This window comes from Blastococcus sp. SYSU DS0753 (genome assembly GCF_054051175.1).
This window is the reverse complement of record NZ_JBJHAT010000036.1, coordinates 1-40905: the sequence shown is the minus strand read 5'-3', so window position 1 is coordinate 40905 and position 40905 is coordinate 1. Positions and strand designations below refer to the sequence as shown.

Below are 40905 nucleotides of genomic sequence, written 5' to 3'. Positions count from 1 at the left end.
TTTTTAAACACCACGCCAGAGACCAGCACCCCCCCGGGCGCGGCCGACCGCCCGCCCGTGGCCACCACCTCGACGGGGGCGGGGGCGGGCGGCGGCCCCCCCCCCCCCGGGAGCGGCTCCGCGACGGCGGCGCCCTCCTCCCAGGAGACGTCGGCCGGGAGGATGAGCGTCGCGATGCCACCGGTGGCGACGGCGGCCACCGCCTCGGCGGCGTCGGCGGCGACGTCGGCCGGTGACAGCGACCGGCGCAGCCAGGCCGAGAAGGTCCCGGCGACGGCGTCGATGTCCGACTCCAGCGGGGCGTCGAGGCGCTTGTGCGAACGGGCGTGGTCGCCGACGACGTTGAGCATCGGCGCCGTGCCCCGGCGGGCGTTGTGCAGGTTGGCCAGCCCGTTGCCCATGCCCGGCCCCAGGTGCAGCAGCGTCGCGGCGGGCCGGCCGGTCATCCGCGCCCAGCCGTCGGCCGCGCCGGTGGCCACGCCCTCGAAGAGCGTCAGCACACCGCGCATCTCCGGCACGTCGTCCAGCGCGGCGACGAAGTGCATCTCCGACGTCCCGGGGTTGGCGAAGCAGACGTCGACGCCCGCGCTCACCAGCGTCCGGATGAGCGCCTGTGCACCGTTCACCGGCTCAGCTCGCCTGCTGCACGTCGAAGTGCACGAAGGTGGCGCCGCCGGTGGCGAAGTTGGCGAGGTCCTTGCCGGCCGCCCGCCCCTCGGGCGAGGCCATGGCCTGCCCCATCGCCTCCTCGGAGTCGAAGTCGAGCTCGGCGATCAGGTAGGGCGCGGGCTGCGCCGGGTCCAGCGACACCGGCGTGCCGTAGGTCAGCCGCACCAGGCCGGGCTGCCGCAGCGCCAGGGGCGTGTGCGTCTCCCGGTAGTACGCGTCGAAGGCGGCCGGATCCTCCGGCTGTCCGTAGCTGACCACGAGCCTGTGCACCATTTCCGAGCTCCCTCCGCAGGTCCGACGCCCGCCAGCAAACAGGGCATCGGTCTCCGGCGCGAGTCCGGCAGGCTCCCCGCGCGGGTTGTCCACAGGTTCCCGCGGAGCGGCCCGGCCGACCGGCATCCGTTGTTACGTTCCGCCGCGTATCCGCATCCTCCGGTGCCCGGAGCACCCGGACCTCCCGATTGGACTCACCATGGCGAACGTCAACGTCACCTACCAGCAGATGGAAGACGCGGCCGGCCGGCTCACCAACGGGCGGGTCGAGATCGACGGCATGCTCGGCCAGCTGAAGGGGCTCGTCGACCAGCTCGTAGCCGAGGGCTACGTCACCGACGCCTCCAGCCGCAGCTTCTCCGCCTCCTACGACGAGTTCACCACCGGCGCCCGGAACATGGTCGCAGGCCTCGACGGCATGGCCCAGTACCTGACCCAGGCCGCCGCCACCTTCCGCGACGCCGACGCCCAGCTGGCCGGTGCGCTCGGCCGCTGATCAGCCCACCGCACGACGACGGCCGCCCCGCCCCGCGCGAGGCGGCCGTCGTCGTCCCCGGGCCGCCGTCGCGGTCGGGTCAGGGCGCGGCCGGAGGAGCCGGGACGGCGACGGTCCGCAGCTCGCCGTCGCCCAGGTGGAGCAGCGCGCGACCCGGCCGGAGCGGCCCGCCCACGGCACCGCGCGGGAGGCGCACGCCGATCAAGTCGCCGTCCGTGCTCCCCTGCGGCGACAGCAGCACGCCCTGCCTCGCCTTCCGCGCCTCCACCTGCCAGCCCGACAGGCCGGTGCAGATGCCGTCGGCGTTCCCGGCCAGCACCAGGCCGCAGCCGGGGACGGCGCCGCGCACGACCTCGCGGAACACCTCCCCCGCCGGGCAGTCCCGCAGCACCTCGCCGTCGTCCAGCAGCAGGATCAACGGCCGGCCGGGTACGGAGCGGAGCAGTTCCTGCCAGCGCTCCGCCGGGGCCGCCGGGTCCAGCACGACGTCCAGCACGCCGGGCCGGCCGGCCAGGGCCCGCAGCGGTGAGACCTTCGGCGCGCACACGACGACCGACGTGCCCTGCCGCAGCAGCGACTCGGCCATGACGGCCAGCACCGTGCTCCGGCCCGAGCGCGCCGGCCCGGCGACGACGAACGCGGGCCCCCGCTGGACCAGGTCGGGGCCGGCGGCGGCCAGCTCGTCGCCACCGACGCCGACCAGGGCGAACCCCGCGCCGGCGCCGGCCGGGCGCAGCTCCCAGGCGGCCGCGAAGCCCAGGCGCGCGGGCAGCGCGTCGACCCGGAAGGGGCGGGCCGCCCGCGGCACCATCGCGTCGCGCACGTGCGCCGCCTTCGCGATCTCGGCGAGCGCCGCCGCCTGCCCCTGCCCCGACTCGTCGGGGGCGAGCAGCGCGACCTGCGTCTCGATCGCCCCCTCGACGGTGACCGCCCGCCCGGGCGGCAGCTCCCCGGGCACCTGCCGGCCGGGCACGCCGACCAGCGGGTAGTCGCCCCGGTCCGCGAGCCGCAGCACCAGCCGGCTGTCGGTGAGCGACGACAGCCGGCCGGTGCCCAGCGACCGGTCGCCGGTGACCACCACCGAGATCCCGGCGGAGGCCCCCTCCCGGAGGAGGGTCGTCAGCACGTCGGAGAGCCGGCCGCCGTCGACCTCGCCGAGCGTCGGCGTGAACCCCTCCCAGCGGTCGAGCAGGAGCAGGACGTGCGACAGCCGCTCCCCCGGCGGCACCGATCGGCGCTGCTCGCTCACGTCGGCGAAGCCGCCCTCGGCCAGCACCTGCTGGCGGCGCTCCAGCTCGCGGGCGAGCCGGTCGAGCAGCCGGGTGGCGCGCTCGGTCTGGGTGCGGGTAACCACCGCGCCGCAGTGCGGCAGGTCGGCCAGCGGCAGCAGCGCCCCGTTGCCGCAGTCGAGGGCGTACAGGTGCACGTCGGCGGTCGAGCAGCGCGCGCCGGCGGCCCCGGCCAGGGTGCGCAGCAGCTGCGACCGGCCGCTCTTCGGCGAGCCGACCACCAGCAGGTGCCCGTCGACCGCGGGGTCGAAGGCGGCCACCCGCCGCTCCTGGGTCGCGGGGAGGTCCTGCAGCCCGTAGGGCAGCCAGGTCGCCCGGCCGTCCACCGGGTCCGCCAGGTCGGCGACCAGCACCCGTGCGGGCAGCGCCGGCAGCCACGGGCTGCGCTGCGCGGGCACGCCCTCGGCCTGCGCCGCGCCGCGGACGGCGTCGACGAGCACCGACAGGTCGGTGACCTCGGCGTCGGAGGCCCGGCTCGCCGTCGCCGGCCGCCGCGGTGGCGCGTACCCCAGCTGGTGCCAGCCGAGGGGGACGGCGAACGGCGCCGCCGCGGCCACGGCGCCCTGGCCGGGACGCCGGCCCCCGATGCGGCCCGCCTGGAAGGGCACCAGCGCGCCGTGCCCGAGCCGCGCGAACCCGCGGCCGGGGGCGGACCGGGCGATGCGCGCGGCGTCGGGGGCCTCGAGCACGTCGCTGCTGTCGGCCGCGTCGGTGACGCGCAGCGAGATGCGCAGGTCGGTGTTCGCCCGGATCTCCGGCGAGACGACGCCGCTGGGCCGCTGGGTGGCCAGCAGCAGGTGGATGCCCAGCGACCGCCCGCGCTGGGCGATGCTCACCAGCCCCGCCACGAAGTCGGGCAGCTCCCGCGCCAGCGAGGCGAACTCGTCGATGACGATGAGCAGCCGGGGCAGCGGCGGCGAGCCGGGGTCGCGGGCCTGCAGTTCGACGTAGTCCTCGATGTCCTTGACGCCGGCCGCAGCCAGCCGGTGCTCGCGGTACCTGAGCTCCGCGCCGAGCGAGGTGAGCGCCCGTTCGACGAGGTGGGCGTCGAGGTCGGTGACCATGCCGACGGTGTGCGGCAGGTGCACGCAGTCCTTGAACGCGCTGCCGCCCTTGTAGTCGACCAGCACGAGGTTGAGCGTGTCCGGGCGGTTGGCCACCGCCAGGGACGCGATCATCGTCTGCAGCAGCTCCGACTTCCCCGCGCCGGTGGTCCCGGCGACCAGCCCGTGCGGGCCGTCGGTGCGCAGGTCGAGGGTGAACGGCCCGTGCAGACCCGCGCCGGCCACCACCCGCGTGCTCCGGCCCGCCAGCTGCCAGCGGGCACGCACGCCGTCGACGGTGGGCGGCTCGAGCCCGAGCAGGTCGAGCAGCCGCACGCTGTCGGGCAGGACGGCGTCGTCCTCCTCCGGGCTCACGTCGCGCAACGGGGCAAGCGCCCGGGCCGCGCGTTCGGCCAGCTCCGCGGGCACCGGCTCGGCGAGCACGCCCGGCACCGGGTCGCGGCCGCTGCGCCGGACGACCAACCGCGCCTCCTCGCCCGGGTCGAGGACGGCGGTCGCCGTGGCCGCCTCCGGCAGGAAGCGCTCCTCCTCGTCGGCGCAGACGGCGTACACCCCGACCGCGGGGCCGTCCTGCAGCAGCTGGGCCAGCCCGGGGGTGGCACGCAGCGACCGGAACCCGTGGACGACGAGCACGTGTGCCGGGAAGAACTCCGGGATCACGCGCCCGCCGCCGGCCGTCGCCGAGCGGCGCGTGCGGACGAGCGCCGCCAGCTCCGCGACCCGGGCGGCCACCGTCTCGGTGTCGTTCCCGACGAACGCAACCGGGCCCTCGCCGTCGGCCGGCCGGGCGTGCGGCAGCCAGCGCACCCAGCTCCAGTCCGCCTGGCTGCGCGCGGTGAGCAGCGTGAGCGCCAGGTCGCGCGGCGGGTGGGTGACCGCCAGCTGCAGCACCACCCACCGCAGCAGGCCGGCCAGCGGGGCGGCCGGGCCGGCCAGGCCGACGACACCGGCCTCGCGGAGCGGCACCACGACGGGCGCGGCGTGCACGGTGCGCTGCTGCGGCGGCTCGTCGCGCCCCGACCGGTCGGTGACCACCACGCGGGCGGGCAGGTCGGCCGCGCCCAGCCGCAGGTCGAGGGCGTCGGGGTCGGTGCGGCGCCGCTCCCACAGCCGGCGGTCGGGCAGGACGGCGGTGAGCAGCGCGGTCGCCGGGTCCGGGTGCGCGTCGCGCCGGCGGGCGGTCTCCTCGGCCACGGCGCGGTCGATCCGCGCCCGGGCGCGGGCGAGCTCCCGGGCGTGCTCCTCGTGCGCCCGGCGCTCCTCACGGGCGCCCTGCCGGCGGTCGGCCACGGTGTTGCCGATCATCACCACCGGGCCGGCGACGGCGAACACCAGGTACAGCGGCGAGCGCAGGACGACCGCCAGCACGACGCCGACGAGCAGCGGCACGAGGACCATCACCAGCGGGAACCGGCGGGGCTCCCGCGTCGCCGGCTCCTGCGGCAGCTGGATGCGCACCTCGGGTGCCGAGGGGAGCAGCCGGGGGGCACGGACGAAGGCACGCGCCCCCGGGCCGGCCGGCTCGACGGCGGCGTCGGCGACGGGGGCCGGCTCGACGACCAGCTGGGTGTCACCGAGCTGCACGAGCTGACCGGGGGCCAGCGCCACGTCGTCGTCCTCGGGCACCGGCGCGCCCTCGATCGTGGTGCCGTTGGCCGAGCCGAGGTCGCGCAGCGTCGCGCCGTCCGCGCCGATCCGCAGCACCGCATGCCGGCGGGACATCGCGCGGTCGGTGAAGCCGAACGGACCGCTGCGGCCGAGCTCGTGCTCGCCCATCGGCAGCGCGGCGGCCAGCCCGCTGCACGGGCCGCTGCGTACCCGCAGCTGCCAGCCACGCGGGCCGGCCGGCGCGGCCGCGGGCGCGGTCAGGTGGACGACGGCGCCGTCGACGAGGTCGCTCTCCCCCACCGGCTGCTCGTCGTCGAGCCGGCCGCCGGCGAGCCACAGCCCCGCGGCGGGCAGGCCGGCGACCCGGCCCAGCTCCGCGGCCAGGCGGCCGACCGGCAGGTCGTCGTCCACGTCGACGGCGACGTCGAGCAGCGTGCCGTCGGTCTGCCCGACGCTGACCTGGACGCGCACGCCGGGACCGTAGGCGGACGGCGGCGAACCGGTCCAACGCCGGCTGTGGAAAACCCCCGCCCGCAGGTTCCCCGCCCGGGCGGCGCTCCCCGGTCAGGCCTCCAGCAGGTCGCGGGTGGCCGCGCCCACCGGGTCGCGGCGGGTGGGCAGCCGCTGCACCTCGGGCAGGAAGTCGGTGCGGTACTCCTCGAACAGCTCGCGCAGCCGCAGCGCCGGGTCCTTGTCCGAGTCGACGCGGATGTCCCAGAGGGGGTAGGCCTCCGACCCCAGCACGAGCACGTGCCCGGAGCGGGCGCCCTCCATGTCGGCACCGGTGGACTCGCCGGCCTCCACGGCGAGCACCAGGCGCTCGGCGAGCTCGCGGTCGCGGTGGGCGTGGAACGCCTCGAGGGCGGCCTCGAGCGTGTGCCGGCCGACCAGCCGGTTGCCCGAGACGACCACCGCGTCGTCCTCGATGTGCCCTGACCAGCCGAGGGTGCGCTCCCCGGTCCACGCGGCGGTGCAACCGTTGCGGTCGACGAAGCCGCACTGCCGCACGTCGCGGCCGGGATCCCGGCGGAGCACCTCGTCCAGCGCGGCCGGCGCCTCCAGCCCCTCGGCCATCAGCCGCAGCCCGTCGATGGCGAGGTAGGGGTTCATCGACGCCTGCGACGCGGCGGCGCCGACGCCCGGCGAGGCGTGCCCCACGAGCTTGCCGACACCCATGAGCGCGGTGAGGGCACCGACTCCCAACTCACCGGTGTGCGGGCAGCGGGCCACGATCGAGAAGGTCATGCGGGGATCTCCGTCCGTCGTCGGTCGTCCCGCCGCAGGTGCCCGCCCCGGCCGGCGCTCAACCGGGCCCGCCGCCTCAGAAGGTGAGCACGAGCCGTCCGCGCACGCCCCCCGCCTCCAGCACCCGGTGCGCCTCGGCCGCCTGCTCGGCGGGGAACGTGCGGGCCACCCGAAGGGTCACCGCACCCTCCTCGACCTGCTGGCGGAGCCGGTCCAGCGCCGCCCGGTCCTCGGCGACCTTCCGCACCATGGTCGGGAAAAAGCGCAGGCCGCGCTCGCCGTTGCCGCGGTAGCCGCGCACCGTGGCCACCGCCCCCCCGTCGCGGACGGCGGGCAGCACCTGCTCGTCCTGCACCGATCCGTCGGCCAGCCCGTCGACGCCCTCGGGGAAGTGTTCGCGGATTCGGTCGGCGACGTCGTCCCCGCGCCGGACGACGACGTCGGCGCCCAGCCCCCGTACCAGCTCCTCGTCGGCCTCGGAGGCGTCGGCCACCACGGTCAGCCCGTCGGCCTTCGCCAGCTGCACCACGTAGCCGCCGAAGGCGCCCGCCGCGCCGGTCACCGCGAGCACCTGACCCGGCTGCAGCGCCATGAGGTCCAGGGCGAGCCGGGCGGTGAGCCCGTTCATGGGCAGGGTCGACGCCTCCACGGCGGTCGCCCCGGCCGGCGCGCGGACGACGGAGCCGCCCGGCAGCACCTTGTCCTCGCGGTAGGCGCCGTAGGGCCCGAAGGGCACGACGATCCCCATCGCCAGGTCACCCACGGACAGGTGGTCGACGCCCTCGCCGAGTTCGGTGACGACGCCGGCGACGTCCATCCCCGGCACCCACGGCGGGTTCTTCACCGGGTCGCGCCCGGCGTAGGCGCCGCTGCGGGCGTGGGTGTCGGTCGGGCTCACCGCGGCCGCCTCGACCCGCAGCCGCACCTGGCCCGGACCCAGGGGCTCCGGCTCCACCTCGACGATGTGCAGGACCTCCGGCCCGCCGAACTCGGTCACTCCCGCTGCACGCATGGCTCCTGCATACACGCGCACGCAGGAGTGAACGCGAGAGGCCCAGAACCGAAGTGGTTCTGGGCCTCAGGCGTTCAACGGGTTCTCAGCCCTTGAGCTTGTACTCCTTGAGCAGACCGCGGCTGATGATCGTCTTCTGGATCTCGCTGGTGCCCTCGCCGATGAGCAGGAACGGCGCCTCCCGCATGAGGCGCTCGATCTCGTACTCCTTGGAGTAGCCGTAGCCGCCGTGGATGCGGAAGGACTGCGTGGTGACCTCGGCGCAGTACTCGCTGGCGATCAGCTTGGCCATGCCGGCCTCGACGTCGTTGCGCTTGCCGGCGTCCTTGAGGCGGGCGGCGTTGACCATCATCAGGTGCGCGGCCTCGACCTTGGTGGCCATCTCGGCCAGCTGGAAGGCGATCGCCTGGTGCTGCGCGATCGGCTTGCCGAAGGTCTCCCGCTGCTGGGCGTAGGCGACGGCGAGCTCGAAGGCCCGGATCGAGATGCCGCAGGCGCGGGCGGCGACGTTGACCCGGCCGACCTCGACGCCGTCCATCATCTGGGCGAAGCCACGGCCCGGCTCGCCGCCGAGGATGTCGGTGGCCTCCGCCCGGTAGCCGTCGAACACCAGCTCGGTGGTGTCGACACCCTTGTAGCCCATCTTGTCGATCTTGCCGGGGATGGTGAGCCCGGGCTTGACCTCGCCGAACCCGGCCGGCTTCTCGACCAGGAACGTCGTCAGGTTCTGGTGGGCCTTCTCGGCGCCCTCGTCGGTGCGCACCAGCGCCGCGACCAGGGTGGAGCTGCCGCCGTTGGTCAGCCACATCTTCTGGCCGTCGATGACGTAGCCGCCGTCGGCCTGCTTCACGGCCTTGGTGCGGATGCCGGCGACGTCGGAGCCCAGCCCCGGCTCGGACATCGAGAAGGCGCCGCGCACCTCGCCGGTGGCCATGCGGGGCAGGTAGTACTCCTTCTGCTCCTGCGTGCCGTGCTGCTTGAGCATGTACGCCACGATGAAGTGGGTGTTGATGACGCCGGAGACGCTCATCCAGCCGCGGGCGATCTCCTCGACCACCAGCGCGTAGGTGAGCAGCGACTCGCCGAGGCCGCCGTACTCCTCGGGGATCATCAGCCCGAAGATGCCCAGCTCCTTGAGCCCGTCGACGATCTCCTGCGGGTAGACGTCGCCGTGCTCGAGCTCCTGCGCGTTCGGGATGATCTCGCGGTCGACGAAGCTCCTGACCGTCGACAGGATCTCGCGCTGGATGTCGGTCAGATCAGCGGTCTGGGCCAAGCGGGTCACAGGTTCGCTCCTCGGGGACTCCGGTGTCCGGGTTACCGGTGAGTATGGGGCACCCGGTCCCCGGGCTCTGCGTGCGCTCGGTCACTCCCGCGCGCGGCGGACCGGCGCGCGCGACCCGCCCCGGCCCCTAGGCTCGGCGGCATGCGCGAGGCATCGGCGCCGGTGGGCGGACCGCCCGAGGTGGAGCTCGCCCTGCCGTTCCGCGGCCGCTGGCTGACGCAGAACAGCCCGGCGCGGCGGGTGCCGTCCCACGGCGTGGACGTGCTCGGCGAGCGGTACGCCGTCGACTTCGTCCCCGTCGACGACCGGCACCGGACGGCCGCTACCCGCGACTGGCGCACGCTCCTGGCCGTCGAACCGCCGGAGCGCTTCGTGGGTTTCCACCGGCCGGTCCTCGCCCCGGCCGGTGGCGTCGTCGTCCACGTGCACGACGGCGAGCCCGACCACGGGGCGCGCCGCTCCCAGCTCGCCCTGCTCGGCTACGCGCTGGGCCAGGCCGGGCGGCTGCGCCAGGGGGTTCCCGCCGTGGCGGGCAACCACGTCGTCATCGCGCTGCCGGCGCCCGGCCGGTTCGTCGCGCTGGCCCACCTGCGATCCGGTTCGCTCCGCGTCTCGGTGGGTGATGCGGTCCACCCCGGACAGCACCTGGCCGGGTGCGGCAACTCCGGCAACTCGACCCAGCCGCACCTGCACCTGCAGGCCATGGACAGCGCCGACCTGACCGTCGCCCACGGGCTCCCGATCGCGTTCACCCGCTTCCGGGAGTGGCCGCGCGGCGGAGCGCCGCGGAGCCGGGAGCGGGGGATGCCGGGCGAGGGCGCGGTGGTCGAGCCGGAGGAGACCGAGGCGGGCTAGCGTGCGGCGGTGACCTACCGTGACGACCCGCCGCAGGGCGGCTACGGCCCCCCGCCGGGATACGGCCCGCCCCCCGGCTACGGGGAGCCCTACGGTCCGCCCGGCTACGGCCCCCCGCCGGGATACGGCCCGCCGCAGTGGGGCCGGCCGACGAACACCCTGGCGATCCTCGCCCTGGTCATGGCGTTCGTCTTCGCGCCCGTCGGGCTGGTGCTCGGCATCATCGCCCGCCGGCAGATCCGCGAGACCGGCGAGGAGGGTGCCGGCCTGGCGCTGGCCGGGATCATCGTCGGCGGCCTGGTCACCGGCTTCTTCGTGCTCATGATCGTGCTCTGGATCGTCGCGTTCGCGGCGCTGACCAGCACCGGCTTCGGCCCCTGATCGCCGCTCGCCGTTGGCGGCGATGAGTTCCGGGCGCTCCAGCGGTCCCCCCTCCACCGACGACGAGAGGGGCAACGGTGGCTCAACTGCTCAGGGTGCAGAACTTCACGGTCTCCAGCGACGGCTTCGGCGCCGGCGAGGGGCAGAGCCTCGAGCGGCCGTTCGGCCACGCCGACCCCGGCGAGCTGATGGCCTGGGCCCTCGCCACGGCGAGCTTCCCGAACCGCTCCGAACCCGGGGGCAGCCGCGGGCTCGACGACTACTTCACCCGCGACTTTGCCCACGGCATCGGCGCGGAGATCATGGGCCGCAACAAGTTCAGCCCGCACCGCGGGCCGTGGCGCGACCTCGACTGGCAGGGCTGGTGGGGCGCCGAACCGCCGTTCCACACGCCCGTGTTCGTGATGACCCACCACGTCCGTCCCTCGTTCACGCTCTCGGACACCACGTTCCACTTCGTGGACGCCGACCCCGGGACGGTGCTCGCGCAGGCGCGTGCGGCCGCCCAGGGCAAGGACGTGCGGCTCGGTGGCGGCGCCACCGTCATCCGGGAGTTCCTCGCCGCCGACCTCGTCGACACCCTGCACGTGGCCGTCTCGCCGGTGCAGCTCGGCTCCGGCGTCCGGCTGTGGGAGTCGCCGGACGAGCTACTCGACCGCTTCCACCGCGACGTCGTGCCGAGCCCGAGCGGCGTGACCCACCACCTGTTCTGGCGGAGGTAGCGAGAACGACGAACGGCGGCCCCGGACCGCTCCGGAGCCGCCGCGTCGTGGCGTCTCAGTCCTCGGGGGGCGTGAAGGACGACGTCCGGGACATGCCCGCGGCGCGGCCCTTGCCGGCGATGACCAGCGCCATCTTGCGGCTGGCCTCGTCGATCATCTCGTCGCCGAGCATCGCCGAGCCCTTCTTGCCGCCGGCCTCCGACGTGTACCAGTCGTAGGCATCGAGGATCAGCTCGGCGTGGTCGTAGTCCTCCTGCGACGGCGCGTAGATCTCGTTGGCGGCGTCGATCTGGCCGGGGTGCAGCACCCACTTGCCGTCGAAGCCGAGGACGGCCGACCGCTTCGCGACCTCCTCGAACGCCGGCACGTCGCGCACCTGCAGGAACGGGCCGTCGATGGCCTGCACGCCACGGGCGCGGGCGGCCATGAGGATCTGCATGAGGATGTAGTGGAAGGGGTCACCCGGGTAGTCCGGGTGCAGGGCGCCGACCACCAGCGACTTCATGTTGATGCTGGCCATGAAGTCGGCCGGGCCGAAGATGATCGTCTCGATGCGCTCGCTGGCGAACGCGATGTCGTTGACGTTGATCAGGCCCTGCGCCGTCTCGATCTGCGCCTCGATGCCGATGCGCCCGACGGGCAGCCCGTTGGTCTTCTCGATCTGGGTGAGCAGGATGTCCAGCGCGCGCACCTGGGCGGCGTCGACGACCTTCGGCAGCATGATGCAGTCGAGGTTCGCGCCGGCGCCCTCGACGACCTCGATGACGTCGCGGTAGGTCCACTCCGTCGTCCAGTCGTTGACCCGGACGGTGCGGATCTTGTCGCCCCAGCCGCCCTCGTTCAGCGCCGCGACGATGTTCTTGCGGGCGCCGGGCTTGGCCAGCGGCGCGCACGCGTCCTCCAGGTCGAGGAACACCTGGTCGGCGGGGAGGCCCTTGGCCTTCTCCAGGAACCGGGGGTTGCTGCCCGGGACGGCCAGGTTGGAACGACGGGATCGGAGCTCGGCCACGGTGCCTCCGCGTGTGGGTCGGAAAGTTCGGCTACCGGAGGGTAGCGACGGCGTCGCACGCCCGCGCTGCCGCGTTGATCATCGGCCGTCGGCCCCGTCGCAGGGGCCCGCCACGAGCCTGCGAGTGGTCGGGAGGCCTCGGTGCCGGGTCCAGCCGCGAGCCTGCGAGTGGCGGGGGGACCGAGGTCCTTCTGGGGGTCCTTGCTCAGGTGGCGGGCTCGACCAGGGTCGCCGGACGTCCGGCCCGCACCACCAGCGCCACCCCGGCCACCACCAGTACGACCCCGGGCAGCGCCAGCAGCGGCGGCACCTGGCCGAGGAGGACGAGCGCGAACAGCAGCGCGCCGGGCACCTCGAGCAGGACGGCGAGGCTCACCACGGTCGGGCCCACCGACGAGAGCACCAGGTTGAGCAGCGTGTGCCCGAACAGCTGCGCGGAGACGGTGATGCCCGCGATCAGCCACCAGTCCCGGGCCTCGAACCCGCCCAGCGGTGCGTCGACGACCAGCGCGGCGACCGCGATCACCACGGCGCACACGGAGTAGCAGACGACGGCGTAGGCCGAGGTCGCCAGCCGCCGCCGGGCGCGCGCCCCGGCCAGGACGTACCCGCCGGCGCAGATCGCCCCGAGCAGGGCCAGCGCATCGCCCGCGAGCGCCTCGGCGCTCACCGTGACGTCCACGCCCACGATCAGCACGACGCCGGCGAACGCGAGGAGCAGCCCCCACCAGACCGCGGCCGGCAGCCGCACCCCCGAGATCCGGGCCGCGAGCGCCGTCCAGATCGGCGTGGTGGTGACCAGCGCGACCGAGGCGGCCACCGTCGTCATCGACAGGCTCGGCAGCCACGCGGCGAAGTGCGCCGCGAGGAAGAGCCCCGCGACCACCGAGCTGCGCAGGTCACGCGCCCGCAGGCCGGCCAGCGTGGCCCGCTCGCGGGTGAGCAGCACGGGCACGAGCGCGGCCGCGCCCGCTGCGTTGCGCCAGAACGCCAGCGCCAGCATCGGCGCGGTGACCATCGCGGTCAGCGGCGCCGACAGCGAGACCCCCACGACCGCGAGGGAGAGCAGGCCCACGTCCCGGCTCCCGGGTCGGTGCAGCGCCCAGGCGGAGGACGCGTGGCCTTCCTGCAGCGCCCCACCGCGAGCGGGCGAGTGGCGGGGCGCAGGAGGGCCCTTCACCAGGACGGCACCCGGATACGGCCGCTCGCCACCGGGACGACGGCACCGCGCACGGTGGTCGCGACCGCCCGCCCGCCGGCCGCGGTGACGGTGCACCCGAGGACCGACGGGCGCCCCATCCGCTCGCCCTGCCGCACGGTGAACGACGTCGTCCCCTCCCCGGCCACCAGACCGCTCTCGACCAGCCACACCCCCGCGCCCAGCGCGGCGGAGCCGGTGGCCGGGTCCTCGCCCCAGTTCAGGTCGCGGGCGAAGACGCGCGCGCGGGCGGTCGCGGTCGCGCCGTCCCAGGAGAGCACCGACACGCCCTCACCGACGTCGAGCCCGGCGAGCGCGGCCCGGTCGGGGTCGGCCCGGTCGACGGCGTCGGGGCACACGGACAGGTAGCCGAAGGGCAGGCCGCAGCCGGCGACGTCCGAGGGAACCCCGGTGACGTCGGCCTCGTCCAGCCCGAGCGCAGCGGCCAGCACAGCCGGCGCGGGTCCGTCCTGGAGCGTCGGCCGGCCACCGGAGAGGGTCGCGCCGCCGTCGTCGACCACCACGTCGAGCACCCCGGCACCGCACTCCTGGCGCAGCGTCCCCGCCGGCAGCCGCCCGGTGCGGACCAGGGTGTGCGCCGCGCCGACGCTCGGATGGCCCGCGAAGGGCAGCTCGGCGTAGGGCGTGAAGATCCGCACCCGGTAGTCGGCGCCGGGCTCCGTGGGGGCGCACAGGAACGACGTCTCCGAGAGCTGGAACTCGTTCGCCAGGGCCTGGCACTGCTGCGTCGTGAGCTCGTCGGCGGCGAAGACCACCGCCAGCGGGTTCCCGGCGAACGCCCGCGGGGCGAACACGTCGACGACCTCGTACTCCAGCGCAACCGGGGCAGTCACGGCGCCGACGGTAGCCTTCCGATCCGTGACGACGGCGACCAGGGCGTACGTCTCCCGGCTTGCCGGGCTGACCGTCTTCGACCCCAACGGCGACCGGGTCGGGAAGGTCCGCGACGTCGTCGTCGGGCTCCGGGTGGGCACCGCCTGCCCCCGCGTCCTCGGCCTCGTGGTCGAGGTGGTCGCCCGGCGGCGGATCTTCGTGCCGATGGGCCGGGTGACGGCGCTGGACCCGGGAGCGGTGATGCTCGCGTCGGGCACCCTCAACCTCAAGCGGTTCGAGCAGCGGGGCGGCGAGACCCTCGTGCTCGGCGAGCTGCTCGACCGGCAGGTGACGATCAACGAGTCCGGCCGCCCGGCCACGGTCGTCGACGCCGGCATGGAGCAGACCCGCACCGGCGACTGGCTGCTGTCCCGGGTCGCCGTCCAGGAGCCCGGTCGCATCGGCCGGCGCGGGCAGCTGCACCAGCTCGAGTGGGGCGAGGTCACCGGGCTGGCGCTCTCGCCGGCCGGGCAGGGCGCCGAGACGCTGATCGCCACCTACCGGGAGCTGAACGCAGCGGACATGGCGCACGCGCTCCAGGAGCTCCCGATCAAACGCCGGCACGAGGTCGCCGAGGCCATGGACGACGTGCGGCTGGCCGACGTCCTGGGCGAGCTCCCCGAGGCCGAACAGATCACCATCCTCGGCACGCTGGAGGAGGGCCGCGCGGCCGACGTCCTGGAGGAGATGGACCCCGACGACGCCGCGGACCTGCTCTCCGAGCTGCACCACGTCGACCGCGACCGGCTGCTCGAGCTGATGGAGCCCGACGAGGCCGAGTCGGTGCGCCAGCTGCTCAAGTACTCGGAGGACACCGCCGGCGGCATCATGACCAGCGAGCCGGTCATCCTCTCCCCCGACGCCACCGTCGCCGAGGCGCTGGCCCGGGTGCGGCAGGAGGAGATCACCCCCTCGCTGGCCAGCCAGGTGTACGTCTGCCGCCCGCCGTCGGCCACGCCGACCGGGCGGTACCTGGGGCTCGCGCACATCCAGCGGCTGCTGCGCGAGCCACCCTCGACCCTGGTGAGCGGCGTGCTCGACGACCTGGAGCCGCTCAGGCCGGAGGCGCCGCTCGCCGAGGTCACCCGCTACTTCGCCACCTACAACCTGGTCGCCGCGCCGGTGGTCGACGCGCAGGGCCGGCTGGTCGGCGCGGTGAGCGTCGACGACGTCCTCGACCACCTGCTTCCCGATGACTGGCGGGAGCGGGCGCGCCGTGGCTGACACGCCCCGGCTGGACGTCCCGCGCGGCGGCGCCCGCCGGTTCGGCAGCTTCCTGCGGCTCAACCCCGACGCGGTCGGGCAATTCGCCGAGGGCATCGCGCGCTTCCTGGGGACGGGGCGGTTCCTGGCCGTCCAGACGATCCTCGTCGTCGTCTGGATCTCGCTGAACGTCTTCGCCGTCCAGCTGCGCTGGGACCCGTACCCGTTCATCCTGCTCAACCTGGCGTTCTCGACCCAGGCCGCGTACGCCGCCCCGCTCATCCTGCTGGCGCAGAACCGGCAGGCCGACCGCGATCGCGTGCAGGCCGAGGAGGACCGCGCCCGGGCGGCGCAGAACCGCGCCGACACCGAGTACCTGGCCCGCGAGCTGGCCGCGCTCCGCGTGGCCGTCGGCGAGCTGGCCACCCGGGACTTCATCCGCGGCGAGCTCAACCGGCTGGTGCCGGACGAGGGCGAGGACCGGGAGCGGCGCGACAAGAAGGGCAAGCGGAAGCGCGACCCGGTCGCCTGAGCCCGCTCAGTGCTCGGCGCGGTCCAGGTCGATCAGCGCCAGCCCGATCTCCGGGCGCATGGTCTTGCGCAGCTGCGCCGGGCTCTCCCGGACCACCACCTCCAGCGTGGGCCACACCTCGCCCTCGAGCAGGTGGCCGCCGCGCGTGGTGGCGTCGGGCAGGCCGAGGACGGCGTGCAGGTGCAGCGCCGGGTTCCCGTCGGTGCCCAGGGCGACGTCGCCGATCAGCGAGAGCACCTCGCACTGCTGGCCGACGGTGACCCGCCGGTAGTCGCTGGTCTGCCGGTCGAACCAGCCGACCACCGCGCGCCGGAACGCGCCGACGGCGGTGACCTGGGCGGCGGAGAGCCGCTCCTCCCGGGCGAACGAGGTCAGCGCCGCCACCGCCTCGTCCCCCTCGTCGAGGATCACGACGTAGGTGCGCTCGCGTTCCGCACTCGTTCCCGGGGTGGTGATCTCGCGGTACTGCACGGGGTCCCTCCGATCGTCGGGGTCGGGCACCCGCTGCCGTGCCCCCCGATCGGCCCCCCAATCCCCGGACGACCCCGTGCCGCCGGTCAGCGGACGAGGCCGGTCCCGTACAGGCGGTCGAGCAGCTCCTGCGCCAGCCAGGCCATGGGGAGCAGCAGTCCCAGCGCCCACAGCCGGGTGCTGCGCCGGCGGGGCAGCAGCAGGACGACGACCAGGACGACGACGACCTCCACGACCGCCTGCACCGGGTGCAGCACCACGTCGCTGCCCGTCCGATCCAGCCAGAAGCCGCGGAGCGCGCCGTTCGCCAGGGCCGTCCCCGCGGCCAGCGCGAGCAGCGCCCCGGCCAGCGGACCCGGCCGGCGGGAGGCCCACCAGCAGACCGCCGCGAACACCGCCACCGCGGTGGCCGCGAGCAGCAGCCAGGCGGCGATCAGCCCGGGGTCGTAGCCGAAGCCGAGCACGAGGACCGCCCAGCCGTAGTAGGCGGCGGTCATCGCGGCGAAGAAGACGGCCGCACGGACCGCGGCCGACGCGACGCCGGGCGCGAACCGCCCGATCAGCGCCACCACGAGCACCCAGGCCGCCGGGTAGGTGCCGAGATCGGCGGCCCACCGCCACCCCGACTCGTCGCCGAGCTTGGCCGCCACGCCGGCGACCCCGCCCAGGACGGCGAGACCGGCGAGCCGCAGAAACGCCTCCCGCCGGGCGGCCGCCCGCCCCGGCGTCGCAGCCTCGGTCAGCTCTGTCACCCCGCGATCCTGGCCGAGGGGCGGGTGAGCTGCGGTTCCGGCGCGCCGCGGTACCGGTCAGCCGGTGACGACGTGCACGAGCGCCCCGGCCGCCCCCGCGAGCACCAGCACCACGATGAACGGCGCCCGCAGCGCCAGGGCCAGGGCAGCGACGGCCAGCCCGGCCAGCCGCCCGTCGAGCACGAGCCGGTCGCCGCTGGTGAGGGCCTGCACCACCACGAGGGCGGCCAGCAGCGCGGCGGGCACGAAGTCGACGACCCGCGCGACCCACGGCTGCTCCACCCACGCCGCCGGCACCGACAGGCCGGCCAGCTTCAGCAGGTAGCAGCCGGCCGAGGCCACCAGGACCGCCGTCCACACCGCGGTAGCGCTCATGCCGGGCGGACCTCCGACCGCGGCCGGCCGGCGAGCGCGACCGCCACCACCGCGGCGACGACCTGCACGCCGGCGGGCACGAACGGCGTCAGGGCCAGCGCCACCACCGCTCCCCCGAGGGCGACGCGGCGCTGGACCTGCGCCTCCGGGAAGCCCGCGCGCAGCCGGGGCCACAGCAGCGCGAGGAAGGCCGCGGGAACGACGGCGTCCAGCGCCGCCTCCGCCGCCCCGCCGAGCTCCGAGGCGCCGAGCACGCCGATCAGCGTCGTGACGTTCCAGCCGAGGTAGATGGTGGCGCCGGTGGCCCAGAACGCCAGCCGGCCCAGCTCGCGGTCGGGCGCGGCCACGGCCATCGCCGTCGTCTCGTCGATCACCCAGTGCGCCGCACCGGCCCGCCGGGCCGGTCCCCGGGGCGCCAGCAGCGGGGCCATGCGGACGCCGTAGACGGTGTTGCGCGTGCCGAGCAGCAGCGCGCTGCCCGCGGCCGCCGCCGCACTCCCGCCGGCCCCCAGGACGCCGACGAGCGCGAACTGCGACGCGCCGGTGAACATCAGCGCCGAGAGGGTCATCGCCTGCCAGACGTCCAGCCCGGCCGCGTCGGCGGCGGCTCCGAAGGCGATGCCGTACAGCCCGACCGCGAGGCCCAGCCCCACGGCGTCGCGCAGGGTCTGGGAGCGGTCGGCCGGCACGACCCCGACCCTAGGACGCGGCCGGCTGCGCGGTAGATCACCCTCCGCCGGGCAGGCCGGGCCGCCACCCGCCGTACAGTGGCAGGCGACCGATCGCGCAGGTCGCCGCTTCTGGCCGCAGACCGCCGGACGCCGGTCCCCCGTCGAAGGAGACAGACGAACACCATGTCCGACCAGCTGACCGGCACCCCGGCGCTCGACGCCGTCAACGCCGCTCTGGCCACCGTCCAGGACCCGGAGATCAACCGCCCGCTCACCGAGCTCGGCATGGTCAAGGACGTGCGGATCGGGCCCGACGGCTCGGTCGACGTCGAGGTGTACCTGACCGTCGCCGGCTGCCCGATGCGGGAGACGATCACCAACCGGGTCACCGCCGCCGTCGGCGCCGTCCCCGGCGTGACCTCGGTGCAGGTCGCCCTCGACGTGATGAGCGACGAGCAGCGCGCCGAGCTGCGCAAGACCGTGCGCGGCACCGACGCCGCGGACCCGGTGATCCCCTTCGCCCAGCCCGGCTCGCTCACCCGCGTCTACGCCGTCGCCTCGGGCAAGGGCGGCGTCGGCAAGTCCAGCGTCACCGTGAACCTCGCCGCGGCCCTGGCCAAGCGCGGGCTGTCGGTCGGCGTCGTGGACGCCGACATCTACGGCCACTCCGTGCCGCGCATGCTCGGGGTCGACGACAAGCCCACCCAGGTCGACAACATGATCATGCCGCCGCAGTCGATGGGCGTGAAGGTCATCTCGATCGGCATGTTCACCCCGGGCAACACCCCGGTCGTGTGGCGCGGGCCGATGCTGCACCGCGCGCTGCAGCAGTTCCTCGCCGACGTGTGGTGGGGCGACCTCGACGTCCTGCTGCTGGACCTCCCCCCGGGCACCGGTGACGTCGCGATCTCCATCGCGCAGCTCCTGCCCAACGCCGAGATCCTCGTCGTCACCACCCCGCAGCTGGCCGCGGCCGAGGTGGCCGAGCGCGCCGGTGCGATCGCCACGCAGACCCACCAGCAGGTCGTCGGCGTCATCGAGAACATGAGCTGGATGGAGCTCCCCGACGGCTCGCGCGTCGAGGTCTTCGGCTCCGGCGGAGGGCAGACGGTCAGCGACGCGCTCACCCGCACCCTCGGTGCGCGCGTCCCGCTGCTGGGTCAGATCCCGCTGGACACCCGGCTCCGGGAGGCCGGCGACGCCGGTGCGCCGATCGTCCTCGCCGACCCCGAGACCCCGGCCGCCAAGGCGCTGGAGAAGATCGCCGACGGGCTCGCCGTCCGCCAGCGCGGGCTCTCCGGGATGAGCCTCGGGCTCACCCCCGTCAAGCACTGAGCTGAGCCACCCGCTCTGGGGGTGTTCCTCCCGCTGTCGGCGTCCTTCAGGAGTCCAGCAGCGGGAGGAACACCCCCAGAGTCGTGGCAGGGGTCGTCCTGCGCCGCCCGGCTCAGGGGGTCAGGTCGCGTCGATGTCGAACGGCGGCGGGACGCTGCGGTCGCGCAGCTGCGCGGCGACCACCGTGGCGGCGGTCGCCCCGTTCGCCGTGGCGGCGGGTACCCGGGCGTCGTCGTCGTCACCCAGCAGCTGCTCGCGGATGAACGTCCGCGGGTGGTACTTGCGCAGGTCGAGGTCGCGCAGCTCCGCGAAGTCGTCGCCGAGGGAGTCGTTGACCTGGGTGCGCATGCCGGTGACCGCACTGCGCAACCGCTTGAGCCCGGCGGCGGCCTCGCGCGCCAGGTCGGGCAGCCGCTCGGGCCCGAAGATGAACAGGGCGGCGAGCGCCAGCACGAAGATCTCGCCCCAGCCGATCGAGTCGAACACCGTGCTCCCTGTTCCTCCGGCCGCCAGCGCTACCGAGGGTCAGCGTAGCCGCCGCCGGGCCTATGCGGCGGCGAGCGTCACCTCGACCGTGCGCGAGCTCCCGCCGCGCACGAGCTCGACGGTCACGACGTCCCCCGGCTGCCGGGCGTCGACGGCGACGGCCAGCTCCTCGGAGCTGCCGACCGGCGTGTCCCCGACGGCGATGATGACGTCCTGCTCACGGATGCCGGCCTCGGCCGCGGGGCTGCCCGGCTCGACGTTGACGACCAGGGCGCCGTCGCGCGTGCCGTCGGTGACCGAGCGGGCGTTGACGCCGAGCGTGGCGTGCACGGCCGAGCCGGTGGCGATGAGCTGCTCGGTGATCCGCTTCACCGTGTCCACCGGGATCGCGAAACCGAGGCCGATCGACCCACCGGCGCCGGTCGAGGCGATCGCGGTGTTGATGCCGACGAGCGCCCCGCTCCCGTCGACCAGCGCCCCACCGGAGTTGCCCGGGTTGATCGGGGCGTCGGTCTGCACCGCGCTGATCACCGCATTGGTGTCGGTGCCCTCGCCGGAGAGCCGGACCGGGCGGTCCAGCGCGCTGACGATCCCGCTGGTGACGGTGCCCGCCAGCCCCAGCGGCGAGCCGATCGCCACCACCGGGTCGCCGACCACGACGTCGCCGGACCGGCCCAGCGCGGCCGTCACCAGACCGGGCTTCTCCACCTTGACGACGGCGAGGTCGCTGGCCGGGTCGCGGCCCACGATGCGCGCGGCGGATCCGCTGCCGTCGGAGAAGACCGCCCGGATCTCGGCGCCCTCGACGTCGTCGGCGCCGGAGATGACGTGGTTGTTCGTGACGATGTAGCCGTTCTCGCCGTCGATCACGACCCCGGAACCGGTGGCACCGGCCTGGCCGACGCGCACCTCGATCGAGACGACCGCCGGGATCACCGCCTCGGCGATGCCCGACACCGACCCCTGCTCGCGGGGCCCGCCCGGATCGACCTGGGTGAGGGTGGTGCCCGGGGTGTGGAGGGGCGTCTCGTCCGCGGTGCGGGTGAGGTACCAGCCGACGCCGCCACCGACGAGGCCGACGACCAGCAGGCCGAGCACGGCGAGCGTGGTCAGGCGGATCGAGAGGTCCCGCAGCCGCACCTTGCGGCGGCCGCGGGCGTCCACGACGACGGGGCCGGGCTGGCGGTCCTCGTCGTACACGGCGGGAGCGCCCAGCGCGGCGGGGGACGACGGGTCGCGCCAGGGGTCCTCACGCGCGTCGGCCTTCCACCACGGGCCGGTGGCGGTGCGCCGCCGTCCGGGGCGGCCACCCGGCGGCTCCTGCAGGCCGCCCCGCCCCGGAGCGGGTGGGCCGAAGGCGCGCAGCAGCGCCTCGGGCGGTGGGGGCGGCACCGGGCGCGGCGGGAGGGTCGGGCGGTCGCCGGCGAAGCTGCCCGTCACCCGCTCCGGGCGTCCGAAGGCCGTGGCCTGCGCGGGGCTGGGCTGGGGGGCGCGGACCGGGCCGGGCGCCACCCGGGGGGCCGTCGTCTCGTCGAAGGCGCCGGCCTGGCCCTCGGGCCGCGCGTAGGCGGCGGCGTCGCCGTCCTCCGGGGCGTCGCGCCGCGTGCTGCTCAGGGGGTCCCGCCCGGGGAGCCGAGGCCGCCGACGGTGCCGATGGTCACCGTCCGCAGCACCGGCGGCGCGACCTCGGTGTGCTGCTCGGGCCGCACCGGATCGGCCGCGGGCGCGCGGCCGCCGTCGGGCGGCAGGGTGAGCGCCAGCGCCGTCACCCCGGCGCCCAGGCCGACGATCGTCCCGGCGACGCCGCGGCGGAACCAGCGGTGGTCGGACGACGTGCGCCGGTGCGCCCCTTCGGTGAGGTCGACGGAGAAGGCGCCGGTGCTGCCCGTGACCGTCAGCTCCCCGGCCGAGGCGCTCAGCCCCCCGGTGGCGGCACCGGCCCCCGGTACCTCGGCGGTGAAGGGGATGGCGCGGAGCCGGGACAGCAGATCACCGGGCATGGCCACGTCGGCGGAGCCGTGGAGGGCCTCCTTGGCCTCGCGCTGCGCGGCCACGGCCATCCGGCAGGAGGCGCAGGCGGTGAGGTGGCGGGCCGCCCGACCGGCGGGCCCGGCGGACAGCTCGCCGTCGACCAGTGCGGCGATCGCCTCCTGCGCCAGGTGGCTCTCCGGGATGCTCATGCCCCCACCTCCCCCGGGACGCCCGCCCGGCGCGGGGCCAGGTGCGCCAGCGCCTCGCGCAGCTGCACCCGCCCCCGGTGGATGCGGCTGCGCACGGTGCCGAGCTTGATGCCCAGCGTGGCGGCGATCTCCTCGTAGGTCAGCCCCTCGATGTCGCACAGCACGACGGCCACCCGGAACTCCGGGGACAGCGCGTCGAGCGCCGCCTGCACCTGGGGGTCGAGGTGGGTGTCGGCGTACACCTGCTCCGGGCTCGGCGCGCGGCCGGGCAGCCGCTCCGTGTCGTCAGGCAGCGCGTCGAAGCGGATCCGCTGCCGACGCCGGACCATGTCGAGGAACAGGTTCGTGGTGATCCGGTGCAGCCAGCCCTCGAAGGTGCCCGGCGAGTAGTCGGCCAGCGAGCGGAACACCCGGACGAAGGTCTCCTGCGTCAGGTCCTCGGCGTCCTGGGGGTTGCCCGACAGGCGGTAGGCCAGCCGGTACACCCGGGCGGAGTGGTCGCGGACGACCTGCTCCCAGGACGGCGCCACCCAGCCCGGCTGCTCCGCGGGAGCGGCGGACTGCGGGGCGGTGGCCTCGGGCACGCCACCAGGATCGCAGACGGGGCCGCCCGCGACCTCCCCGGCGTCGGCGGGACCGGACGCGGCACGCGTGAATCGCACGTCCTGGTCAACGGTCGATCGGCACACCCGTGTTCCCGCGCACCGGGACTCCCAGCAGACGCACAGGTGCGCCCGCGCACGCGGCGGCGGCGGTGCGGGCAACTACCCTCGGCCGGTGATGAGCGCCGATCAGCCGCCGCCCGGAGGCGGCACCGACCCGGGCGCCGCCTACGCCGACCGCTTCGCCGCCGAGTCCCCCGAGATGGTGGCCGCCCGGCGCCGCGCGCAGTTCCTACCCGGGACGGGCCCGGTGGAGCCCCCGGTGGGCGCCACCCTGGCCGTCCTCGCCGCCACGAGCGCTGCCCGCTCGGTGGTCTCGATCGGCAGCGGCGGGGGGCTGGCCGCGCTGTGGCTGCTGCGCGGGATGCGGTCCGACGGGGTGCTGACCGCGCTGGACGGCGATCCCGAGCAGCTGCGCGCGGCACGTGCCGCCCTCGCCGAGGCCCGCGTGCCGGCCAGCCGGGCACGGCTGATCTTCGGCACCCCCGGGGAGGTCCTCCCCCGGCTCTCGCCCGGCGGCTACGACATGGTGTGCTGCGCCGGCCCGCCCCGGGAGTACGCCGAGCACCTCGCCGCACTGCTCGCCCTGGTCCGGGTCGGCGGCACGCTGACCTGCCACGGGCTGCTCGAGGGCGGCCGGGTCGCCGACCGCACCGCCCGCGACCCCCAGTCGGTGGCCTGGCGGGAGATCGCCCGCACGATCCGGGACGACGAGACCCTGCTGCCCGCCGTCCTGCCGATCGGCACCGGCCTGCTCGTCGCCACCAAGCGCGGGTAACGCGAAGAAGGACCCCCAGAAGGACCTCGGTCCCCCCCACCACTCGCAGGCTCGCGGCGAGCCTCCGGACGGGGCCTACAGGTAGGCGCGGGCGCCCTTGCCGAGCACGGTGATCCCGCCCGCGCTGACGTGGTAGCGCTCCAGGTCCAGGTCGTGGTCGAAACCGATCCGCGCACCCGCGGGCACGACGGCGTTCTTGTCCAGGATCGCCCGCCGGACCTGCGCACCCTCCCCGATGTAGGCGCCGTCCATGACGACGCTGTCCTCGACCCGGGCGCCCCGCTCGACGCGCACCCCCGGCGAGATCACGGAGTTGTGCACCGAGCCGCCGCCGATGATCGCGCCGGCGCTGACCATGGACTCCTCGGCGCGGCCCCCCAGCACGAACTTCGCCGGCGGGCGCTGCGGCGGCAGCGTGTAGATCGGCCACCGCTCGTTGTAGAGGTTGAACACCGGCGAGACCGACACCAGGTCCATGTGCGCGTCGTAGTAGGAGTCGATCGTCCCGACGTCGCGCCAGTACCCCTGGTCCCGCTCGGTCGCGCCGGGCACCACGTTGGTGGAGAAGTCGTAGACCCACGCCTCTCCTGCGTCGGCCAGCATGGGCATGATCGAGCCGCCCATGTCGTGCACCGAGTCCTGGTCCTCCGCGTCGGTGCGCAGCGCCTCGAGCAGGGCGTCGGTGGTGAAGACGTAGTTGCCCATGGAGGCGAAGCTCTCCTCGGGCGAGTCCGGCAGGCCGGGCGGCTCTGCGGGCTTCTCCAGGAACCCCCGCACCTTGCCCGCCGCGTCGGAGTCGATGACGCCGAACTCGGTCGCCTCCCGCCGCGGCACCCGCAGCCCCGCGATGGTGACGCCCGCACCGGTCTGCAGGTGCTGGTCGATCATCTGCGCCGGGTCCATGCGGTAGACGTGGTCGGCGCCGAAGACGACGACGATCTCCGGGCGCTCGTCGTAGATGAGGTTCAGGCTCTGGAAGATCGCGTCGGCGCTGCCGGTGTACCAGCGGGGGCCGAGGCGCTGCTGCGCCGGCACCGGTGTCACGTAGTTGCCGAGCAGGCTGGACATCCGCCAGGTCTGGGTGATGTGACGGTCCAGGCTGTGGCTCTTGTACTGGGTGAGGACGGCGATGTGCCGGATGTCGCCGTTGACCAGGTTGGAGAGGACGAAGTCGATGAGCCGGTAGTTGCCGCCGAAGGGGACGGCCGGCTTCGCGCGGTCCTGGGTCAGCGGAGACAGCCGCTTCCCCTCACCGCCCGCCAGGACGATGCCGAGCACCCGTGGACCGCCGCGCATGCCAGAAACGTATCCGTTGGCCGACGCGGGCACAGCACGAACCGCACGGAGGCCACCCGTCTGGGTCCCGCGCCGAGCCCGGTGACGCGCTGGAACGGCCACCTTTCAGGGGCCCGCGCCGAGCCTGCGAGGCGCGGGGGGAAAGGTGATCCTTCTAGGGTGACGGCGTGCGCATCGGGATCGTCACGCGAGAGTGGCCGCCGGACGTCTACGGCGGCGCGGGGGTGCACGTCGAGCACCTGGTGTCGGCGCTGCGTGCCCTGCCCGACGGGCCGCAGCTCGACGTCCACTGCTTCGGCGGCGCACGGGCGGACGCGACCGCCCACGCCGTGCCCGCCGGGTTGTCCGACGCCAACGGGGCCCTGCAGGCGCTGGGGGTCGACGTCGAGATCGCCGCCGCGCTCGCCGGAGCCGACCTCGTGCACAGCCACACCTGGTACGCCAACACGGCCGGGCTGCTCGCCGCGCTGGTGCACGGCGTGCCGCACGTCGTCACCGCCCACTCGCTGGAACCGCGCCGGCCGTGGAAGGCCGAGCAGCTGGGCGGCGGCTACCGGCTGTCCTCCTGGGCCGAGCGCACCGCCTACCTGGCCGCTGACGCGGTGGTCGCGGTGAGCGCGGGCATGCGGGAGGACGTGCTCGCCGTCTACCCCGAGCTGGACCCGGTCCGGGTGCACGTCGTCCACAACGGCGTCGACGCAGAGGCCTACCGCCCGGTGCACGCCCCGGAGGTGGTCCGCGGGCTCGGGGTGGACCCCGACCGGCCGTACGCGCTGTTCGTCGGCCGGATCACCCGGCAGAAGGGGCTGGCCCACCTGCTGGCCGCGGCCGACCAGCTGCCGGCCGATGCCGGTCTCGTGCTGTGCGCCGGGGCCGCCGACACCCCGGCCGAGCGGCAGCAGGTCGCCGACGCCGTCGCCGAGCTGCAGTCCCGCCGCGACGGCGTGGTGTGGATCGAGGCGATGCTGCCGCGCGAGCAGCTGGTGCCGCTGATCACCGGTGCCACGGTCTTCGTGTGCCCGTCGGTGTACGAGCCGCTGGGCATCGTCAACCTGGAGGCGGCGGCGTGCGGCACCGCCGTCGTCGCCAGCGCCGTGGGCGGCATCCCGGAGGTCGTCGACGACGGCCGCACCGGTCTCCTGGTGCCCTACGACGAGGCGGACCCGACCGGGTTCGCCGCCGGCCTGGCCGCGCGCACCGGCGAGCTGCTCGCCGATCCGCAGCGCGCCACCGCGATGGGCGCCGCCGGCCGCGAGCGGGTCGTCGCCGAGTTCGGCTGGGCCGCGATCGCCCGGCAGACCGTGGATGTCTACGCGGAGGTGCTCGCCGCCCGCGGGTGAGCCGACCGCCGCGGTTCCGGCCGTCCGCGTCCCGCCCGCTGGTACCTTTCAGCCCGCCGGCGTCTGCCGGCGGTGCAGCCGCAGCGAAGCCCGGTGCGAACCCGGCGCTGTCCCGCAACTGTGATGGCCCCGTGCGGGCCCGAGCCAGATCGCCTGCCCTGCGCCGTGCAACCGACCCTCGCGGCAGGGGTCGCGCATCGGGCGTCGGGTCAGCTCGGGGGCGACGCCCGCCGCCTCCTCTGGAGGCTCTTCCTTGCTCGGCACCTCCTCCCGGGCGGCGCGCACCTCGCGCGCCCCGCGGCGACCCGCGCGCGCCGTCCTCGCCCTCCTGGCGGCCCCCGTCCTGGCGCTGCCCGCCTGCGGTGGGGCCTCGGACGGCGGTGACGACGCGGCCCCCACCACGGCCGCCGGCGACTTCCCCGTGACGGTCACCGGCGACAACGGCGAGCTGACCCTCGACGAGCGGCCGGAGGCCATCGTCTCCCTGTCGCCGACGGCCACCGAGATGCTCTTCGCCATCGGCGCCGGGGAGCAGGTGGAGGCCGTCGACGACAACTCCGACCACCCGGCCGAGGCGCCGACCACGGAGCTGTCGGCGTTCACGCCCAACGCCGAGGCCGTCGCCGGGTACGACCCCGACCTGGTGGTGCTCAGCAACGACATCAACGGCATCGTCGACGCGCTCGAGACGCTCGACGTCCCGGTCCTGCTGCTCGAGGCCGCCGAGGACCTCGACGACACCTACGCGCAGCTGGAGACCCTCGGGACGGCGACCGGGCACGACGACGAGGCGGCCGAGGTGGTCGCCGACGTGCAGGACCGGATCGACGCCGCCGTCGCGTCCGTGCCCGACGCCGTCGCCGGGATGCGCGTCTACCACGAGCTCGACCCGTCGTTCTACTCCGCGACGAGCGAGACGTTCATCGGCGGGATCTACTCCCTCTTCGGCCTGGAGAACATCGCCGACGGTGCCCCCGAGGCCGGGGGCTACCCCCAGCTGTCGGCCGAGTACGTCGTCGACCAGGCGCCCGAGCTGATCGTGCTGGCCGACACCGAGTGCTGCGGCGAGAGCGCCGAGACGGTGGCCCAGCGGCCGGCGTTCGGCTCGGTGCCCGCGGTGACCGAGGGGCGGGTCCTCGCCGTCGACGACGACATCGCCTCCCGGTGGGGTCCGCGCGTGGCCGACTTCGCCGAGGCGGTCGCCGGGGCCCTGCAGGACTGAGCCCGGCGGCATGAGCACCACCCACGGCACCCGGCCCGGCCGCACCGCGGCGGGGCCGGGTGCCGTGCGGTCACCGCGCTCCGCACTCCTCTCCGGAGCCGGCGTCACCGCCGCCCTCGTGGCCGCGGCGCTCGCCGGGGTCTGGGTGGGCGCGGTGCCGCTGCCGCCCGGCGCGGTCGTCGCCACGCTGCTCGACCGCGCGCTGGCGCCGCTGGGCCTCGACGTCCCCGGCACTCTGGAGGGGACCCGCGCAGCGGTGCTGCTGGAGCTCCGCCTGCCCCGGGTCGTGCTCGCGGTGCTGGTCGGCGCCGGACTGGCCGTCTCCGGCGCCGCGTACCAGGGGGTGTTCCGCAACCCGCTCGCCGATCCCTACCTCCTGGGCGCGGCGGCCGGGGCCGGGCTGGGCGCCACCCTGGTCCTCGCCTACGCACCCGGCCAGCAGGTCGGCCCGGTCGGGGTGGTCCCGCTGGCCGCCTTCGTCGGCGCGCTCGTCGGTGTGGGGTGCGCGCTGGCCCTCGGTCACGCGGCCGGCGGTTCGCAGAGCGCGCCGCTGCTGCTGGCCGGCATCGCGGTCGCGGCCTTCCTCGCCGCGGCGCAGACGCTGGTGCAGCAGCAGAACACCGACGACCTGCGGGAGATCTACGGCTGGCTGCTCGGGCACCTGGGCGGCGCGCAGTGGTCCGACGTGGGGCTGGTCCTCCCCTACCTGGGGGTGGCGGTGGTCGCCCTGCTGCTGTGCGCCCGCCCCCTGGACGTGCTGGCGGTCGGCGACGACGAGGCCCGCTCGCTCGGCGTGCACCCCGGCCGGCTGCGGCTGCTGGTCGTGGTCGCCGCGTCGCTGGCCACCGCGTCGGCCGTGGCGGTCAGCGGGCTGATCGGCTTCGTCGGGCTGGTCGTGCCGCACATCGTCCGCCGGCTGGTCGGCGGCGCCAACGCCCGGGTGCTCCCGGTGTCCCTGCTGGCCGGTGGCGCGTTCCTGGTGCTCGCCGACCTGCTCGCCCGCACCGTGCTCGCCCCCGCGGAGCTGCCGCTGGGCGTGGTCACCGCCTTCGTCGGCGCGCCGTTCTTCGCGGGTCTGCTGTGGGCGGGGGCGCGGCGACGGTGAGCGGAGGACCACCCGGCCCGCGCGGTGCCGGCGGCGCGCGCGTGGAGGTCGTGGGTCTCGACGCCGGCTACGGACGGCGCCCGGTGCTCGCCGCCGTCCGGTTCTCCGTGGCGGCCGGCGGCTGGCTGGGCATCATCGGCCCCAACGGGTCGGGCAAGTCCACGCTGCTGCGCTCGGTGCTGGGGCTGCACCCGCACGAGGGCCAGGTGCGCATCGACGGCGTCCCGCTCACCGGGATGCCGCGCCGCGACCGGGCCCGCCTGCTGGCCTACGCGCCGCAGCTGCCGGTGCTGCCCGAGGGGGTCAGCACGCGGGACTACGTCCTGCTCGGCCGCACCCCGCACCGTCCGCTGCTGGCCGCACCCCGGCGGGTCGATCGCGAGGTCGTCGCCGAGGTGATGGACCGGCTGGAGCTCGACGAGCTGGCCGACCGGGCGGTCGTCGCCCTCTCCGGTGGGGAGCAGCAGCGCGCCGTCCTCGCGCGGGCGCTGGCCCAGCGACCGCGGGTGCTGCTGCTCGACGAGCCCACCGCCGCCCTGGACCTCGGCCACGCGCAGCAGGTGCTCGACCTGCTCGACCGGCTGCGGCGGCAGGACGGGCTCACCGTCGTGAGCACGCTGCACGACCTCACCCTCGCCGGGCAGTACGCCGACCGGCTTACCCTCCTCGCCGCGGGGCGGGTGGCCGCCGAGGGCAGCCCGGCGGAGGTGCTCACCGCCGCCGTGCTGGCGGAGCACTACGGCGCCCGCGCCCGCATCGTGCCGGGCCCGCACGGGCCCGCGGTGCTGCCGGTGCGCGGGAGCTGATGCCGGTCAGCGCGCCGCGCGGAAGCGGACCACGTCCCCGGGCCGCAGCTGGGCGGCGGCGGGCAGGTCCGCGGTGACGACGACGGCGAGCACCGGATAGCCACCGGTGACCGGGTGATCGGCGAGGAACAGCACCGGGGCGCCGTCGGGCGGCACCTGCAGCGCCCCGGTCACCAGCCCCTCGCTGGGCAGCTCCCCGTCGCGGCCGCGACCGAGCCGGGGACCGGCCAGCCGCAACCCCACCCGGTCGCTGTCGGCACCGACCGCCCAGCCGGCCCGCAGCAGGGCCGGCCACGCGGCGTCGTCGAGCCAGTCCCGCCGCGGCCCGGGCAGCACCCGCAGCACCGGCCGGTCCGACGGCGCGCCCACCGGCGCGATGTCGACGACCGGCTCCTCCCCCGCCAGCCCGCCGACCGGCAGCCGCGTGCCCGCGGTCAGGACGGCCGGCCCGAGGCCGGACAGGGTGTCGGTGCTGCGCGACCCCAGCACCGGCGGGACGTCGACGCCGCCCCGCACCGCCAGGTAGCTGCGCAGGCCGGCGCGCGGGGGGCCCAGCCCCAGCACGGCGCCGGGGCGCAGCGTGGTGGGCGCGGCGAACGGCGCCGGACGCCCGTCCACGACGACCGGCACCGGGGCACCCGTCACCGCCACCAGGAGGGTGCGCTCGGCGCGGACCCGCAGCCCCCCGCCCGTCGCCTCGACGACCGCGGCCGCCGGCGCGTTGCCCACCAGCCGGTTGGCCAGCGCCGCCGCCGGCCGGTCCGCGGCGCCGGACCGGGGCACCCCGACGGACGCCCAGCCGGCCCGCCCGGCGTCCTGCACGGTCGCGAACGGCCCCGGGGTCAGCACGGTGAGCACTCAGGCCACCGCCCGGAAGCGGACCGTCGTGCCCGGGGCGAGCAGCGCCGGCGGGTCGCGCCCGACGTCGAAGAGGACCGCGTCGGTGCGCCCGACCAGCTGCCAGCCCCCGGGCGAGGCACGCGGGTAGACGCCCGCGTACGGGCCGGCCAGCGCCACCGAGCCGGCCGGTACCCGGGTGCGCGGGGTGGCCCGGCGCGGCACGTGCAGCTCCTCCGGCAGCCCGGTCAGGTACCCGAAGCCCGGGGCGAAGCCGCCGAAGGCGACGGTGAGCGCGGTGCCGGTCAGCGCGGCGACGACGGCGTCCGCCGTCCGCCCGGTGAGCCGGGCGACCTCGGCGAGGTCCGGTCCGTCGAAGACCACCGGCAGCACCACGGCCGCGCGCGCCGGTCCGGCCGCGGGCGCGGCGGGGGCCAGCCGGCACAGGGTGGTCACGTCGAGGTCGGTGACCGGCCGATCGAGCAGGACGAGCAGGGTGCGGGCGGCCGGCACCAGGTCCACCTGCCCGGCCAGCGGGGCGTCGAGCAGCGCGGCCCGCAGCCCAGGGATCGCGGCGACGTCCGCCACCTCGAGCAGTACTGCGCGATCGCCGTAGGGCAGTGCACGCACCGCTCCCCCACCGTCGCCCACCCGCCCATGATCGGGCATCCCCCCGGGCCCGTGACTGCCCCTCCGCCGCGCAGCTCGGTTCGCCCGGTCCGCACGCCGGTGGAATGCTGGACCGCCGTGACCTCGACGACGGCCTCCGGGCAGGACCCGCTGCGGTCGCTGCTCCGGTCGTCGCACCACCTGACGGCCGACGAGCTCGGCTCGGTCGTCTCCCGGCACGCGAGGCTCCTCGGCGCCCGAGCGGCCGTCGTCTACCTGGCCGACTACGAGCAGTCCTCCCTGGTCCCCGTGGACGGCGAGGACGTTCCGCCGCGCACCGGGCTGTCCGTCGACGGCTCGATCGGCGGCCTCGCCTTCCGCCGGGTCGAGGAGACCCGTTCCCCGAGCCCCGGCGACGACGCTGCCGTGCGCCTCTGGCTCCCCCTGCTCGACGGCGCCGAGCGGGTCGGCGTCCTGGAGCTGCTGTTCGACACCGTGCCTCCGGCGGAGCAGGACGAGGAACGCCGCGCCTTCGCCGCACTGGTGGCCGAGCTCTGCGTCACCCGGGACGCCTACAGCGACGTGTTCGCCCGGCTGCGGCGCACCCGGCCGCTGAGCCTGGCCGCGGAGATCCAGTGGGACCTGGTCCCACCGCTGACCTTCGGCACCGAGCGGATCGTCATCTCCGCGGCGCTGGAGCCCACGTACGAGATCGGCGGGGACACCTTCGACTACGCCGTGAACGGCCCCGTCGCCGACCTCATGGTTCTCGACGCGGTGGGCCACGGTCTGCCCGCCGCGCTGCTGACCACGGTCGCCGTCGGCGCCTATCGCTCGGCCCGCCGGCACGAGCTCTCCCTTCCCGCGACGTCGGCGGCGATGGACGCCGCGATCGCCGGGCAGTTCCCCGGCAGCCGGTTCGCCACCGCGCTGCTGGCCCGGCTCGACCTGGAGTCCGGCCGGCTCACCTGGGTCAACGCGGGGCACGGCTCCCCGCTGATCGTGCGCGACGGCGTCCTCCTGCCCGCCCACAGCTGCCGCCCGGACCTGCCGCTCGGGCTCCAGCGGGGGCCCGCCCGGACGTGCGAGGTGCAGCTGCGCCCGGGCGACCGGGTGCTGCTGCACACCGATGGCGTCACCGAGGCGCGATCGCCGGCGGGCGACTTCTTCGGCGAGGAGCGCCTCGCGGACTTCGTTGTCCGCGCGGAGACGGCCGGCGACCCCCCGCCGGAGACGCTCCGCCGGCTGATGCGCAGCGTGCTGGACCACCAGGCGGGCCGGCTGCAGGACGACGCCACCATCGTGCTCGTCGAGTGGCGGACCGGCCGCGAGGACCAGATCGCCCTGTGACGCCGCCGGGATCGGCCGATCCGGGCGGGGCCGCACACCGGCCAGGATGTGCGCACCGCCACACCGACGGACAATCGGGCATGACCATCGGGGGGCGCTTCGACGCCGCTCTGGCGCGGCAGTCCGATCCCGCGCTCGCCGGGCCCGAGGCCCTGCCGCTGCGGCTCAGCCGCGTGTGCGCCGAACTGCTCCGGGTCGACGGTGCCGGCCTGGTCCTGGTGGACGGCACCGCCCGGCGGCTCCCGCTGGGCGCCAGCGACCCGGCGGCCGCGAGCGCCGAACGGATGCAGTTCACCGTCGGCGAGGGGCCGTGCGCGACGGCCCAGGCCACCGGCCAGCCGGTGTTCGCCGTCGAGGACGACCTGCGACGCCGGTGGCCGATCTTCGCCGACCTGCTGCTGCGCGGCACCCCCTTCCGCGCGGTCGTCGCCCTCCCCCTGCACCCGGGCCCCGCCGGGGAAGGGGCCCTCGACCTGTACTTCAGGCGGTCGGCCGCCGTCGTGGAGCTCGACGTCTTCGCGGCGGGCGCGGTGGGCGAGCTGGTCAGCTCCGCGCTCAGCGACGCCGCAGTCTGGTCGACCTGGACACCGGCGGAGGGACCGGACTGGCTGCGCGGCGCGGCACCGCGGCAGCGGGCGGCGGTGTGGGAGGCGGTGGGCAAGCTGGGCGTCGCCCGAGACATCGATCCGGAGGAGGCGCTGGCCCTGCTCCGGACCGAGGCCTACACGTCGGGGCGGTCCGTGGACGAGGTCGCCGCCGCCCTGCTCTCCGGGCGCCGCTCGATGGAGGACCTGCGCCCCGGCGACTGACCGCTCACCCGGTGAACGGGGCGACCGCGAGCCCGGCCGCCTCCAGCGCTGCCCGCACCGACCGCGCGAGCTCCACCGCGCCCGGCGTGTCCCCGTGCACGCACACCGACCCCACCTCGACCGGGACCACGCTGCCGTCCACCGCGACCACGCTGCCCTCGGCGGCCATGCGGACCGCGCGCTCGGCGACCACCTCCGGCTCGTGCACCAGCGCTCCCACCGACCCGCGGGGCACGAGGCTGCCGTCGGGGGCGTAGCCGCGGTCGGCGAACCCCTCCGCCACGGTGGGCAGCCCGGCCGCCGCGGCGGTGCGCAGCAGCGCCGAGCCCGGCAGCCCCAGCACGGTCAGCCCGGCGTCGTAGGCGGCGACCGCCTCGACGACGGCGCGGGCCTGCGCCGCGTGGTGCACGACGGCGTTGTAGAGGGCCCCGTGCGGCTTGACGTAGGAGACCCGTCCCCCGGCCGTCCGGGCCACGCCGTCCAGCGCGGCGAGCTGGTAGAGGACGTCGGCGGCGAGCTCGTCCGCGGCGACGTCGACGAAGCGCCGGCCGAACCCGGCCAGGTCGCGGTAGGAGACCTGGGCGCCGATGGCCACGCCCCCGGCCACGGCGGCACCGCACACGCGACGCATCGTGACCGGGTCCCCGGCGTGGAACCCGCAGGCCACGTTGGCGCTGCTGACGACCTCCAGCAACGCGTCGTCGTCGCCCAGCCGCCACACGCCGAAGCCCTCCCCCAGGTCGGCGTTGAGATCGATGCGGGGGCCGCCCGGTGCGCTCACCCGCGCAGTCTCGCACCGGAATGGCGGCCGCCCCGCGGGTGCTGCACCCGGTATGGGAGCCGCCGAGCCGCTCACGCTCTTCGAGGTCGGGCCGCCGCCGGCGCCGATGCCGCCCAACCACCTCCTGCAGGTCCGCCGCATCTACGCCGAACCGGCGGCGACGGAGTCCCCGCGTGGCCGCCAGGTGCTCGGCCGGTTCCCCGACGCCGAGGTGGTCGAGGTGCCCTCGCACTGGCAGATCCCCGAGCTGCACGGCAACGCCGGGAACGTCGACCGCTGGGTGCGGGTGAAGACCGAGACGCTGGTGCTCGGCGTCCGCAAGGGGCTGGTCACCCGGCCCAACGGCCGCTCCGCGAACTTCATCGCCCCCGGCACGGCCAACGGCTGCGCCATGGCCTGCGCCTACTGCTACGTGCCCCGGCGCAAGGGCTTCGCCAACCCGATCACCGTCTTCACCAACATCGACCAGATCGCCGGGCACCTGCGGCGGCACGTCGCCCGGCAGGGACCGAAGACCGAGCCCGACCAGTGCGACCCGGAGAGCTGGGTCTACGACATCGGCGAGAACAGCGACTGCTCGGTGGACGCGCTGGTCAGCGACAACGTCGCCGACCTGGTGCGCACCTTCCGCGGCCTGCCGACGGCGAAGGCGTCCTTCGCGACCAAGTACGTGAACCGGCAGCTGCTCGACCTCGACCCGGCCGGTCGCACCCGGGTGCGCTTCTCGGTGATGCCCGAGGACGACGCACGGGTCCTCGACGTGCGCACCAGCCGGGTGGCCGACCGCATCGCCGCCGTCGACGACTTCGTGGCCGCGGGCTACGAGGTGCACCTGAACCTCTCGCCCGTGGTCCTGCACGCCGGCTGGGAGGAGGCCTGGGGACGGCTCCTGGCGCGGCTGGACGACGAGCTCGGCGCGGCGGCCAAGGCGCAGGCCGCCGCCGAGGTGATCATGCTGACCCACAACGAGGCCCTGCACGAGGTGAACCTCGGGTGGCACCCGACGGCCGAGCAGCTGCTCTGGCGCCCCGACCTGCAGGAGCCCAAGCGCAGCTCCAACGGGCAGGACAACGTGCGCTACCGCGCCGGGATCAAGCGGGCGGCGGTCGCGCGACTGCGCGAGCTGGTCACCCGGCACGCCCCCTGGCTGCGCATCCGCTACGCGTTCTGAGCCGCTGCCGCCCGGGGCCGACATGGCGAAATGTCGGCATGACCACATGTCGACATCTCGCGTCGGCACCCCCACCCGACCTGTGAGAGGCTCATCGTGACGGAGCCGTTACGTTCCGTCGGGGAACGTCACGCAGGGGGAAGAGTGCCCGGGTCCACCTCTGGCGTACCGGCGGCGACGCTGCTGGCCGCGCTGCCCGACACCGTGATCGTGGCCGACGGCGACGGGCGCATCGCGTACGTGAGCCCGGCCGTCGAGACGTTGCTGGGTCACGACCCGGCGGCGCTGATCGGCCGGCCGCTGCAGCTGCTCATGCCCGAGCGGCTCCGGCACGGCCACAACGAGGGCTTCTCCCGGTACCGGGCCACCGGCGAGGGGAAGCTCGTCGGCGCGACCACGCAGCTGCCGGCGCTCCACGCAGCCGGTCACGAGGTGCCGGTCGACCTCACCCTGTCGCGCCTGACCCCGGCGGACGGCGCGTCGCCGGACGAGGCGCTCGTGGTCGCCGTGCTCCGCGACGCCAGCACCACGATCCTCCTCGAGCGGCAGTTCGCCGTCAGCCGCTACCTGGCCGCCACGCTGCGGGTGACGGCGGCGCTGACCGAGGCGCGCGACGCCGACGTCGCCTTCCAGCAGCTGCTCCCGACGCTGTGCACGGAGCTGGACTGGGACGCCGCCCTGCTGTGGCAGGCCGACACCGAGCACGGCCGGCTCGTGCACGCGGGCACCTGGGCCGCTCCCGGCGCGGACGTGCCGGCGCTGGCCGCCGACGCCCCCCGCCGGGTCTTCCGCCGTGGTGAGGGCCTGCCGGGGGGCGCCTGGCTGCACCGGGTCCCGGTCGTGGCCGAGGACCTCGCCGCCGACCCCCGGGTGGTCCGCCGCGACGTCGTCCGGGCCGACGGGCTCGGCACCGGCGTCGCGTTCCCGGTCCTGAGCGGCGACACGCTGCTCGCCGTCTGCGAGCTGTTCTCGACGCAGTCCCGGCCCGTGCCCCCCGAGCTGCTGGAGGTGCTCGGGCACGCCGGCCGGCAGATCGGCCAGTTCCTCGCCCGGCTGCGCGCGGAGTCGGTGATCCGCGACCTGGCCGACACCCTGCAGCGCAGCCTGCTCCCCTCCCACCTGCCCACGATCCCCGGGGTGGAGCTGGCGGCCCGCTACCGCGCGGGCGGGGACTCCGCCCTCGTGGGCGGCGACACCTACGACGTCACCCCCCTGCCCGACGGCCGCTGGATGGTGCTGATCGCCGACGTCTGCGGCACCGGAGCCGAGGCGGCGGCGGTCACGGCGGTCACCCGGCACACCGCCCGCGCCGCGGCCACGGGGAGCCCGGCGGAGATCCTGCGGGCGGTCAACACCGCGCTGCTGCACGAACAGGGGACGGGGCCGCTGCGGTTCGTCACCGCCTGCTGCCTGGTGCTGGAACCGGCGGGGCCGGGCCACCGGGTCCGTCTCGCCGTCGCCGGGCACCCGCTCCCCGTCGTCTCCGATGCGGACTCCGACGCCCGTCCGGTCGGGACCGCCGGCCCACCCCTCGGGATCGATGCCGACGTCGAGCTCACCGAGACCACGCTGGACCTGCCTCCCGGGTCGACCCTGGTGCTCTACACCGACGGCGTCACGGAGGCGCGGGACGACGCCGGGCGGCAGTTCGGCGAGGACGCGCTGCTGCGGGTCGTCGCCGGCGCGCCGGTCGCCGATCCGGAAGCGGCCGTCGGCGCGATCTCGGCCGCGGTCGAGGCCCAGCTGGCCGGCTCCCGCTACGAGCCCGACGACCTCGCCGTGCTGGCGCTCGCCGTCCCGCGCTGAGGGCCCCGTCCCGCCGACGCGCTCCGGGCCGGCTGGCTACGGTGGGTCGGTGGCGCGGGTGGTGGTCGTGGGCGCCGGGCTCGGCGGGCTGGCGGCCGCCGCGCGGCTGGCGGCCCTCGGACACGCGGTGACCGTCGTGGAACAGGCGCCCGACGTCGGCGGGAAGCTCGGCTGGTTCACCCGCGACGGGCACGCCTTCGACACCGGGCCGAGCCTGGTCACCCTGCCGCAGGTGTACCGCGACCTGTTCGCCGCGACCGGCAGCCGGCTCGAGGACACCGTCGACCTGGTCCGGCTGGACCCGGCGGTCGGCTACCGGTTCGCCGACGGCACCCGGCTGACCGTGCCCGGCCGCGCAGAGGCCGTCCCCGCCGCGCTCGACGACGCGCTGGGGGCCGGCGCCGGAGCCCAGTGGGCCGCCCTGATGGAGCGGGCCGCGGCGATGTGGCGGATCAGCGAGGAGCCGTTCCTGCGCACCCCCCTGGCCGGGGCGACGACGCTGGCGCGGCTGGCCCGGCGCCCGGCCGACGTCGCCGCGATCGCGCCGTGGCGGTCGCTGCGCGGCCTCGGTCACCGCCACCTGCGCCACCCGCACCTGCGCACCGTGCTGGACCGCTACGCCACCTACTCCGGCTCGGACCCGCGCCGGGCGCCGGCGGTGCTGGCCACCGTCCCCTACGCCGAGCAGGCCTTCGGCTCCTGGTACGTGCGGGGTGGGTTGCACCGGCTCGGGACGGCGGTGCGGGACCGGGCCGTCGCGGGCGGCACCGCGGTCCGCACCGGCTGCGCGGTGCGCAGGGTGCTGGTGGCGGGCGGCCGGGCTGCGGGCGTGGAGCTGGCCGACGGCGAGCGGCTGCGCGCCGACGTCGTCGTCTCCGGCGTCGACGCCGCCGCGCTGCACGCCGACCTGCTGCCCACCGACCGGCGCACCCGCGGCGTCCGGCGGGACCTGGCCCGTGCCACACCGTCGCTGTCGGGGTTCGTGCTGCTGCTGGCGCTGCGCGGCCGGACCCCGGGGCTGGAGCACCACACGGTGCTCTTCCCCGACGACTACGACGCGGAGTTCGACGCCGTCTTCGGCACCGGCCGGTACGCGGGCCGACCGTGCCCGGTGCCCGATCCCACCGTCTACGTCAGCGCGCCCGACGACCCGGCGCTGGTGCCCGACGGCGACAGCGAGTCGTGGTTCGTCCTGGTGAACGCGCCGCGGCACGATCCGGTGCACGGGGTGGACTGGGACGCCCCGGGGCTCGCCGAGCGGTACGCCGACCGGGTGCTGGCGGTCATGGCCCGCCGCGGGCTCGACGTCCGGGACCGCCTCCGCTGGCGGGAGATCCGGACGCCGGCCGACCTGGCGCGGGGCACCGGCAGCGTCGGCGGGTCGATCTACGGCAGCTCCAGCAACGGCTCCCGGGCGGCGTTCCTGCGCCCGGGCAACGCCTCGCGCATCCCCGGGCTGTTCCTGGTCGGCGGCTCGGCGCACCCCGGCGGGGGGCTGCCGCTGGTGGGCCTCTCGGCGGAGATCGTGGCGGGGCTCGTCGGCCCGGCCTGACCGGTCCGGTCACCGCGGCCGGACGGCCGCGACGGCCACGAGCGGGGCGCCCGGGGCGATCCGCCGGGTCTCTCCCGGTCGCAGCCCGGCCGCGCGCAGCCCCGCGACCAGGTCCGCGGCCCCCGGCAGCGACATGCCGCCCTCCTGCGCCCGCAGCAGCAGGTCGAAGTGCCGGCTGAACAGCTGCGGCGTCGCCACGGTGGTGACGACCAGGAGGGTGCCCCCCGGCGCGAGCAGCCCCGCCACGTCGGCGAACAGGGCGACGCGCTCCGCCACCGGGACGTAGTAGACGACGTTGGCCAGCAGCGCGAGGTCGAACCCGCCCTCGTCGGGCAGCTCCCGGACGTCGGCCCGCACGATGCGCGCCCGTCCCGCCAGCCCGCGCCGTTCGAGGGTGCGCTCGGCGAGGGCGGCGGCGTCGGCGTCGGCGTCCACCCCGACGCCCTCGGCCTGCGGAGCCGCCGCCAGCACCGCGGCCAGCTGCAGCCCCGCGCCGCACCCGACGTCGACCACCCGCCGCGGGGACACGTCCGCCACCGTCTCCCGGAGGACGTCGTCGACGAACGGCTCGAAGGCGGCCGACACCCGGGCGATGACCGCCCCCTGCTCGGCGACGTCCCGCCGCGGTGGGCCACCGGCCAGCAGGTCACCGAGGTGGCGGTAGAGCCCGGTGTGGAACCCGGCGAACGCCTCGTAGGAGGCCCGCACCAGGTCGTCGTCCCGCAGGGCGCGCCCGGCGCTGGTCAGGGACCAGCCGGCGGCGTCCTCCCGGACGAGGCCGGCGGCCGCGAGCACCCGCAGGAAGGCTGCGAGCAGGTCGTCGCGGGCCACCGCCAGCCGGCGGGCGAGCTCCGGGGTCGCCACCGCACGGTCGCCGAGCGCGTCCAGGACGCCGGTGTGCAGCGCCGCGGCGCCCAGGTTCAGCCGGACCGCGGCCTGCCCGTCACGGGTGGCCCGCAACCGGGCCCGGGCGTTCCCGGTCCGCAGGACGGTGAGCAGGGTGCGTGCGCTGAACAACCCGGCCATCTGGCGCTCCCACCGTTCGGGGAGCCCACTGTGGTCCGCCCGGACCCGTCGCACCAGTACCGGCGACGCGGTCCGGTCAGCCGCGGGCCGCGCCGTAGCCCAGCAGCGCGGCCAGCCCGAGCGCGCTGCGTGGCTGGTACGCCGCGCGCCACAACCCGCCGTGCGCGGCCTCGTGCGCCTCGTCCTGCCACGGGTGCTCGTGCGCCGGTCCGCCGCCGGTGTGCAGGTCGTGCACGAGCAGCGCGGCCATGAGCACGTTCGACGTCGACGGCTCGAAGATCTCCACGCCGAACCGGTGGGCGCCGGCGTAGGCCGCGGCCAGGGCCCGGTTCTTCACCACCGAGCGGGTCCGCGTCGGCGGGGCGACGTTCATCGACACCGTGCTGCCCGCCGCACGTGCGGCGGTCGCCCGCCACCGCTGCAGCCGCTTGGCCAGCGCGTAGTTGGGGCCCTGCTGCGCCACCAGGCTGTCGGCGATGCCCGGGTCGGTGCCGGGCACGTAGGCGCGCTGCAGGAGCCGGCCGCCCGACACCGTCCGCAGCGGGCGGCCGAGCAGCTTCGCCGTGCGGCTGCGGCGCGCGTACGCCTCCACCGACTGCGCCACCGCCTCGGCGGGGACGGCGAAGACGTCGGTCGGGGTGGCCAGGAACGCCAGCGCGAGCTCCGGCCGCGCACCCGCGAGCCGCACGGTGAGCGCGTCGACGGCCGCCGAGACGCGCACGTTCGTGGCACCGTCGGCGTAGACGTAGTTGCCCAGGACCGGGGACCCCGGCAGCCCCGCGACCCAGTCGGCCACCGCGGGGACCTCGGCGATCAGATCGGCTCCCGCGCGCGCCGGGTCGGGCTCCGACCCGGGCTCCGCCACGGGCACCAGGAGGGTGCCGGCGCCGGACCGGGCGATGTCGAGCACCCGCTCCCACAGCGGCGCGCGGGGCAGGTCCACCCCGGCCACGCGGGCGCCCCAGCGCAGCAGTGCGGTGAGCGGTCCCATCTCGGCGCCCGTCCCGAGCACGACCACGGTGGTGTCCGGCAGCGACAGCCACTCGGGGTGCGCCGCCACGGTGCGCACCGCCTCCGCGCACGACGGCTCCACGACCCCCGCGGCCACCCAGTCGTCGAGCCGGCGCAGCAGGGCGTCACCCCGCAGCCGCCCGCCGCGGAACGGCAGCGACAGCTCCCGCTCCGGCTCGGCGGTGCCGGTCACCTCGACCGTGTGCAGCACCCGGCCGGCGGGCGCGGTGGTCAGCCCGGCGAGGTCGGCCTCCCCCTCGGGCCCGGCCACCCGCATCCGCGAGTGCAGGGACGCCAGGCCGGCAGCGGCGATGGCCTGCGCCGCCTCCGGCGAGGGCAGCCCGGCCTCCACCAGCCGGCGGAAGTGCGTCAGGTAGCCCGCCCGCCAGTTGGTCTCCCGCTCGGCGGCCAGCGCGCCGGCGGCGTCGGCGGGGCGCAGTGCATCCGCGACGACGGCCCGGCCCAGCGCCGCCGTGCTCCGGCGTCCGTCGGCCCCGGCCGGGAACACGACCCCCTGGTCCTCGCTCATGCGCCTTCCTCCACCCGTCCAGCTTCTCCCGGCTCCTGGCACGCGGCCAGCTCAGCAGCACCCCTGCGCCGGCCCCGGCCCGGGCCCGGGAACGACCCGGGCCCCGGGGGGGGGGGGGGGGGGGGGGGGGGGGGGGGGGGGGGGGGGGGGGGGGGGGGGGGGGGGGGGGGGGGGGGGGGGGGGGGTGGGGTGGGGGGGTGTTTGGGGGCG

Annotated in this window: 40 protein-coding genes; 17 read left to right on the top strand and 23 right to left on the bottom strand. The window is 76.0% G+C overall.

All coding sequences use genetic code 11. The features are described 5' to 3' along the window. Both ACI799_RS19850 and ACI799_RS19845 read right to left on the bottom strand, forming a co-directional pair. Positions 1-626: thiamine pyrophosphate-binding protein (locus ACI799_RS19850; protein ID WP_456613765.1), on the bottom strand; the 626-nt coding region annotated here is incomplete at its 3' end. 4 nt (positions 627-630) lie between these two features. After that, a complete protein-coding gene (locus ACI799_RS19845; RefSeq protein ID WP_456613764.1) occupies positions 631-942 on the bottom strand; it encodes an EthD family reductase in 312 nt (103 codons plus the stop codon). Between the two features lie 199 nt (positions 943-1141). On the opposite strand from ACI799_RS19845, the gene ACI799_RS19840 reads away from it, so the two are divergent. Beyond that, positions 1142-1438 (top strand): WXG100 family type VII secretion target, encoded by a 297-nt coding sequence (locus ACI799_RS19840; protein ID WP_456613763.1) that lies wholly within the window; start codon positions 1142-1144, stop codon positions 1436-1438. A gap of 79 nt (positions 1439-1517) precedes the next feature. Here the strand turns inward: ACI799_RS19840 and ACI799_RS19835 are convergent, their stop codons facing one another. The 4 genes from ACI799_RS19835 to ACI799_RS19820 form a co-directional block, all read right to left on the bottom strand. Continuing rightward, entirely contained in the window at positions 1518-5870 is a 4353-nt protein-coding gene (locus ACI799_RS19835) for an FtsK/SpoIIIE domain-containing protein (RefSeq protein WP_456613762.1), read from the bottom strand. 93 nt (positions 5871-5963) lie between these two features. Then, positions 5964-6644 carry a DUF1028 domain-containing protein gene (locus ACI799_RS19830; protein WP_456613761.1) on the bottom strand — a complete coding sequence of 227 codons (681 nt, stop codon included), beginning with the start codon at positions 6642-6644 and terminating at the stop codon, positions 5964-5966. Positions 6645-6720: 76 nt separating this feature from the next. Then, on the bottom strand, positions 6721-7656 hold the full coding sequence (locus tag ACI799_RS19825) for a quinone oxidoreductase family protein (RefSeq protein WP_456587344.1): 936 nt from the start codon (positions 7654-7656) through the stop codon (positions 6721-6723). 85 nt (positions 7657-7741) lie between these two features. Continuing rightward, positions 7742-8941 (bottom strand): acyl-CoA dehydrogenase family protein, encoded by a 1200-nt coding sequence (locus tag ACI799_RS19820; protein ID WP_456587343.1) that lies wholly within the window; start codon positions 8939-8941, stop codon positions 7742-7744. A gap of 141 nt (positions 8942-9082) precedes the next feature. Here ACI799_RS19820 and ACI799_RS19815 point away from each other — a divergent pair, with 141 nt between their 5' ends. The 3 genes from ACI799_RS19815 to ACI799_RS19805 all read left to right on the top strand — a co-directional run bounded on the left by ACI799_RS19815 (position 9083) and on the right by ACI799_RS19805 (position 10899). Then, positions 9083-9796, top strand: a complete 714-nt coding sequence (locus ACI799_RS19815; protein ID WP_456613760.1) for a M23 family metallopeptidase — start codon at positions 9083-9085, stop codon at positions 9794-9796. 9 nt (positions 9797-9805) lie between these two features. Continuing rightward, entirely contained in the window at positions 9806-10177 is a 372-nt protein-coding gene (locus tag ACI799_RS19810) for a DUF4190 domain-containing protein (protein ID WP_456613759.1), read from the top strand. A gap of 77 nt (positions 10178-10254) precedes the next feature. Continuing rightward, positions 10255-10899 (top strand): dihydrofolate reductase family protein, encoded by a 645-nt coding sequence (locus ACI799_RS19805; RefSeq protein WP_456587340.1) that lies wholly within the window; start codon positions 10255-10257, stop codon positions 10897-10899. 55 nt (positions 10900-10954) lie between these two features. Here the strand turns inward: ACI799_RS19805 and ACI799_RS19800 are convergent, their stop codons facing one another. From ACI799_RS19800 to ACI799_RS19790, 3 genes are all read right to left on the bottom strand, one after another. Continuing rightward, positions 10955-11908, bottom strand: a complete 954-nt coding sequence (locus tag ACI799_RS19800) for an HpcH/HpaI aldolase/citrate lyase family protein (RefSeq protein ID WP_456587339.1) — start codon at positions 11906-11908, stop codon at positions 10955-10957. Between the two features lie 205 nt (positions 11909-12113). Then, positions 12114-12983 carry a DMT family transporter gene (locus tag ACI799_RS19795; RefSeq protein ID WP_456599686.1) on the bottom strand — a complete coding sequence of 290 codons (870 nt, stop codon included), beginning with the start codon at positions 12981-12983 and terminating at the stop codon, positions 12114-12116. 101 nt (positions 12984-13084) lie between these two features. Next, entirely contained in the window at positions 13085-13960 is an 876-nt protein-coding gene (locus ACI799_RS19790; RefSeq protein WP_456587337.1) for a PhzF family phenazine biosynthesis protein, read from the bottom strand. Between the two features lie 25 nt (positions 13961-13985). Between ACI799_RS19790 and ACI799_RS19785 the strand changes: the two genes are divergently transcribed. Both ACI799_RS19785 and ACI799_RS19780 read left to right on the top strand, forming a co-directional pair. Next, a complete protein-coding gene (locus ACI799_RS19785) occupies positions 13986-15224 on the top strand; it encodes a magnesium transporter MgtE N-terminal domain-containing protein (protein WP_456587336.1) in 1239 nt (412 codons plus the stop codon). Then, positions 15217-15735, top strand: a complete 519-nt coding sequence (locus ACI799_RS19780) for a DUF1003 domain-containing protein (RefSeq protein WP_456587335.1) — start codon at positions 15217-15219, stop codon at positions 15733-15735. Before ACI799_RS19785 ends, ACI799_RS19780 begins: the two co-directional genes overlap by 8 nt. 6 nt (positions 15736-15741) lie before the next feature. Here the strand turns inward: ACI799_RS19780 and ACI799_RS19775 are convergent, their stop codons facing one another. The 4 genes from ACI799_RS19775 to ACI799_RS19760 all read right to left on the bottom strand — a co-directional run bounded on the left by ACI799_RS19775 (position 15742) and on the right by ACI799_RS19760 (position 18022). Next, on the bottom strand, positions 15742-16206 hold the full coding sequence (locus tag ACI799_RS19775; RefSeq protein WP_456613758.1) for a PPC domain-containing DNA-binding protein: 465 nt from the start codon (positions 16204-16206) through the stop codon (positions 15742-15744). Between the two features lie 86 nt (positions 16207-16292). Then, the gene (locus ACI799_RS19770) at positions 16293-16958 is read right to left on the bottom strand and encodes a DUF6518 family protein (RefSeq protein ID WP_456587333.1); all 666 of its coding nucleotides are present in this window, start codon (positions 16956-16958) and stop codon (positions 16293-16295) included. Positions 16959-17015: 57 nt separating this feature from the next. Then, a complete protein-coding gene (locus ACI799_RS19765; RefSeq protein ID WP_456587332.1) occupies positions 17016-17333 on the bottom strand; it encodes an AzlD domain-containing protein in 318 nt (105 codons plus the stop codon). Further along, positions 17330-18022: an AzlC family ABC transporter permease gene (locus ACI799_RS19760; protein ID WP_456587331.1), complete on the bottom strand. Its 693-nt coding sequence runs from the start codon at positions 18020-18022 to the stop codon at positions 17330-17332. The genes ACI799_RS19765 and ACI799_RS19760 overlap by 4 nt, the downstream gene beginning before the upstream one ends. A gap of 165 nt (positions 18023-18187) precedes the next feature. Here ACI799_RS19760 and ACI799_RS19755 point away from each other — a divergent pair, with 165 nt between their 5' ends. Continuing rightward, positions 18188-19339 carry an Mrp/NBP35 family ATP-binding protein gene (locus ACI799_RS19755; RefSeq protein WP_456587330.1) on the top strand — a complete coding sequence of 384 codons (1152 nt, stop codon included), beginning with the start codon at positions 18188-18190 and terminating at the stop codon, positions 19337-19339. Between the two features lie 120 nt (positions 19340-19459). On the opposite strand, the gene ACI799_RS19750 is transcribed toward ACI799_RS19755, so the two are convergent. The 4 genes from ACI799_RS19750 to sigE all read right to left on the bottom strand — a co-directional run bounded on the left by ACI799_RS19750 (position 19460) and on the right by sigE (position 22589). Then, on the bottom strand, positions 19460-19825 hold the full coding sequence (locus tag ACI799_RS19750) for a twin-arginine translocase TatA/TatE family subunit (RefSeq protein WP_456587329.1): 366 nt from the start codon (positions 19823-19825) through the stop codon (positions 19460-19462). Positions 19826-19885: 60 nt separating this feature from the next. Then, positions 19886-21265, bottom strand: a complete 1380-nt coding sequence (locus tag ACI799_RS19745; RefSeq protein ID WP_456599688.1) for a S1C family serine protease — start codon at positions 21263-21265, stop codon at positions 19886-19888. Positions 21266-21435: 170 nt separating this feature from the next. Next, on the bottom strand, positions 21436-22005 hold the full coding sequence (locus tag ACI799_RS19740; protein WP_456613757.1) for an anti-sigma factor family protein: 570 nt from the start codon (positions 22003-22005) through the stop codon (positions 21436-21438). Continuing rightward, a complete protein-coding gene (gene sigE / locus ACI799_RS19735) occupies positions 22002-22589 on the bottom strand; it encodes an RNA polymerase sigma factor SigE (RefSeq protein ID WP_456587326.1) in 588 nt (195 codons plus the stop codon). Before sigE ends, ACI799_RS19740 begins: the two co-directional genes overlap by 4 nt. A 196-nt stretch (positions 22590-22785) precedes the next feature. Between sigE and ACI799_RS19730 the strand changes: the two genes are divergently transcribed. Then, positions 22786-23445: an O-methyltransferase gene (locus tag ACI799_RS19730; RefSeq protein ID WP_456587325.1), complete on the top strand. Its 660-nt coding sequence runs from the start codon at positions 22786-22788 to the stop codon at positions 23443-23445. Between the two features lie 75 nt (positions 23446-23520). Here ACI799_RS19730 and glgC read toward each other — a convergent pair whose 3' ends face one another. Continuing rightward, positions 23521-24741 (bottom strand): glucose-1-phosphate adenylyltransferase, encoded by a 1221-nt coding sequence (glgC, locus tag ACI799_RS19725; RefSeq protein ID WP_456587324.1) that lies wholly within the window; start codon positions 24739-24741, stop codon positions 23521-23523. Between the two features lie 167 nt (positions 24742-24908). On the opposite strand from glgC, the gene glgA reads away from it, so the two are divergent. The 4 genes from glgA to ACI799_RS19705 all read left to right on the top strand — a co-directional run bounded on the left by glgA (position 24909) and on the right by ACI799_RS19705 (position 29214). Next, on the top strand, positions 24909-26081 hold the full coding sequence (gene glgA / locus ACI799_RS19720; protein ID WP_456613756.1) for a glycogen synthase: 1173 nt from the start codon (positions 24909-24911) through the stop codon (positions 26079-26081). 253 nt (positions 26082-26334) lie between these two features. Continuing rightward, positions 26335-27303, top strand: coding sequence for an ABC transporter substrate-binding protein (locus ACI799_RS19715; RefSeq protein ID WP_456613755.1), 969 nt, complete (start codon positions 26335-26337; stop codon positions 27301-27303). Between the two features lie 10 nt (positions 27304-27313). Next, the gene (locus ACI799_RS19710; protein WP_456613754.1) at positions 27314-28408 is read left to right on the top strand and encodes a FecCD family ABC transporter permease; all 1095 of its coding nucleotides are present in this window, start codon (positions 27314-27316) and stop codon (positions 28406-28408) included. 41 nt (positions 28409-28449) lie between these two features. Beyond that, positions 28450-29214, top strand: coding sequence for an ABC transporter ATP-binding protein (locus ACI799_RS19705; protein WP_456587320.1), 765 nt, complete (start codon positions 28450-28452; stop codon positions 29212-29214). A gap of 6 nt (positions 29215-29220) precedes the next feature. On the opposite strand, the gene ACI799_RS19700 is transcribed toward ACI799_RS19705, so the two are convergent. Continuing rightward, positions 29221-30072: a 5-oxoprolinase subunit C family protein gene (locus ACI799_RS19700; protein ID WP_456587319.1), complete on the bottom strand. Its 852-nt coding sequence runs from the start codon at positions 30070-30072 to the stop codon at positions 29221-29223. Further along, entirely contained in the window at positions 30073-30681 is a 609-nt protein-coding gene (locus tag ACI799_RS19695; protein WP_456587318.1) for a 5-oxoprolinase subunit B family protein, read from the bottom strand. Between the two features lie 117 nt (positions 30682-30798). Between ACI799_RS19695 and ACI799_RS19690 the strand changes: the two genes are divergently transcribed. Both ACI799_RS19690 and ACI799_RS19685 read left to right on the top strand, forming a co-directional pair. After that, positions 30799-32010 carry a PP2C family protein-serine/threonine phosphatase gene (locus ACI799_RS19690; protein WP_456587317.1) on the top strand — a complete coding sequence of 404 codons (1212 nt, stop codon included), beginning with the start codon at positions 30799-30801 and terminating at the stop codon, positions 32008-32010. Positions 32011-32090: 80 nt separating this feature from the next. Beyond that, entirely contained in the window at positions 32091-32819 is a 729-nt protein-coding gene (locus tag ACI799_RS19685) for a GAF and ANTAR domain-containing protein (protein ID WP_456613753.1), read from the top strand. Positions 32820-32823: 4 nt separating this feature from the next. Here ACI799_RS19685 and ACI799_RS19680 read toward each other — a convergent pair whose 3' ends face one another. Further along, complete coding sequence (locus tag ACI799_RS19680) at positions 32824-33600, bottom strand: LamB/YcsF family protein (protein ID WP_456587315.1); 777 nt, start codon at positions 33598-33600, stop codon at positions 32824-32826. 52 nt (positions 33601-33652) lie between these two features. Between ACI799_RS19680 and ACI799_RS19675 the strand changes: the two genes are divergently transcribed. From ACI799_RS19675 to ACI799_RS19665, 3 genes are all read left to right on the top strand, one after another. Then, positions 33653-34771, top strand: a complete 1119-nt coding sequence (locus ACI799_RS19675) for a spore photoproduct lyase family protein (protein WP_456587314.1) — start codon at positions 33653-33655, stop codon at positions 34769-34771. A 144-nt stretch (positions 34772-34915) separates the two neighbouring features. Next, on the top strand, positions 34916-36577 hold the full coding sequence (locus ACI799_RS19670; protein WP_456587313.1) for a SpoIIE family protein phosphatase: 1662 nt from the start codon (positions 34916-34918) through the stop codon (positions 36575-36577). A gap of 49 nt (positions 36578-36626) precedes the next feature. After that, positions 36627-38129 carry a phytoene desaturase family protein gene (locus ACI799_RS19665; protein WP_456613752.1) on the top strand — a complete coding sequence of 501 codons (1503 nt, stop codon included), beginning with the start codon at positions 36627-36629 and terminating at the stop codon, positions 38127-38129. Positions 38130-38138: 9 nt separating this feature from the next. Here ACI799_RS19665 and ACI799_RS19660 read toward each other — a convergent pair whose 3' ends face one another. After that, positions 38139-39089, bottom strand: a complete 951-nt coding sequence (locus ACI799_RS19660; protein ID WP_456599742.1) for an SAM-dependent methyltransferase — start codon at positions 39087-39089, stop codon at positions 38139-38141. Positions 39090-39231: 142 nt separating this feature from the next. After that, a complete protein-coding gene (locus ACI799_RS19655) occupies positions 39232-40695 on the bottom strand; it encodes a hypothetical protein (protein ID WP_456613751.1) in 1464 nt (487 codons plus the stop codon). Between the last annotated feature and the right edge of the window lie 210 nt (positions 40696-40905).

Bases quoted from the DNA above. Each gene is read 5' to 3' on its own strand.
- ACI799_RS19845 (WP_456613764.1), bottom strand. From the start codon at position 942: ATGGTGCACAGGCTCGTGGTCAGCTACGGACAGCCGGAGGATCCGGCC.
- ACI799_RS19840 (WP_456613763.1), top strand. From the start codon at position 1,142: ATGGCGAACGTCAACGTCACCTACCAGCAGATGGAAGACGCGGCCGGC.
- ACI799_RS19830 (WP_456613761.1), bottom strand. From the start codon at position 6,644: ATGACCTTCTCGATCGTGGCCCGCTGCCCGCACACCGGTGAGTTGGGA.
- ACI799_RS19825 (WP_456587344.1), bottom strand. From the start codon at position 7,656: ATGCGTGCAGCGGGAGTGACCGAGTTCGGCGGGCCGGAGGTCCTGCAC.
- ACI799_RS19815 (WP_456613760.1), top strand. From the start codon at position 9,083: ATGCGCGAGGCATCGGCGCCGGTGGGCGGACCGCCCGAGGTGGAGCTC.
- ACI799_RS19765 (WP_456587332.1), bottom strand. From the start codon at position 17,333: ATGAGCGCTACCGCGGTGTGGACGGCGGTCCTGGTGGCCTCGGCCGGC.
- ACI799_RS19755 (WP_456587330.1), top strand. From the start codon at position 18,188: ATGTCCGACCAGCTGACCGGCACCCCGGCGCTCGACGCCGTCAACGCC.
- ACI799_RS19740 (WP_456613757.1), bottom strand. From the start codon at position 22,005: ATGAGCATCCCGGAGAGCCACCTGGCGCAGGAGGCGATCGCCGCACTG.
- ACI799_RS19730 (WP_456587325.1), top strand. From the start codon at position 22,786: ATGAGCGCCGATCAGCCGCCGCCCGGAGGCGGCACCGACCCGGGCGCC.
- glgC (WP_456587324.1), bottom strand. From the start codon at position 24,741: ATGCGCGGCGGTCCACGGGTGCTCGGCATCGTCCTGGCGGGCGGTGAG.
- ACI799_RS19710 (WP_456613754.1), top strand. From the start codon at position 27,314: ATGAGCACCACCCACGGCACCCGGCCCGGCCGCACCGCGGCGGGGCCG.
- ACI799_RS19685 (WP_456613753.1), top strand. From the start codon at position 32,091: ATGACCATCGGGGGGCGCTTCGACGCCGCTCTGGCGCGGCAGTCCGAT.
- ACI799_RS19675 (WP_456587314.1), top strand. From the start codon at position 33,653: ATGGGAGCCGCCGAGCCGCTCACGCTCTTCGAGGTCGGGCCGCCGCCG.
- ACI799_RS19655 (WP_456613751.1), bottom strand. From the start codon at position 40,695: ATGAGCGAGGACCAGGGGGTCGTGTTCCCGGCCGGGGCCGACGGACGC.